The organism is Tabrizicola sp., assembly GCF_030694085.1.
Taxonomy (GTDB): Bacteria; Pseudomonadota; Alphaproteobacteria; order Rhodobacterales; family Rhodobacteraceae; genus Tabrizicola.
The window spans coordinates 1-55,247 of record NZ_JAUXZE010000071.1 but is presented as its reverse complement, the minus strand read 5'-3'; the positions used below and the strand labels follow the sequence as shown (position 1 = coordinate 55,247).

General features: G+C 65.5%; 56 protein-coding genes, 1 tRNA gene and 2 pseudogenes (1 of these 59 running past the window's edge). 22 read left to right on the top strand and 37 right to left on the bottom strand.

All coding sequences use genetic code 11. From position 1 onward, the window contains the following. The 11 genes from Q8M85_RS15850 to Q8M85_RS15800 all read right to left on the bottom strand — a co-directional run. Positions 1–666: the 5' portion of a phage portal protein gene (locus Q8M85_RS15850; protein WP_305546334.1), read on the bottom strand. Its footprint begins 513 nt before the window's first position; the window shows 666 of its 1,179 coding nt (coding positions 1–666); the start codon lies at positions 664–666; its stop codon lies off the left edge, out of view. Between the two features lie 89 nt (positions 667–755). Further along, positions 756–2,051, bottom strand: a complete 1,296-nt coding sequence (locus Q8M85_RS15845) for a DNA-packaging protein (protein ID WP_305546332.1) — start codon at positions 2,049–2,051, stop codon at positions 756–758. Beyond that, complete coding sequence (locus tag Q8M85_RS15840) at positions 2,044–2,373, bottom strand: hypothetical protein (RefSeq protein ID WP_305546330.1); 330 nt, start codon at positions 2,371–2,373, stop codon at positions 2,044–2,046. The genes Q8M85_RS15845 and Q8M85_RS15840 overlap by 8 nt, the downstream gene beginning before the upstream one ends. A gap of 192 nt (positions 2,374–2,565) precedes the next feature. Then, positions 2,566–3,744 (bottom strand): endolytic transglycosylase MltG, encoded by a 1,179-nt coding sequence (gene mltG / locus Q8M85_RS15835; protein WP_305546328.1) that lies wholly within the window; start codon positions 3,742–3,744, stop codon positions 2,566–2,568. A 2-nt stretch (positions 3,745–3,746) separates the two neighbouring features. Beyond that, complete coding sequence (gene fabF / locus Q8M85_RS15830; RefSeq protein ID WP_305546326.1) at positions 3,747–5,006, bottom strand: beta-ketoacyl-ACP synthase II; 1,260 nt, start codon at positions 5,004–5,006, stop codon at positions 3,747–3,749. A 167-nt stretch (positions 5,007–5,173) separates the two neighbouring features. Continuing rightward, positions 5,174–6,121: an arginase family protein gene (locus Q8M85_RS15825; protein ID WP_305546324.1), complete on the bottom strand. Its 948-nt coding sequence runs from the start codon at positions 6,119–6,121 to the stop codon at positions 5,174–5,176. A 224-nt stretch (positions 6,122–6,345) separates the two neighbouring features. Beyond that, positions 6,346–6,579: an acyl carrier protein gene (locus Q8M85_RS15820; RefSeq protein WP_128515501.1), complete on the bottom strand. Its 234-nt coding sequence runs from the start codon at positions 6,577–6,579 to the stop codon at positions 6,346–6,348. A gap of 139 nt (positions 6,580–6,718) precedes the next feature. Continuing rightward, positions 6,719–7,456: a 3-oxoacyl-ACP reductase FabG gene (fabG, locus tag Q8M85_RS15815; RefSeq protein WP_305546322.1), complete on the bottom strand. Its 738-nt coding sequence runs from the start codon at positions 7,454–7,456 to the stop codon at positions 6,719–6,721. Positions 7,457–7,467: 11 nt separating this feature from the next. Further along, positions 7,468–8,397 carry an ACP S-malonyltransferase gene (gene fabD, locus Q8M85_RS15810; RefSeq protein WP_305546320.1) on the bottom strand — a complete coding sequence of 310 codons (930 nt, stop codon included), beginning with the start codon at positions 8,395–8,397 and terminating at the stop codon, positions 7,468–7,470. A gap of 58 nt (positions 8,398–8,455) precedes the next feature. Then, a complete protein-coding gene (locus tag Q8M85_RS15805) occupies positions 8,456–9,154 on the bottom strand; it encodes an SDR family oxidoreductase (RefSeq protein ID WP_305546318.1) in 699 nt (232 codons plus the stop codon). A gap of 56 nt (positions 9,155–9,210) precedes the next feature. Continuing rightward, positions 9,211–9,690, bottom strand: a complete 480-nt coding sequence (locus Q8M85_RS15800) for a DUF411 domain-containing protein (protein ID WP_305546316.1) — start codon at positions 9,688–9,690, stop codon at positions 9,211–9,213. Positions 9,691–9,840: 150 nt separating this feature from the next. On the opposite strand from Q8M85_RS15800, the gene Q8M85_RS15795 reads away from it, so the two are divergent. Continuing rightward, a complete protein-coding gene (locus Q8M85_RS15795) occupies positions 9,841–10,692 on the top strand; it encodes a sugar phosphate isomerase/epimerase (RefSeq protein WP_305546314.1) in 852 nt (283 codons plus the stop codon). A gap of 4 nt (positions 10,693–10,696) precedes the next feature. On the opposite strand, the gene Q8M85_RS15790 is transcribed toward Q8M85_RS15795, so the two are convergent. From Q8M85_RS15790 to Q8M85_RS15735, 12 genes are all read right to left on the bottom strand, one after another. After that, the gene (locus Q8M85_RS15790; protein WP_305546312.1) at positions 10,697–11,806 is read right to left on the bottom strand and encodes a Gfo/Idh/MocA family protein; all 1,110 of its coding nucleotides are present in this window, start codon (positions 11,804–11,806) and stop codon (positions 10,697–10,699) included. Further along, complete coding sequence (locus Q8M85_RS15785) at positions 11,803–12,879, bottom strand: Gfo/Idh/MocA family protein (protein ID WP_305546310.1); 1,077 nt, start codon at positions 12,877–12,879, stop codon at positions 11,803–11,805. The genes Q8M85_RS15790 and Q8M85_RS15785 overlap by 4 nt, the downstream gene beginning before the upstream one ends. A gap of 11 nt (positions 12,880–12,890) precedes the next feature. Beyond that, entirely contained in the window at positions 12,891–13,865 is a 975-nt protein-coding gene (locus Q8M85_RS15780; RefSeq protein ID WP_305546308.1) for an ABC transporter permease, read from the bottom strand. Next, a complete protein-coding gene (locus Q8M85_RS15775; RefSeq protein ID WP_305546306.1) occupies positions 13,862–14,860 on the bottom strand; it encodes an ABC transporter permease in 999 nt (332 codons plus the stop codon). Before Q8M85_RS15775 ends, Q8M85_RS15780 begins: the two co-directional genes overlap by 4 nt. Before the next feature lie 379 nt (positions 14,861–15,239). Then, positions 15,240–16,730, bottom strand: a complete 1,491-nt coding sequence (locus Q8M85_RS15770; RefSeq protein WP_305546304.1) for a sugar ABC transporter ATP-binding protein — start codon at positions 16,728–16,730, stop codon at positions 15,240–15,242. 71 nt (positions 16,731–16,801) lie between these two features. After that, positions 16,802–17,818, bottom strand: coding sequence for an ABC transporter substrate-binding protein (locus Q8M85_RS15765; RefSeq protein ID WP_305546302.1), 1,017 nt, complete (start codon positions 17,816–17,818; stop codon positions 16,802–16,804). A 30-nt stretch (positions 17,819–17,848) separates the two neighbouring features. After that, positions 17,849–18,763, bottom strand: coding sequence for a sugar phosphate isomerase/epimerase (locus Q8M85_RS15760; RefSeq protein ID WP_305546301.1), 915 nt, complete (start codon positions 18,761–18,763; stop codon positions 17,849–17,851). 5 nt (positions 18,764–18,768) lie between these two features. Beyond that, positions 18,769–19,917 (bottom strand): Gfo/Idh/MocA family protein, encoded by a 1,149-nt coding sequence (locus tag Q8M85_RS15755; RefSeq protein ID WP_305546300.1) that lies wholly within the window; start codon positions 19,915–19,917, stop codon positions 18,769–18,771. Next, positions 19,910–20,635 carry an SDR family NAD(P)-dependent oxidoreductase gene (locus Q8M85_RS15750; RefSeq protein WP_305546299.1) on the bottom strand — a complete coding sequence of 242 codons (726 nt, stop codon included), beginning with the start codon at positions 20,633–20,635 and terminating at the stop codon, positions 19,910–19,912. Before Q8M85_RS15750 ends, Q8M85_RS15755 begins: the two co-directional genes overlap by 8 nt. Next, the gene (locus Q8M85_RS15745) at positions 20,632–21,549 is read right to left on the bottom strand and encodes a MurR/RpiR family transcriptional regulator (RefSeq protein ID WP_305546298.1); all 918 of its coding nucleotides are present in this window, start codon (positions 21,547–21,549) and stop codon (positions 20,632–20,634) included. The genes Q8M85_RS15750 and Q8M85_RS15745 overlap by 4 nt, the downstream gene beginning before the upstream one ends. Further along, positions 21,546–22,313 (bottom strand): oxidoreductase, encoded by a 768-nt coding sequence (locus Q8M85_RS15740; protein ID WP_305546297.1) that lies wholly within the window; start codon positions 22,311–22,313, stop codon positions 21,546–21,548. Before Q8M85_RS15740 ends, Q8M85_RS15745 begins: the two co-directional genes overlap by 4 nt. Before the next feature lie 95 nt (positions 22,314–22,408). Beyond that, positions 22,409–23,275 carry a PfkB family carbohydrate kinase gene (locus Q8M85_RS15735; protein ID WP_305546296.1) on the bottom strand — a complete coding sequence of 289 codons (867 nt, stop codon included), beginning with the start codon at positions 23,273–23,275 and terminating at the stop codon, positions 22,409–22,411. Between the two features lie 113 nt (positions 23,276–23,388). Here Q8M85_RS15735 and Q8M85_RS15730 point away from each other — a divergent pair, with 113 nt between their 5' ends. Continuing rightward, positions 23,389–24,231 (top strand): amidohydrolase, encoded by an 843-nt coding sequence (locus tag Q8M85_RS15730; RefSeq protein WP_305546295.1) that lies wholly within the window; start codon positions 23,389–23,391, stop codon positions 24,229–24,231. A 1-nt stretch (position 24,232) separates the two neighbouring features. On the opposite strand, the gene Q8M85_RS15725 is transcribed toward Q8M85_RS15730, so the two are convergent. Next, complete coding sequence (locus tag Q8M85_RS15725; protein ID WP_305546293.1) at positions 24,233–25,744, bottom strand: UxaA family hydrolase; 1,512 nt, start codon at positions 25,742–25,744, stop codon at positions 24,233–24,235. 65 nt (positions 25,745–25,809) lie between these two features. Between Q8M85_RS15725 and Q8M85_RS15720 the strand changes: the two genes are divergently transcribed. Next, positions 25,810–26,550 (top strand): GntR family transcriptional regulator, encoded by a 741-nt coding sequence (locus Q8M85_RS15720; protein ID WP_305546291.1) that lies wholly within the window; start codon positions 25,810–25,812, stop codon positions 26,548–26,550. Further along, positions 26,547–27,512: a sugar phosphate isomerase/epimerase family protein gene (locus Q8M85_RS15715; protein ID WP_305546289.1), complete on the top strand. Its 966-nt coding sequence runs from the start codon at positions 26,547–26,549 to the stop codon at positions 27,510–27,512. Before Q8M85_RS15720 ends, Q8M85_RS15715 begins: the two co-directional genes overlap by 4 nt. A gap of 81 nt (positions 27,513–27,593) precedes the next feature. Here the strand turns inward: Q8M85_RS15715 and Q8M85_RS15710 are convergent, their stop codons facing one another. Continuing rightward, positions 27,594–28,616: an aldo/keto reductase gene (locus tag Q8M85_RS15710; RefSeq protein ID WP_305546287.1), complete on the bottom strand. Its 1,023-nt coding sequence runs from the start codon at positions 28,614–28,616 to the stop codon at positions 27,594–27,596. A gap of 90 nt (positions 28,617–28,706) precedes the next feature. Here Q8M85_RS15710 and Q8M85_RS15705 point away from each other — a divergent pair, with 90 nt between their 5' ends. The 4 genes from Q8M85_RS15705 to Q8M85_RS15690 are packed head-to-tail and all read left to right on the top strand — an operon-like array spanning position 28,707 to position 32,810. Beyond that, positions 28,707–29,519, top strand: a complete 813-nt coding sequence (locus Q8M85_RS15705) for a BtpA/SgcQ family protein (protein ID WP_305546285.1) — start codon at positions 28,707–28,709, stop codon at positions 29,517–29,519. Next, the gene (locus Q8M85_RS15700; protein WP_305546283.1) at positions 29,516–30,604 is read left to right on the top strand and encodes a M42 family metallopeptidase; all 1,089 of its coding nucleotides are present in this window, start codon (positions 29,516–29,518) and stop codon (positions 30,602–30,604) included. The genes Q8M85_RS15705 and Q8M85_RS15700 overlap by 4 nt, the downstream gene beginning before the upstream one ends. Beyond that, positions 30,601–32,076 (top strand): FGGY-family carbohydrate kinase, encoded by a 1,476-nt coding sequence (locus Q8M85_RS15695; RefSeq protein ID WP_305546281.1) that lies wholly within the window; start codon positions 30,601–30,603, stop codon positions 32,074–32,076. Before Q8M85_RS15700 ends, Q8M85_RS15695 begins: the two co-directional genes overlap by 4 nt. Further along, positions 32,073–32,810 (top strand): creatininase family protein, encoded by a 738-nt coding sequence (locus Q8M85_RS15690; protein ID WP_305546279.1) that lies wholly within the window; start codon positions 32,073–32,075, stop codon positions 32,808–32,810. Before Q8M85_RS15695 ends, Q8M85_RS15690 begins: the two co-directional genes overlap by 4 nt. Positions 32,811–32,903: 93 nt before the next feature. Here the strand turns inward: Q8M85_RS15690 and Q8M85_RS15685 are convergent, their stop codons facing one another. The 3 genes from Q8M85_RS15685 to Q8M85_RS15675 all read right to left on the bottom strand — a co-directional run bounded on the left by Q8M85_RS15685 (position 32,904) and on the right by Q8M85_RS15675 (position 35,525). After that, positions 32,904–33,359, bottom strand: a complete 456-nt coding sequence (locus Q8M85_RS15685) for an RbsD/FucU family protein (protein WP_305546277.1) — start codon at positions 33,357–33,359, stop codon at positions 32,904–32,906. A gap of 86 nt (positions 33,360–33,445) precedes the next feature. Beyond that, entirely contained in the window at positions 33,446–34,411 is a 966-nt protein-coding gene (locus Q8M85_RS15680) for a carbohydrate ABC transporter permease (protein WP_305546275.1), read from the bottom strand. Between the two features lie 10 nt (positions 34,412–34,421). Further along, a complete protein-coding gene (locus Q8M85_RS15675; protein ID WP_305546273.1) occupies positions 34,422–35,525 on the bottom strand; it encodes a carbohydrate ABC transporter permease in 1,104 nt (367 codons plus the stop codon). A gap of 191 nt (positions 35,526–35,716) precedes the next feature. On the opposite strand from Q8M85_RS15675, the gene Q8M85_RS15670 reads away from it, so the two are divergent. After that, positions 35,717–36,187, top strand: a complete 471-nt coding sequence (locus Q8M85_RS15670; protein ID WP_305546271.1) for a hypothetical protein — start codon at positions 35,717–35,719, stop codon at positions 36,185–36,187. Between the two features lie 72 nt (positions 36,188–36,259). On the opposite strand, the gene Q8M85_RS15665 is transcribed toward Q8M85_RS15670, so the two are convergent. Next, positions 36,260–36,976 (bottom strand): DUF6065 family protein, encoded by a 717-nt coding sequence (locus tag Q8M85_RS15665; protein ID WP_305546269.1) that lies wholly within the window; start codon positions 36,974–36,976, stop codon positions 36,260–36,262. A gap of 227 nt (positions 36,977–37,203) precedes the next feature. Next, entirely contained in the window at positions 37,204–38,832 is a 1,629-nt protein-coding gene (locus Q8M85_RS15660) for an extracellular solute-binding protein (protein ID WP_305546267.1), read from the bottom strand. Between the two features lie 282 nt (positions 38,833–39,114). Here Q8M85_RS15660 and Q8M85_RS15655 point away from each other — a divergent pair, with 282 nt between their 5' ends. The 10 genes from Q8M85_RS15655 to Q8M85_RS15610 all read left to right on the top strand — a co-directional run bounded on the left by Q8M85_RS15655 (position 39,115) and on the right by Q8M85_RS15610 (position 48,261). Beyond that, positions 39,115–40,176, top strand: a complete 1,062-nt coding sequence (locus tag Q8M85_RS15655; protein WP_305546582.1) for an ABC transporter ATP-binding protein — start codon at positions 39,115–39,117, stop codon at positions 40,174–40,176. Positions 40,177–40,187: 11 nt separating this feature from the next. Beyond that, positions 40,188–40,640, top strand: a complete 453-nt coding sequence (locus Q8M85_RS15650; RefSeq protein ID WP_305546265.1) for an RbsD/FucU family protein — start codon at positions 40,188–40,190, stop codon at positions 40,638–40,640. Between the two features lie 29 nt (positions 40,641–40,669). Next, a complete protein-coding gene (gene rbsK, locus Q8M85_RS15645) occupies positions 40,670–41,587 on the top strand; it encodes a ribokinase (protein WP_305546264.1) in 918 nt (305 codons plus the stop codon). A 92-nt stretch (positions 41,588–41,679) separates the two neighbouring features. Further along, entirely contained in the window at positions 41,680–41,988 is a 309-nt protein-coding gene (locus tag Q8M85_RS15640; protein ID WP_305546262.1) for a hypothetical protein, read from the top strand. Between the two features lie 138 nt (positions 41,989–42,126). Then, on the top strand, positions 42,127–42,945 hold the full coding sequence (locus Q8M85_RS15635) for a sugar phosphate isomerase/epimerase (protein ID WP_305546260.1): 819 nt from the start codon (positions 42,127–42,129) through the stop codon (positions 42,943–42,945). Beyond that, on the top strand, positions 42,942–43,745 hold the full coding sequence (locus Q8M85_RS15630; RefSeq protein ID WP_305546258.1) for a phosphodiesterase: 804 nt from the start codon (positions 42,942–42,944) through the stop codon (positions 43,743–43,745). The genes Q8M85_RS15635 and Q8M85_RS15630 overlap by 4 nt, the downstream gene beginning before the upstream one ends. A gap of 187 nt (positions 43,746–43,932) precedes the next feature. Further along, positions 43,933–45,258, top strand: a complete 1,326-nt coding sequence (locus tag Q8M85_RS15625; protein ID WP_305546256.1) for an extracellular solute-binding protein — start codon at positions 43,933–43,935, stop codon at positions 45,256–45,258. Between the two features lie 58 nt (positions 45,259–45,316). Continuing rightward, positions 45,317–46,198, top strand: a complete 882-nt coding sequence (locus Q8M85_RS15620; protein ID WP_305546254.1) for an ABC transporter permease subunit — start codon at positions 45,317–45,319, stop codon at positions 46,196–46,198. An 11-nt stretch (positions 46,199–46,209) separates the two neighbouring features. Beyond that, positions 46,210–47,139 (top strand): ABC transporter permease subunit, encoded by a 930-nt coding sequence (locus Q8M85_RS15615; RefSeq protein ID WP_305546252.1) that lies wholly within the window; start codon positions 46,210–46,212, stop codon positions 47,137–47,139. A 9-nt stretch (positions 47,140–47,148) separates the two neighbouring features. Continuing rightward, positions 47,149–48,261 (top strand): ABC transporter ATP-binding protein, encoded by a 1,113-nt coding sequence (locus Q8M85_RS15610; RefSeq protein WP_305546250.1) that lies wholly within the window; start codon positions 47,149–47,151, stop codon positions 48,259–48,261. A 44-nt stretch (positions 48,262–48,305) separates the two neighbouring features. Here the strand turns inward: Q8M85_RS15610 and Q8M85_RS15605 are convergent, their stop codons facing one another. From Q8M85_RS15605 to Q8M85_RS15585, 6 genes and pseudogenes are all read right to left on the bottom strand, one after another. Further along, positions 48,306–50,909, bottom strand: a complete 2,604-nt coding sequence (locus Q8M85_RS15605) for an HAD-IC family P-type ATPase (protein WP_305546248.1) — start codon at positions 50,907–50,909, stop codon at positions 48,306–48,308. A gap of 4 nt (positions 50,910–50,913) precedes the next feature. Continuing rightward, entirely contained in the window at positions 50,914–51,033 is a 120-nt protein-coding gene (locus Q8M85_RS15600) for an SDR family oxidoreductase (protein WP_305546580.1), read from the bottom strand. A gap of 119 nt (positions 51,034–51,152) precedes the next feature. Continuing rightward, positions 51,153–51,608: pseudogene (locus tag Q8M85_RS15595) on the bottom strand (SDR family NAD(P)-dependent oxidoreductase); the annotation flags it as partial. A 140-nt stretch (positions 51,609–51,748) separates the two neighbouring features. Next, positions 51,749–51,988, bottom strand: a complete 240-nt coding sequence (locus Q8M85_RS15590; protein ID WP_305546246.1) for a helix-turn-helix domain-containing protein — start codon at positions 51,986–51,988, stop codon at positions 51,749–51,751. 190 nt (positions 51,989–52,178) lie between these two features. Beyond that, positions 52,179–52,286, bottom strand: a pseudogene (locus Q8M85_RS23425) (hypothetical protein); the annotation flags it as partial. Between the two features lie 88 nt (positions 52,287–52,374). Further along, a protein-coding gene (locus Q8M85_RS15585) for an IS5 family transposase (RefSeq protein WP_371135277.1) occupies positions 52,375–53,144 on the bottom strand; the annotation gives its coding sequence in 2 pieces (ribosomal slippage) (positions 52,375–52,817 and positions 52,817–53,144; 771 coding nt in all). Positions 53,145–53,538: 394 nt separating this feature from the next. On the opposite strand from Q8M85_RS15585, the gene Q8M85_RS15580 reads away from it, so the two are divergent. From Q8M85_RS15580 to Q8M85_RS15570, 3 genes are all read left to right on the top strand, one after another. Further along, the gene (locus tag Q8M85_RS15580; RefSeq protein ID WP_305546244.1) at positions 53,539–53,793 is read left to right on the top strand and encodes an addiction module antitoxin; all 255 of its coding nucleotides are present in this window, start codon (positions 53,539–53,541) and stop codon (positions 53,791–53,793) included. Positions 53,794–53,797: 4 nt separating this feature from the next. Beyond that, positions 53,798–54,109 carry a type II toxin-antitoxin system RelE/ParE family toxin gene (locus Q8M85_RS15575; protein WP_305546242.1) on the top strand — a complete coding sequence of 104 codons (312 nt, stop codon included), beginning with the start codon at positions 53,798–53,800 and terminating at the stop codon, positions 54,107–54,109. Between the two features lie 353 nt (positions 54,110–54,462). After that, entirely contained in the window at positions 54,463–54,837 is a 375-nt protein-coding gene (locus Q8M85_RS15570; protein ID WP_305546241.1) for a hypothetical protein, read from the top strand. A 272-nt stretch (positions 54,838–55,109) separates the two neighbouring features. Here Q8M85_RS15570 and Q8M85_RS15565 read toward each other — a convergent pair. After that, positions 55,110–55,186 (bottom strand) — tRNA-Met (locus Q8M85_RS15565). Positions 55,187–55,247: the final 61 nt, after the last annotated feature.

Below are 55,247 nucleotides of genomic sequence, written 5' to 3'. Positions count from 1 at the left end.
GTAGACAATTGCCCCGGAAGGCCGCGCCGCATTGTCCAGCAGCGCCTTCGACCAGCTGGAGGCACTGTTGTGCACGTCCACCGCCAGCGCCGCCGCCTGCATCGGCGAGAAACCGTAGTGGTCGTCCTGCGGGTGGAAGGTCTTGAGATGGCAGATCGGGCTCATCTCGCCTGTCACGTCATACCGATGCGTCCGCCCGCTGACCGTATAGTCATAGGCCACCGGCCAGCCATCCGCGCCGGGAACCAGGTTCATCCGGTCCGACCGCAGCACATGCAGCTCGCCCGGCACCGCCGACACGCCTGGCACCGCCTCGACATAGGCGTTCCCGGCCAGCAGCAGATAGCCATAGACCGCCTCCAGAAACTCCGCCCGGCCCTGGTTGCCGTTCGGGCGGCTGATCAGGTCCAGCACCGGGTGCGTGTCGAACCGCTGCTCATGCGTCTGGCACACCAGCGGCAACGCCGCCGCCGCCTCGGCGATCAGCCGCACCACGCGAAACCCGATCGGGTTCGCCTGAAACCCGGTCCGGGTCAGGCTTGCCGTGTCGCGCGGGCTCCAGGCCACGCGGCCCGCATTGCCCCAGGCGATCACCCGACCCACGGCCGAGGCCTTGCGTTCCGGAACCGCCTCTACCGGCGCCTTCCGCAGAAAATCGAAGACCATCCTCGCACTCCTTCATGCCTCGGGCAGCGCCCGACCATCCGGGCTGCCTGATGCGCCCGGCCATATGACCTGCCAAATCCCTAAATCCCTTAAAGCGACCGAACGCTGGGTCGACCGCCATGCAACGCCCCCAGCATCAGGTCGGTCAGCGCCCAGACCAGCGCATCCAGCCGGTCAGGAGACCCCGTCCCCTGCCAGCCCACCGCCGTCATCTTGCTCATCTGCTCTTCCAGCGCGCCAAGGCCCCGGACATGGCGAACCCGGCCCTGCTCATACAAAGCCGCCACCGGCTCGGCCCGCAGCATCTTCGACCGCGTCGCATGAACGCCTCGGTAAGGCACCAGCGGGTCGATCATCCGCACCAGCTGCTCCACCAGATCGCCGCCCTGGTTCACCTCGGCCACCAGCCGATCCGCCCCATGCCGCTCCATCGCCGCCAGCGCAGCCCGCGCCCAGCCTTCCGGGGTCGCCCCCTTCACGCTGGCATCCTCCAGCACGACCGCCTTCCAATCCTTCGGGTCGCCGCGCGTATCGGCTCCGACGACCACGATCCCGCACTCGTCGCTCGACTTCATCGACGTGACGGGCGGGTCGACCGCCACCACGATCCGATTGACCGTCGGTACCGTGTCCACCCGCGCCGCCTCCAGCATCGCGTGGGTCCACAAGGCACCGTCCGCCTCTTCGATCAGCAAGCCCTCCAGCTCCTGCCGCCCGAACTTTGTCCCGCCATAGCGCGCCTGCACCTCGGCCAGGAAGCTTTCCGCCAGATAGGCCCGGTTCGCCTCGGTCGGGGCATGCGTGATCACCGACGAGGGGTTCTTCAGGATCGCTTTCAGCACCCCGACGTTCCGAGGAGTCGTCGTGACCACCGCCTGCGGATTCCGCCCCAGCCGCAGCGCAAACTGCAACTGATCCCAGGCCTCGCCGCCCTTCTTCCACTTGCCCAGTTCATCCGCCCAGGCCGCATCGAACTGCGGCCCCCGCATCGCCTCGGGCTCATGCGCCGAAAAGACCTGCGCCACGGCGCCGTTCGGCCACAGCAACTGATGCTTCGACGCCAGCCACTCCGGCTTCCGGTCCGGTGGCGAGCAGGCGATAATCCCGCTCTCCCCCAGAACCATCACATCGCGCACCTGGTCGATGGTCTCGCCCACCAACGCCACCCGCTTGCACCGCCCTGGATCAACGGGCCCCGCGCCCTCGACCTGGCTGCGCACCCACTCCGACCCCGCCCGCGTCTTGCCCGCGCCGCGCCCGCCCATGATGACCCAGGTCTTCCAGGCCCCCCTTGGCGGCAACTGATGCGGCAGCGCCCAGAACTCGAACACCCAGGGCAGCGCCAGCAATGCGTTCTGGCTCAACCCGGACAGAAACTCATCCACTTCCTCCGGCGCCGCGGAGGCAAGCCAGGCGGCGCCCGATTTCAGCTCGGGCCTCGTCAAGGTCGAGCGCCCCTCCGGCTCCGACGTGGCCGGCGATCTGCTTGCGGAGTTGGTCAACTTTTCCCCTTTCCTGCAACACTGCCAGAGCCGTCGCGCGTAGCTCGCGGATCGCAGTCTGTGCCGCTTTCACTTCATTGAATTCCCCGGCCTTCAGCGCGTTCATCGTGCGCTCAAGCTCGATGACTGCCTCTTCGTAAAGCCGTTCCGTAACCCCCAGGACATCTGCCTGTGGGGGCACGTCGCCCGTGAACCTCACTGTCATCTAGTACCGTCACCCCTCATGCTGCCCCCGCACGAAGGAAATGAAAAAGCGGCCAACGGGGAGGCACCCCGGGCCGCTTCGACACTTCTTCTAGCATGCCAGAAGGTCTACATCAGACCGCGCGGCGAGTCAAGAAAAAACGCTTCTGTATCAAAGGCTTGACCGATCTCAAGCTTCACGTTTCGTTAATCCCTATTCCCCCTGGACGCCGCCCTCGTCCGCCGCGCCCTGCTCTGCTTCGATCCGGCGCCACCGGGCCACATTCTGATTGTGCTCGTCCAGCGTCTGAGCGAAGGCATGCCCGCCAGTTCCGTCCGCCACGAAAAACAGGTAGTCCGTCGTGTCGGGGTTCATCGCCGCGTTGATGGACGCTGTTCCGGGATTGGCGATCGGTGTCGGGGGCAAGCCGTCGATCACATAGGTGTTGTAAGGCGTCTCGCGCCGCAACTCGCTTTGCCGCAGGCCGCGTCCCAGCACACCCTCGCCCTTGGTTAATCCGTAGATCACCGTCGGGTCGGTCTGCAGCCGCATGCCCTGTTGCAGGCGGTTGACGAAAACGCTGGCCACCCGGCCGCGTTCTTCCGGCACCGCGGTTTCCTTCTCGATGATCGAGGCCATGATCAGTGCCTCTTCCGGCGTGTCATAGGGCAGCCCTTCCGCCCGGTTCGCCCAGGCCTCGGCCAGGGCCGCCGCCTGCCGCTCGGTCATCTTGGCAATGATGGCACCGCGCTCGGTCCCGCGCTCGACCTCATAGCCACCCGGCGCAAGCGACCCTTCCGGCGGCACCGTCTCCAGCGCGCCTTGCAGGAAGTCCGCTTTCTTCAGTGCATCCACCACCTGCCAGCTGGTCACTCCTTCGGCCATCGTAATGCGGAAGACCAGCGCCGGATCATCCGAGACCTCAAGGTATTCGGCCGGCAGCGGATCGACGCCGGCATCGAACCGCGCGACCTCTGTATAGGCGTTCGAGGTCAGGTCCAGCTCGCTCAGGACGACATCCGACCGTGTGACCCCGATCCGAAAATTGAGATCGCGCCCGCAGGTCGACCGCCCCGTCGCGGTGATCGCTTCCAGCACCTGGGACATGCTTGCGCCGGCCGGGACCGTGTAGCTGCCGAACTTGAGGTCATCCGCGCGGTCGGCATACTCGGCGCCGATCCTAAAGATGCGGGCGTCGCTGATCGCTCCCCGCTCCTCAAGGTTCCGGCTCACGGCCGACAGGCTGGCCCCCCGCTCTACCTCCAGGCAGATCGCCTCGGTCAGCGGTCCCGGTGCCACGAACTCGTTACGTCCCCAGGCGACCAGGGCAGCCATCGCGACCAGGATCACGATGAAAAGCGTCAGCGCGTTCGAGGCGATGGACCGCCACATCCCTAGCGCACCTTGCCCAGGACAAGGCTGGCATTGGTGCCGCCGAAGCCGAAGCTGTTCGACAGCGCCACGTCAATCTTGCGGTGCACCGCCTTGTTCGGGGCAAGGTCCAGCTTGGGCTGCACCGCCGGATTGTCCAGGTTGATCGTCGGCGGTGCCACCTGATCCCGGATCGCCAGCACGCAGAAGATCGCTTCCACCGCACCTGCCGCCCCCAGAAGGTGACCGATCGACGACTTCGTCGAAGACATGGTCGCCTTCGGGGCGTGGTCCCCCAGAAGTCGTTCCACCGCGCCAAGCTCGATGGTGTCGGCCATCGTACTGGTGCCGTGCGCATTGATATAGTCGATGTCCTTGGCCTCCAGCCCCGCCCGCTTCAGCGCGGCGGCCATGCTGCGGTAACCGCCGTCCCCGTCCTCGCTGGGCGCAGTGATGTGGTAGGCATCGCCGGACAGCCCATAGCCCAGCACCTCGCAATAGATCTTCGCGCCCCGGGCCTTGGCGTGCTCGTATTCCTCCAGGACCACGATGCCCGCGCCCTCGCCCATCACGAACCCGTCACGGTCTGCATCATAGGGGCGGCTGGCCTTCTGCGGCTCATCGGCCCGCTTCGTCGACAGCGCCTTGCAGGCGTTGAACCCGGCGATCCCGATCTCCGAAATCGGGCTCTCCGCCCCGCCCGCCACCATCACGTCGGCATCGCCCCACATGATCAGCCGCGCCGCATCCCCGATGGCATGCGCCCCGGTCGAACACGCCGTGACGACCGCATGGTTCGGCCCCTTGAAGCCGAACCGGATGCTCACCTGCCCCGAGACAAGGTTGATCAGCGCACCGGGGATAAAAAACGGCGAGACCCGCTTCGGCCCCTTCTCCTTGATCAGGACCGCCGTCTCGGCAATCGAGTTCAGCCCGCCGATCCCGGACCCGATCATAACCCCGGTCCGCAGTTTCTCTTCCTCCGGGATATCATCCCACCCGGCATCTCGCACGGCCTGCACGGCGGCGGCCATCCCGTAGATGATGAAATCGTCGACCTTGCGCTGTTCTTTCGGCTCCATCCAGTCGTCGGGATTGAAGGTGCCGTCCGTGCCGTCGCCCACCGGAATCTCGCAGGCGTACTGGGTGACGACGTTCGAGCTGTCGAACTTGGTGATCGTCCCCGCCCCGGACTGGCCCGCGATCAGGCGGGTCCAGGTCTCCTCGACCCCGCAGGCAAGGGGGGTGACCATTCCAAGACCGGTGACCACGACGCGACGCATGCTTTCCCTCCCACGAACAGGCTTTCAGGGTGATACACGGCCCCCCTTGCCCGTGCAACCTTGGGGGAGCGTCATCGGCGGGCCGAAGACGTGTCCACGGAGGACAAAACCTGGAAGACAAATGAAATCCGTCGCTTGACCGCGGACGTTCAGGAATCCTCAACTCCTTATCCCTGCCGCGAGACGATGCCCATCACGGCGGCCAGCATCTGCGCCGCGACAGCCGCCCCCTGCCCGTCGATGTCGCGGGCGGGCATGAACTCTACCATGTCGAACCCGACGATCTTCGCCTTCTCGGCCACGCCCGCGATCAGTTCCAGGACCTGCCAGTAGCCAAGCCCCCCCGCTGTCCGCCCGATCACGGCTGGCATCACGCTGGGGTCCAGCGCATCGAGGTCAAGGCAGACGATCACCTCCGCCCCGTCGGCGATCAGGTCCATCGCCCGGCCGATGCCATAGCGCGCCACCTCGCCCGCAGGCACGAAGCCCACGCCCCAGTTTTCCGCGTCCGCCACGTCCTGCAACCGGGCCGAACCAATACCGCGCTGGCCGACCTGGATGATCGCGTCGATATGCTCCATCTCCGAGGCCCGCCGCATGGTGGACGACAGGCCCAGCCGTTCTCCCTGCACCTCGTCGCGCCAATCGATATGCGCGTCGATCTGCAGGATGGTGAACCGCTGCCCTCGCGCGCCATACGCCTCAAGCATCGGAATCGGCAGACTGTCATCGCCCCCGATCAGCAGCGGCACCCCACCCCGGTCCAGGATCTGGCTGACCGCCCCGAAAATCCGCGCCCGGTTGCCGGCTGGGTCGTTCAGATCCTGCGGCAGATCGCCCGCATCGACCGCGGAAACCCCGCCCGGAAAGATCGGCCCGCCAAGGTCAAAGTTCATGTGGGCAAGGTTCGCCGCATAGGCCGCCCCCGCCGCCCGGATCGCCGCCGGACCACCCGCGCAGTAGAACCCGACCGAGGGATAGGGCGTGCACCCATCCGCCCCGATCAACGCCATCTTCGCCGACAGGCGCGACAGGTCCCGGCTGCGCGGCAAGCCCATGAATGTGTCGACGCCGGACGCGCCGAACATCGTGCCAAGGGCGGTATTGCCGGTCATGCGGGGCCTCCTGTTCCATTCCCCAGTCTGGGGATCGCTGCGAAGGCTGGCAAGCGTGATGGAAGGGACTGCGGCGAGCGTTTGCCGAGACGGGGGGCCTTGGACCAAAATCCTTCGAAGGATTTTGCAAATCTTTTCGAAAAGATTTGCCCGCCCGGACTCCCAACCGAAACGCAAAGGGCACCCCGAAGGGTGCCCTGCTGTCCGAAACCGGACGAAAGCGCTTAGGCGGCTTCCGAGATGAACTTCACCGCGTCGCCGAAGGTCTGGATGGTTTCGGCGGCGTCATCCGGGATCTCGATCCCGAACTCTTCCTCGAAGGCCATGACCAGCTCGACCGTGTCGAGCGAGTCTGCACCCAGGTCGTCGATGAACGAGGCCGATTCCGTCACCTTGTCGGCTTCGACGCCCAGATGCTCGACGACGATCTTCTTCACGCGATCAGCGATGTCGCTCATGTTCGTTCCTCTATCTTGGCGCGGGGTAGCTCCCGGCCTTTACCGTTCTACCCGCATACCCGGGCCTCAATCCTGCGCGCCTATAGCAAGGGTCGAAGCGCATGGCAAACGCTTTAACCTGACTTGCGCGGGGCGTGCGTCAGACCATGTCCATGCCGCCATTCACATGCAGTGTCGCGCCGGTCACATAGGCGGCTTCCGGCGAGGCCAGGAACAGGACAGCCGCCGCGATTTCCTGCGGCGACCCCATGCGGCCAGCCGGGACCGAGCCAAGGATCGCGGCGCGTTGCGCCTCGTTCAGCTTGTCGGTCATTGCGGTCTCGATAAAGCCCGGCGCGACGCAGTTCACCGTGATTCCACGGCTTGCGACTTCGGCGGCAAGGGATTTCGAAAGCCCGACCATCCCGGCCTTGGAGGCAGCATAGTTCACCTGGCCCGCGTTGCCCGTGGTGCCCACGACCGAGGAGATGTTGACGATGCGCCCCCAGCGCGCCTTCATCATGCCCCGGATCGCGGCGCGACACAGGCGGAACGTCGCGGTCAGGTTGACGTCGATGACCGACTGCCAATCCTCGTCCGACATGCGCATCGCCAGACCGTCGCGGGTGATTCCGGCGTTGTTGACCAGGATGTCCACCGCGCCCATCGCCTCCGCCCCGCGCTTGACCAGGCCTTCCACGTCTTCGGGGTTCGACAGGTTGCAGGGCAGCACATGCGCGCGGCCGCCCAATTCGGCGGCCAATGCCTCCAGCGGCTCGGTGCGGGTACCAGAGAGGCCGACAGTGGCCCCGGCAGCGTGAAGCGCGCGGGCGATGTCGGCACCGATGCCGCCGCTGGCGCCGGTGACAAGGGCGCTTTTGCCAGTCAAGTCAAACATGGGGTGTCCTTTCAGGCCTTGAGTGCGGCGATGTCGTCGGGTGTGCCGATGGCACGGGTGGTCGCACCCTGAGCGGTGCGCTTGATCATCCCCGACAGCGCCTTGCCGGCGCCGATTTCCCAGTACTCGGTCACCCCGGCCTTTTCCATCCACAGGACGGATTCGCGCCAGCGGACGGACCCGGTGACCTGCGCGATCAGCAGGTCCATGATCCGGTCGGGCTCCATCACCGCCTCGGCGCGGACGTTGACCACGACCGGCAGGCTGGGCTTGGCGATGGGGACTGCGGCCAGCGCCTCGGCCATCACATGCGCGGCGGGCTGCATCAGGGCGCAGTGGAACGGAGCGGACACCGGCAGCAGAAGCGCGCGCTTGGCGCCCTTGGCCTTGGCGATCTCGACCGCGCGCTCGACGGCGGCCTTGTGGCCCGAGACGACGACCTGGGCGGGATCGTTGTCGTTCGCGGCCTGGCAGACCTCGCCCTGGGCGGCTTCCTGCGCGACCTGGGTGGCGGTCTCGAAATCAAGGCCCAGAAGCGCGGCCATCGCGCCGATGCCGACGGGGACGGCCTCTTGCATGGCCTGGCCACGGATGCGCAGAAGCCGGGCGGTGTCGGACAGGGTCAACGAACCGGCGGCGCAAAGGGCAGAGTATTCGCCAAGGCTGTGCCCGGCGACAAAGCTGGCCTGGTCGATGCCGAAGCCCTCGGACTCCAGCGCACGCAGGGCGGCGATGGACGTGGCCATCAGCGCGGGTTGGGCGTTCTGGGTCAGGGTCAGCTCGGCGATGTCGCCATCCCAGATCAGCGCGCTGAGGTTCTCGCCCAGCGCCGCGTCCACCTCGTCGAAGACGGCCTTGGCGGCGGGATAGGCTTCGGCGAGTGCCTTGCCCATGCCGATGGTCTGGGCACCCTGGCCCGGAAAGACGAATGCGCGGCTCATGCTACCCCCCACGTGTTTCATTCGGGATAGCGCGGCGGGGCCGGTCATGCAATCGCGGTCAGACGCTCCGGGTGATCCCGCCATCGACGCGCAGGTTCTGGCCGGTGATGTAGCCTGCCCCGTCCGAGGCAAGGAACGCCACCGTTGCCGCGATCTCGTCGGCGCGGCCGTAGCGGCCCATCGGGACGGACTGGCGGCGCTCCTCGGTGGCGGGCAGGCTGTCGATCCAGCCGGGCAGGATGTTGTTGATGCGGATGCCATCGGGCGCATAGGTGTCGGCGTAGATCTTGGTGAAGGCCGCCAGACCCGCCCGCGCGACGGCCGAGGTCGGGAACATCGCCGATGGCTCGAACGCCCAGGCGGTCGAGATGTTGATGATGGACCCGGATTTCTGCGCCTGCATGATCGGGGTCACCAGCCGGATCGGGCGGATCGCGGACAGGAAGTAGACGTCCATGCCGCCCTGCCAGTCGGCGTCGGTCAGATCCAGAAGCGGCTTCCTGGGTCCGTGGCCGGCGCTGTTGACCAGGACGTCCACCCTGCCCCACTTCGCCATCACCGCATCTACAACCCGGGCCACATCGTCCGCGCTCTGGTTCGACCCTGTGACCCCGATCCCGCCCAGTTCCGCGGCCAGCGCCTCACCCTTGCCCGAGGAGGACAGGATGCCCACCCGGTAGCCATCCGCCGCCAGCCGTCTTGCCGCGGCGGCACCCATGCCAGAGCCGCCCGCCGTGATCAGAGCCACCTTGTCCATCGCGTCCTCCTTACTGCTTTCACCGGCTTAGCACCCGGGGGACGGGCCGGAAAGGTTCAGGCGGCGGGGTAGCTGGCGAAGACCGTGGTGCTGCCGTCGCGGGCGACAAGGAAGACGTCATAGGCCTCGCGCTCGGCCTCGGGTCCCATGCCGGGAGAGCCCCAGGGCATGCCGGGAACGGCAAGGCCCAGCGCGTCGGGCCTTTCCGCCAGCAGGCGGCGGATGTCGGCGGTCGGCACATGGCCCTCGATCAGGTAGCCCCCGGCCTCGGCCGTGTGGCACGAGATCATCGTCTCGGGGATGCCTTGGGCAAGCTTGAACTGAAAAAGCTGGTTCGGGGCGACCATTTCGACCGTCACGGCAAAGCCCTCGGCCTCAAGGATCTTGATCCATGCAGTGCAGCAGCCGCAATCGGGGTCCTTGCGGACATGGACCGTGGTCTGGTCGGTTGACGCAAGCGCGGGAAACGCTGCCAAGCCAGTCAGGCCGACCCCGGAAAGCAGGAGATGGCGGCGGTTCAGGATTTGTCGGGTCATGTCACATCCTTCGGGTCCTAGGGGCGCAGGATGCCACAGATGCCGATCCGACGACATGGTCGAAATCAGCACAGCCACGGCTTGCCAGATCGCCGACCCTGCCCCAGTCTGCCGTCCAGTATCAAGGGCCTGTGCGAAGGGGAACTCGGCATGAAGGGATTTGGCGTCCATACCTCGATGTGGACGATGGCCTGGGACCCGGCGGGGGCCGAACGGGCCGTCACCGCCTGCAAGGCGCTTGGCTTCGATTTCATCGAGATCGCACTTCTGTCGCCCGAAAAGGTCGACACCACCCACTCCCGCCGCCTTCTGGAGCGTGAGCGCATGGCTGCCGTCTGCTCGCTGGGCCTGCCCGAAGGCAAGCGCGCCTCGTCCGACCCAGAGGCGGCGACCGCTTTCCTGCGCCATGCGCTTGACCAGTGCGCGGCCATCGGCGCGCAGGCTTTGACCGGGGTTACCTACGGCGGCATCGGCGAACGCACCGGACTTCCGCCGACCGAACGGGAACGCGACAACGTGGCCCGCGTCCTGGGCGACGCCGCAGCCCATGCCCGCAAGCTGGGGATCGCCTTCGGGATCGAGCCGGTGAACCGTTATGAAAACCACATCGTCAACACCGGCTGGCAGGCGGTCGAGATGATCGAGAAGGTCGGGTCCGACAACATCTTCATCCATCTCGACACCTATCACATGAACATCGAAGAGCGCGGCATGGCGCTTGGCATCCTCGATGCCGGGCCACATCTGCGCTACATCCACCTGTCCGAAAGCGACCGCGGCACGCCGGGAGAAGGCAACGTCCGCTGGGACGAGGTCTTCGGCGCGCTGCAGGCGGTAGGGTTCACCGGCGGGATGGCGATGGAAAGCTTCATCGACATGCCGCCCGAGATGTCCTTCGGCCTGTCGGTCTGGCGGCCGGTGGCCGAAAGCCGCGATGTCGTGCTGGAGCGCGGCCTCCCCTTTCTGCGCAACAAGGCGCGGCAGTATCGGCTTTGGTCCTGACGAGCTACAGGATCAGCCGCGTCGCAGTCCCCACCTGAACCGCTTGTCCGGTGCGGCGAGACTGGATGGCCGCGAAGGCCAGCGCCAGGCTGTCAAGGTTCTCTTCGGCCCCGTTGGCAGGTTCGGTGCCGTCCTCGATGGCGACCAGAAGCGCGCCCATCGCGCCGCGGAAGCCGTCGTTGAACCAGGTTCCCTGCAACTGCGGCCGGGCGATGCCTGCGGCGGTGGTCAGGGTTACCGACTGCTGCCCAAGATCCGGCCCATCGCTTTGCAGGCTGCCCCTGGTCCCAGCGATGTAGGTCGTGTCGCGCGGCCCGTGCGCCGTGGCCCCGTCAAAGACCAGCGAGGCCTGTCCACCCTCCATCTGTACCAGAACCTGTGCAAGAAGCGGGGCCCCGGCGGTCTGGCCGGTGGCATGGGAGGCGCTGGCGAAAACGGTTCTCGCCCTTGACCCGATCACGCTGCGCAGAAAGTCGAACCAGTGGATGCCGAAGTCATAAAGGATCAGGTCCTCGATGGTCTCGAAGGGTGTCCCGGCGATCCAGCCGTGGTTCCAGTGGATCGAGATATGCGCGCTGACGACATCCCCCACCAGACCCGCCCGCACGGCCTCACGCATCCAGGCAAGGTGCGGCGCCCAGCGCCCATTCTGGTTGACGGCAAGCTTCACCCCATTCTCGCGCGCAAGGACGACAAGGCGGCGGCCGTCCTCCAGGTCCAGCACGAAAGGCTTTTGTGACAGGACATGCTTGCCGGCCTTCAAGGCCGCTTCGATGATCGACAGGCGGCCCGCCGGGTGAAGTGCAATGTCTACGACGTCGATCGCGGGATCGTCCAGGATGTCCTGCCAGCGGTCAGTCACCCGCGCCTGGGGCGCGTATTCGGAAGCTTTCGCCTGGGCCTTGGCGCGAGTCCGGTTGCAGATCGCCGCGACCTCCCATCCTGCCGTGCGATAGGCATCAAGATGGGCGGGGATGATGCCCCCTGCGCCGATGATCCCGATCCGGGGCCGGTAGTTGCGCGGCATCGGCGGCTGGAAGGAAAGATCCGGCGCGGGGACCTCGGTCAGCACGGCGGACTTCAGGGCATAGGTGTCGGCGTCGGGTTCGCTCATGGGACCAAGGGCAGGCTGCGCTTTTGCCGGGCGGACTGGGCCGCAGTGTCGACAATGCGCTGGCCTGTCAGGCTGACGGCGGGGTCAAGCGGGCCGGTCAGCGGTTCGCCCTTGGAAATGCAGCCCAGCACGTATTCGATGGCATTGCGACCGCCTGGCGGCAGGGGGTCCACCGGGATCGCGTGTGGGTCGGGGTTCGCGCGGGTCTGCGCGGTGACGTGGTCGGCATAGTCCCAGGAGGCGATGGTGCCCTCGGTCCCCACCAGGATGAAGCCGCATTTCGGTTGCGGCTGGATCACCCAGGGGTCTGTGAAGGTGCCCCAGCGGGTTTCCATCTTCGACAGGCCTTTGGCGTAGCGGCAGACCACGATGGCGTGCTGGTCCACTTCGATCCCCGGCGTCTCATCCGTGACGCAGGTCACCTCCAGCGGGGCCTCGCCATTCCGGTACCACGTTCCCAGCGTCGCGCCGTAGCCAAGGTAGTCCAGCAGGCTTCCGCCGCCCGAGGCGCGCTTGTACCACCAGGAGGTGGGTTTCTGGCGTTCAACCTCCTCGCGGCTGACCTCGATCTTGTCGGCCAGGTGATAAAGCGGCCCCCGGTTGCCGCCGTAGGAGTGGATCTCGATCACCTCGCCGATCATGCCTTCATCGACAAGTCGCTTGGCGGTGACGTGGGATTCGACCCAGCGCAGCGGCCAGTTGATCGCAAGGGTCTTGCCGGTGGGCTTCACAGCCTCGATCATCGCGCGGGCGTCGGCGACCGAGGCGGCGAAGGGCTTCTCGACGAAGACATGGACGCCGTAGGCCGCAAGGCGCCTCGTGTAATCGGCATGGTTCGCCGTTGCCGCGCAGAGGATGGCGAGGTCGGGTTTCGCCTGACGCATGCAGGCGTCAAAGTCGGTGAATACCCTGTCTTCGGGGATGCCGAAGGTGTCGATGGCGCGCTGCATGGTTGCGCGGTCGGGGTCAAAGATCCCGGCGATCTCGGCGTCGGGATGGTCGTGGACGCAGCGCAGCAGGTCGCCCATGTGCATGTGGTCGAAGCTGATGCCGACGATGCAGAACTTTGCCATGAAAACCCCTTTCAGTTGCGCTCGGTCAGACGGATGAACAGCGCGGTGACGGCCAGGATGATCAGGCCGAACAAAATGCGTCGCCCGCCTTCGGGGATCTGCATCAGGGTCAGCATCGAGGTCAGGACCGTCAGGATCAGCGCCCCCACGATGGTGCCGCCGTAGCCCCCTCGCCCGCCGAAGATCGAGGTGCCGCCGATTACGGCTGCGGCGACGGACGGCAGGTCCAGCGGCAGCGCCAGCGACAGCGAGGCGGTCTTGATCTGCCCAAGGTATAAGAGGCCGGTGATCCCGGCGATCAGGCTGGAGAGCGTGTAAAGCGTGAAATGGACCTGCCAGACCCGGACGCCCGACAGCCGCGCGGCGGCCTCGTTCGCGCCGATGGCATAAAGCAGGCGACCGAACCCGCTGCGGCGCTGCGCCCAGATGATCAGGGCGGCGAAGGGGATAAAGAGGGCGAGGCTGTTCGGCAGGCCCAGGGTGCGGCCGGTGCCGAGCCAGAGCAGGAAGTCCGGGATCAGGACGCCCGTGGCGATGACATAGCGCTGATAGACAAGGAGGCAGCCCGTGGCGATCAGGGCGGTGCCCAAGGTCATGATCAGCGGATGGACGCGGCAGATGGCGATGCCGAAGCCGTTCACAAGGCCGATCAGGATGGCCGAGGCAAGAGCGATGGCGATGGCCGGGGGCACTCCGATCAGCGGAGAGAGTGTGGCGGTCAGGTAGGCGGCGATTGTGGCGGCGGTGCCTACGGAAAGGTCGATGCCGCCGGTCAGCATCGTCATCGTCTGACAGGCCGCCAGCATTGCCAGCGGAATGGCGATCTTCAGCGTGTTCGAGGCCCAGAACATGCTGAGGACACCTGGGTTCAGGATCGCAAGGAGGCCGATGAGCAGGATGAAGAGGCCGATCAGGGGCAGAAGCGGCCGGTCGACCATCAAGCGACCAAGGCGGTTCAACACGGTCGGGGTGTCGGTCATGGTCATGCGCGTCTCCCCCGTGTGGCCAGGACGGCACCAAACATCACTACGGCGACCATGATCGTGCCCTCGATGATCGCGGCGACGTTGGGATCGACAGAGAGCAGCGTCAGGTCCATCCGCACGGTCCGCAGGATGAGAACAGCAAGGATCGGCCCCAGGATGCCGCCCCGCCCGCCGCCAAGGACTACGCCGCCAAGCACGACGGCCGCCACCGAGGCCATGAGGTAGGGACCGGGAATCGGTTCGCCGATGCCCGTGCTCATGGTGACGGACAGCCCGCCGAAAGCGGCAAAGAGGCCGCAAAGGGCATAGGCGATGATGCGGGTCTGGCCGACCGGCACGCCCGAGCGGAAGGCCGCCAGCGGGTCCGAGCCGATAGCGTACAGGCGCAGACCAAGCTTCGAACGGTGGATCGGGACCCAGATCACGGCGGCGACAAAGGCCAGAAGGACCAGAGCGCGCGGCAGCCAGTCGACCCCCGGTATCCCGCCGGCGGAAAGGGCGCGAAGCCAGGAGGCGGCACCACCCCCCGGCGCGTTCAGGATGAGAAGTGCGACGCCTTGCCAAACGAAAAGCATCGCCAGGGTGACAACGATGTCCGGCACCCTGGAGACGACGATGAGAAAGCCGTTGACCGCGCCCATCGCTAGTCCAAGTAGAAGGACAGCAAGGACGATGACGACAGATTGGCCGTCCGAAGCCCCGTCCATCAGCACGGCCCCGGTGACGCTGGCGACTGACATCATCGCGGCAATGGACAGGTCGATGCCACCGGCAATCACGACGATCGCCATCCCTATGGCGGCCAGCGCGAAGGGCAGCGCGGCCCGCGCCAGGCTGTCAAGGCCGGAGGCTCCGAAGTCGGGCTGGATCAGCTTGGTGGTCATCAGCAGCACCACAAGCAGCACGGCCAGACCAATAGTCCAGGTGTTTGCCTCTATCCAGCGTTTCATGCCTGCGCCCCGGTAGCGGCGGCGAAGCCCGTACCAGCGCGGCATATCCGTCGCCTGCGGTCGCGCTGACGCCTGCCGGCCGCGACAGGCTTTCGATCGTCTATCGGGGATCGGGCGGGCTCCAGATCAAGCGCCTTGCGGCGCGTGCCCTTTGTCTTGCCGCTTTGCGTGAAGAACGCAAAACGGCTCGGCCGCGACATGGTTCGCTCGAACCAGTGGCGCAAACCCAGTCGCACCTCTGGCGGGGATATTTGGGCAAGAGTGAAAGGCCGGACAGGCCGACAGCCCCCGGATTGGCAGGGCCCGGCGGCACCCAGTCGAGTGGCGTGCGCGACCGAGGGGGCGGCGGCTGGCGGGATCACATCACTGCGGCCAACCAGAAGGCAGAGCGAGCCTTTTAGGGTGACCTGGTGGGTGTTCATCATCATGCCAGGGCCTTCTCGGTCAGCCCGTAGGCCGCGCGCATCAGGGTGGCCTCGTCGGCGTCCCTCGCGTCGATGATGTCCACCACCCGGCCATTGAAGATCACCACAACGCGGTCGCAGGCGAGGCGGATCTCGGCAAGTTCCGAGGTGTAGAACAGCACCGCCGCGCCCTGGTCGGCCAGATCCCGGACCAGGCCGTAGATCTGCCGCTTGGTGCGGATGTCGATGCCCCGCGTCGGGTCGAAAAGGAGGAGCGTCCGCACCCCCTTGGCTATCCAGCGGGCGATGGTCACCTTCTGCTGGTTGCCGCCGGACAGCCTGCGGACCTCTCCTTGAGCGCGAGTGTCGATCTGCAGCGTCTGGATGGCGGCGTCGACCTTGGCGGCCTCGTCGTCCATGCGGATCGCACCCCAGTCGCGGATGCGGGCCAGCAGGGGGACGGCGATATTCTCGCGGACGGACCGCGACATCAGCAGCGCATGTGCCCGGTCGCCGGGCACCAGGGTCAGCCCGGCGGCGATTGCGTCGGCGGGGTGGGAGAAGGTCTTGGGCGTGCCGTCGACCGCGACCGTTCCGGCACTGGGTCTGCGGTTTCCCGCCAGCACATCGAACAGCTCGTCCTGTCCCTGGCCTTCCAGTGCCACGACACCAAGGACCTCGCCCTTGTGAAGATCAAACGAGACGTCGGTCAGACGGGTGCCGGTCCTCAGACTGCGCACGCGAAGGCGGGGTGTCTCGGTGGAGATCGGCTTCTTCGGTCGTTCCTCCGAGACGGCGGCGGCGACGGCGCCACCCAGCATCATCTCGACGATGCGGTCCTCGATGCCTGGCTCGATCTTGACGTCGCCCACGGTCATCCCGTCGCGCAGCACGGTGGCGCGGTCGCAGATCGCGGCGATTTCAGTAAAGCGGTGCGAAATGTAGATGACCGACCGGCCCGCGTCGGCCTGGGCGCGGACGACCGTCAGGACGCGATCGACCAGATCGGTCGGCAGGGCGGCGGTCAGTTCGTCCAGCAGAAGGACGTCAGGTTCGATGGCAAGCGCGCGGGCAAGGTCGACGATCCGCAGCGCGGCGAGCGGCAGCGAGCGGATCAGTGCGTCGGGGTCGAGATCGGGCAGACCCAGTTCGCCGACCCAGTGCCGGAACGGCTCAAGCCCGGTATCGCCAAGCCGCAGGTTGTCGGCCACCGATAGGTCGGGGATAAGCGAGGGTTCCTGGTAGACCGGCACCAGCCCCCATTTCCGCGCGCCGGCTGGGTTGGCGACAGTGCTGTCACGGCCCTTGATCCTGACGTGGCCCGCGTCGGGTTTCAGGACTCCGGTCAGGATCTTTACGAAGGTGGATTTCCCGGCCCCGTTCGCGCCCATCAGGGCCACGACCTGCCCGGCTTTCACTTGCAACGAGGCGTTCTTCAGGGCCTGCACCGCGCCAAAGCGCTTGGCCACGCCCGTGGCGTCGAGAACGGTGTCGGAGGCGGCATCCGGCATGGCAGGCTTTCGGGTGGGGAAGATCGGCCCCCGAGTCTCGCCGGGGGCCGCAAAGGATCAGGGTGCGGGACTTATTCGCCCGGGCCCTTGCAGGCGATGATCTGGTCCATCGTGTAGTTGGTCCAGCCGTCGATCGACACCGAGACCGGCCATTCCGGCGACAGGTTCGGGTTCGCGGCGGCGGCAAGCTTGGCCTTGCCCTCGTCGGTCACGTTTTCCCACAGGGCGGGGTCGACCAGCACGGTCTTTTCCGCCGGCATCTTGCCGTCAAGGATCTGGATCGCCAGTGCCACGCCCGCACCACCGACCGAGCCGGGGTTGGTGACGGCGGCACCCTGCAGCCCCTCGACCGACGACAGCTGGCCGACGAAGCCCGCGTTGTCCGCGCCGACGACCGGCACCATCGGCGCCCCGCTTTCGACCAGCGCATCGACAATCACGTTGTCGATGCCAGAGGTCCAGATGCCCTGGAACGGCACGCCCGCCGCGATGATGTCGTTGATCTGCTGCTTGCCCTGGTCCTGCTGCCAGCCGGTGAAGACTTCCTGCGCGACGGTGATGTCCGGGAACTCGGCCATCGCGCGCTTGAAGCCCTTGTCGCGGTCGTTGTCAGCCCCCGCGCCCGCAGCGCCACGCATGTAGACCACGGCACCCTTGCCGCCCATCTGCTCGAACAGCCACTTGGCGCCAAGGTAGGCGTATTCCTCCTGGTTGTTCGACAGGATATAGGCCGAAGGCTCGGTCACCGCCTGGTCAACGGCGACGACGACGATGCCCGCGTCCGTGGCTTCCTTGATCGCCGCGTTGATGCCTTCAGAGTTCGAGGGGTTCACCACGATGGCGTTGACGCCCGCCTGAATCAGGTTGCGGATGTCCTCAAGCTGGCCGGCCGCATCGGTGTTGCGGTGCGCGATGTTCAGGCTTTCGACCTTGCCAGAGGCCAGCGCCTCGGCCTTCATCGCGCAGACCATCTGCTCGCGCCAGCCATTCCCCTGCACAGTGTTCGAGATGCCGATCTTGTAGCCCTCGGCTTGCGCCATACCGGCCAGGCCCAGCGCCATCGCGGTTCCAAGAAGCAGTCGTTTCATGGTGATCCTCCCAGATCGTTGGTTATGGTCTTACGTGACGTAGGGCCGCAGGATGTCCCGGGCCAACGCGAAGCCGCGCTTGATCTTTTCGTCCGACCCTTCGAAGTCGCGGTCCTCGTGTTCGATGATGATGGGGCCATCGTAGCCCGCGCGATAGAGGGTGGCGAAGAAATCTTGCCACTCGACCTCTCCCAGCCCCGGCATCCGGGGAATCTGCCAGCCCATTCCCGCCGACAGGATGCCGTGGTCGTAAAGCCCGTCGCGGTCGATCATCAGGTCCTTGGCGTGGACATGGACCATCCGTGCGCCGAATTCGCGGACAAAGCGGTTCGCGTCGATCATCTGCCAGACCAGGTGGCTGGGGTCGTAGTTCATCCCCACGGCATCGCCCCAGGTCTCGAAGATGCGCCGCCAGATGCGGGGCGCGTAGGCGATGTTGTGCCCGCCCGGCCATTCGTCATGGCTGAAGATCATCGGGCAGTTCTCGAAGGCAAGCGTCACGCCGCTGGTTTGCGCATGGGCGACGATGGGCGCGAATACTTCCGTGGCGCGGGTCCAGTTCTGGTCCACCGTAAGGGTCCGGTCGCCGCCGACGAAGGTGTTGACGACCTTGAGGCCCATCAGGCTGGCGGCGGTGATGACCTTCTTGAGGTGAGAGGTCACCGCCTCGCGGTGGGCGGCGTCGGCGTGCAAAGGGTTCGGGTAGTAGCCAAGGCTCGAAACTGTCAGGCCCTTGGCCTTCAGCATCCCCATGATCTCGGACCCGCGCGCGGCGGTCATGTCCTCGATGGGCAGGTGCGCGGTCCCGGCGTAGCGGCGTTTCTCGCCACCTGCTTGCGGCCAGCAGGCGATTTCCAGCGCCTCGAAACCGGCACTGGCAGCGTAGTCGGCGACCTGCTCCAGAGGCGTTTCAGAGAAGGGGGCGGTAAGGATACCAAGCTGCATCTGTCTTATCCCACGTTGACCCAGGTTCCGCTGGCAGCACTGGCAAGAACCGCATCGCAGAACAGCATCTCGTAATGGCCATCGTCGAAGGTGGCCCAGGTGGACTCCGCCCCCCGGCCCCCGCGGGCGACGTCGCGGTAGACCTGGGTGAAGAAGGCGGCCCAGGTGTCGGCAAAGCCTTCGGGGTGGCCGCCGGGCATGAAGGCCGCCGCCGCTCCGGTCGGGTTCATCAGCGACGGATCACGGAGGAGGACCTGGTTCGGCCCCTCGCGGTGGCCGATCCACAGGTCCTCGGGGTGTTCGGCAGACCAGGCTGCCGAGGCTTTCGAGCCGGAGATGTCCCAGCACAGCAACCCGCGGCGACCGTGGCTGACCTGGCTGGTGGACATCATCCCCCGCCCGCCGTTGCCATAGCGCAGCAGGATCGTCGCGGCGTCGTCCGTCTCGATCTTGCGGGTTTCCGTGGGACCTTTCGTGGCCGTGAAGGTCTCCACCGGCCCCAGCGGTTTCTGGCGTTCGGGAATGAAGGTCGCAAGCTCGGCCATGACCGAAACGGGCTTCTGCCCGGTGACGAAGTTCGTCAGGTCCACCCAATGCGTGCCGATGTCGCTGACCGACCGCAGGGGGCCACCCTCCGCCGCCTCAAGCCGCCAGTTCCAGTCGGTGTCCTTGGCCAGCCAGTCCTGATGGAAATGCCCGGTGATCAGCCGCAGATCGCCCAGTTCCCCCGCACGCATCATCCCGTGGGCGTGCTGGTTCAGCGGATAGAAGCGGGTGTTGTAGCAGACCGCCGCGACCTTGCCCGACGCCCGCGCCATTGCCACCATTTCCGCCGACTGGGCCGAGGTCATCGCCAGCGGCTTTTCGCAGATCACATGCTTGCCCGCCGCCAGGATCGCCTTGACCTGCCCGTAATGCGCGACGTTGGGCGAGGTGACATGGACCACCTGCACCGCGGGGTCCGCCAGCAGCTCATCCAGCGAGGCATAAGCCTTCGCCACCCCCAAGGCTCGCGCCCGTTCTGCGCCCCGCGCGGCGCTGGACCCAAGGACGCCGACGATCGGAATCCCCAATCGCCGCAGGGTGCCAAGATGCACCGCGCCGATGAAGCCGGTGCCGACGACGGCCGCGCCGATGCTGGAAAGGTCAGGCAACGGAATATCCCCCGTCTATGGCAAGGCAGGTGCCGGTCATGAACGCGGCGGCGCTGGACGCAAGGAAAAGGACCGGCCCGGCGATGTCTTCCGGCTGACCCCAGCGCCCCATCGGCGTGCGCAGGTTCACCGCCGCGACATGCGCCGGATCGGTCCGGCTGCGCGCCGATTGCTGGGTGACGATGAACCCGGGTGCCACCGCGTTCACCCGGATGCCGTCCCCCGCCCAGGCGATTGCCAGCGACTTCGTAAGCTGCACCACGGCGGCCTTTGACGCACCGTAGGCCGGATTCCTGGGGCTGCCGAACATCGCATACATCGAGGCCACATTGACCAGAGCGCCCTTTGCGGCCTTGAGCTGGCTGTGAAACGCCTCGGCCATGCGGAAGGTGCCGTGCAGGTTCACGTTGACGACATGGGCGAAGAAGTCCGGGGCCATCTCTTCGCCCCTTGCGGTGATCGCGGCGCAGTTGACCAGCACATCCACCCGACCATGCCGCGCGGCGAAGGCCTGCACCGCCGCGCCGTCGGTCACGTCAAGCTGGGTGTAGGCGAAGCGGGCCGAATCCTCGGGCGCGGGTTCCGGCTCGGCCCCGGTGATTTCGACGGATGCACCCGCGTCCTGGAAGGCCCGCGCTATCGCCGCCCCGATCCCGGCCCGGCTGGCACCGACCACCACGACTTCCGCCCCGGCAAAGTCGAACCGGCTGTGCATCATGACGCCCTCCCCCCGGACTTCCGACCCCCATCCTTGGCCAGTCGCCGAGTCGATGCAACGGAATTCTCATTTTGTCGGTTATGAACGGTTTCAACCATCCCGAGCCTGCGCCCCAGACCGACGATCATCGCCTGCGCCACCACCATCGCCGGCACCTGGCTGCGGAAATGGCCCAGCCGCGCTTCGTTGACGTAAAGGACATGCGTGGCCAGCCCCGCCACCGGGCTTAGCGCATTGTCGGTGATCACCAGCACCCGGTTGCCCCGCGCGGCGGCAAGCTTCACGACCTCAACAGTCTCGGGCGTGTAGTCGTCGAAGGTCATCGCAAGCAGCGTGTCGCCCGGCCCCATCGCCGCCACCTGCATTGCCCGCATCGATCCGATATTGTCGATCAGCTGCGCCCGTCGCCCGATGCTGCCAAGCCCATAGACCGTATAGGCCCCCAGGCCGAAGGCGCCACGCGCAGCGGCGACATGGACCACTTCGGTCGCGGCCAGCACCTCGACGCAGGCCGCCAGCTGCTCGCGGTCCAGAGCCTCTTCGATCCGCAAAAGCGACTGAACGGCAGCCTGCACAAAGCTGCCGAACACCACGCCCGGCTGGCCCAGATCGCCATCCCCCACACCCGAAACCCGCTCGGCATAGGGCAGGCGCGGGCCCAGAAGCCGCTCGCGGAAGACCTGCTGAAGATCGGCGAAGCCCTGGAACCCCAGTTCCTTGGCAAAGCGGGTGATCGTCGCGGGCGGCACGTCGGCCAGGTTTGCCAGATGCACCAGGGTAGAAACCGCAACTTCCTCGGGGTGGTTCAGGAAGAACTGCGCCACCTGCGCCAGCCGCTTCGAAAGGCGCCCGGACCGCGCCACCAGCGCCGCCCGCAGCGCCTCGAAGTCGCGCGGTGGCGACAGTCCGGTCATATCGCCCCCGCCACTTTCTGCTCAAGATCCAGGATCGCCCCGCTCATCGGGGCCGAGGCGTCGGACAGCAGGAAGACCGCCAGCCGCGCGCAGTCCTCGGCAGTGACAAGGCGGCCCAGAGGTTGCGTGGCGGCGACCCTGGCCTCCCAGTCGGGGCCCAGCACGGCGGTCTGGATGCGGTCCTCGGTCTCGGTCGCGACCCATCCCAGGTTGATGCCGTTGACCCGGATGGCGTCTGCCATGTGCGCGTGCGCGGCGTTCTTTGTCAGCGTCAGCATCGCGCCCTTGCTGCCCGCGTAGATCGCCAGCTCCGGGATGCCGCAATGGGCATTCATCGACAGGATGTTGACGATGGCCCCCCCTGCCCCGTGCCGCCGCATCTCGGCAATGGCTTCCTGCATCAAGAGAAACCCGGCGCGACCGTTCACCGCGAAAAGCGCATCCCAGATTTCAGCGGTCCCGGTCAGAAACGAGCCGCGCGTTGTCAGCCCGGCCGCATTGACCAAGCCGTCGATCCGCCCGAAGCGCGCCACCGCGGCCCCTGCGATGTGCGCGGGGGCGGCAGGATCGGCCAGGTCGGCGACCACCGTCTCGACAGGCACTGTCGCCAGTTCGCCCGCAATCCGGTCCAGACCCGCGGCATCCCGGTCGATCAGGACCAGTCCGCCCACCCCCTCGGCCGCAAGCAGCCGCGCGATGGCCGCGCCGATGCCGCTGGCTGCCCCGGTGACGATGATCGACTTCCGTCCTAGCCCAAGTTCCATGCCCAGCCCCCGGCACCCTTGCGCGCAACGTTACCGGATGTCAGCCGCCTGGGAAGGCCCCGCGAGCAGCCCCGCAGCGAAAAACCGCGCCGGCCTCAGCTTCCCCCGCTCACATGCCGGGCGGCCGCGCGCGAGGCCGCCTCGACGGCGGCGCGGAACGGGATGCCGCGCGCAAGGCCCGCGCCCAGCGTGCCGACAAAGGCGTCCCCCGCGCCGTGGCTGGACACGGCCTGCACCTTTTCCGCAGCCAGGGTGAAGACCCCGTCATCGGGTGTCATCGCTGCCAGACCCAGGCTTCCCGCGGTGACGATGACGCTGCCGAAGCGGTCGGACAGCAGGCGGGTCGCAGCGGCGGCGCTTGCAAGGTCAACCACGGCGCCCGCGCCCATCATCTCGGCCTCGACGGCATTGACGACCAGGATGTCGACCAGCGCCACGAAGGCATCGGGCAGCGCCCGCGCCGGGGCGGCGTTCAAGAGCGTGCGCACCCCCCGCCGTTTACCCTCGGTGGCGGCGGCAAGGTTCATGGCCTCGGCAACCTCGTTCTGCAAGATCAGAAGCCCGACATCCTGCCACACGGCCGGATTCTGCACCGCAGCCGCGTCGATCCTCAGGTTCGCGCCCGAGACGATGGTGGCGGCATAGTCGCCCGCCGCGTCCAGGATCGCCACGCTCATACCCGAGCCCACATCCGGCAGCGTCGCCACGAACCGATCGTCCACCCCCCCGGCCTGCAAGCCCGCGCGCAGGTAGGTGCCGAACGCGTCATCCCCGACCGCACCCAGCATCCGGCAGTCCGCCCCCGCCCGTGCCACCGCGACGGCCTGGTTGCCGCCTTTGCCACCGAACTTCGGATACCAGCGCCGCCCGATGGCGGTCTCGTCCCGGCGCGGCAGATGGTCGGCCTCGACCATGATGTCATGGTGCAGGGAGCCTGCGACAAGGACAGTGGGGCGGGTCACTTTGGGCTCCGTTCGCTGGGGCGGTCAGGTTACGGACGCAAGCCCAAAGCGCAAGCTGTTCCAAACTGGGGTCCGCAGTGTAGCATCGCCGAAAACCAGCGCACGAGACCCAGATGCCCAGTTTCCCGATCGTCGACAGCCACCTGCACCTCTGGGACCCGCGGCGCCTGGACTATCCCTGGCATTTCCCCCCGCTGGACCGCGCCTTCCTGCCCGCCGATTTCCGGGCCGCCAGCGCCGGAATAGCCATCGAGGCCTTGGTATTTCTGGAATGTGATGCCGCGCCGGACCAGGCCTTCGACGAGGCGCAACTGGTCCTGGACTGGGCGAAGGAAGAGCCGCGCATCGCCGCGATGGTCTGCAACGCCCCGCTGCAGAACGGCGACGCAGCCCGCGCCGATCTGGAGCGTCTGGCCGCGACGGAAAAGGTCCGCGGTGTCCGCCGCATCTACCAGGACGAGCCCGACCCGGCCTTCTGCCTGCGGCCCGATTTCGTGACCGGCGTGCGGGCGCTGGCCGACTATGGGCTGTCGTTCGACCTGTGCCTCAAGCATCCGCAGTTGCAGGCCACCATCGCTCTTGCCGATGCCTGCCCGAACGTGCCGATGGTCCTGGACCACATTGCCAAGCCCGGCATCAAGGCGGGCCTGATCCAACCCTGGGCCGACCAGATGCGCGATCTGGCACGACGCAAGAACGTGGTCTGCAAGCTGTCCGGTGTTGCCACCGAAGCCGGTGCCGACTGGACGCCGGAAACGCTCCGCCCCTACATGGATGTCGCGCTGGAGGCCTTCGGACCCGCCCGCATCATGTTCGGCGGCGACTGGCCGGTCTCGACCCTGGCCATTACCTATCCCGCCTGGGTGGCGCTGGTCGATGATTTGATCCGCGATCTGTCCCAGACCGAGCAGCGGCAGATTTTCCGCGACACGGCCCGGACCTTCTACCGCCTGTGACCTACATCACCGCGCCGATCTGCCAGGGCACGAATTCCGCCCCGCCAAAGCCCAGTTCCTCGGACAACGTCTGCTCGCCCGATGCGACGGCGATGATCTTCTCCAGGATTTCCGCGCCCTTGGCCTCGATCGAAACCCCGTCGATGATGTCGCCGCAGTTGATGTCCATGTCCTCGGCCATCCGCTGATACATCTCGTTGTTGGTGGCCAACTTGATGCAGGGGCTGGGCTTGTAGCCCGAGACGGACCCGCGCCCGGTGGTGAAGACGATCATCGTGGCCCCGCTGGCGATCTGGCCGGTGACGCTGCAGGGGTCATAGCCGGGGCTGTCCATGTAGACGAACCCCGGCGCGGTGATCGGCTCGGCGAACTTGTAGACCCCGGACAGGGGCGCGGTGCCGCCCTTGGCCACGGCACCCAGCGACTTTTCCAGGATCGTCGTAAGGCCGCCGCGCTTGTTGCCGGGGCTGGGGTTGTTGTCCATCTCGCCGCCATTGATCGCGGTGTAGTTTTCCCACCACCTGATCCGGTCGATCAGCTTTTCGCCGACCTCGGGCGCGACGGCGCGGCGCGTCAGAAGATGCTCGGCCCCGTAGATTTCCGGCGTCTCGGACAGAATCGTCGTGCCGCCCATCCGCACCAGCAGATCGCTGGCATGGCCGAGGGCCGGATTGGCCGTGATCCCGGAATAGCCGTCGGAACCCCCGCATTGCAGGCCAATGATCAGCTTGGACACCGGGGCGGGCTTCCGCGCGACCTTCGAGGCGACCTCGGCCATCTCGCGCAGGACGTCCAGGCCCTTGGCGATCGTGGCGCGGGTGCCTCCGGTGCCCTGAATCGTCATGTAGCGGAAGTTGCCGTCGGGGCGCAGGCGGCCCTGCCCCACCAGGTCCGGGACCTGCATCACCTCGCAGCCTAGACCGACCAGCAGGATGCCGCCGAAGTTCGCGTTCCGCGCATAGCCCTTCAGCGTCCGCATCAGCGTGTCATAGCCCTCGTTCACGCCGGACATCCCGCAGCCGGTGTTGTGGACGATGGGCACGAAGCCGTCGATGTTCGGCATCGCTGACAGGACAGGGTCCTTTTCGGCCGCCTCGGCGATGAAGCGGGCGACCGAACCGGAGCAGTTCACCGAAGTCAGGATACCGATGTAGTTCCGCGTCCCTACCTGCCCGTCGGCGCGGTGATAGCCCAGGAACTCCCGCGCGGGCAGAGGTGGCAGCGGGGTCGCGCCCTGCCCGATGGCATAATCCGTGCTGTGCGGCCCCATCCCAAGGTTGTGACTGTGGATATGCCCGCCCTCGGGGATGTCCTCGGTCGCCTGGCCGATGGACTGACCGTAGCGCAGCACGATCTCGCCCTTGGCAATCGCCCGCGTCGCCAGCTTGTGCCCCCGCGGCACCGGCCCCGGCAGAGGCACCGAAACACCCGGCACCGTCGCGCCCTTCGCAAGGTCGGTCAAGGCGATCACCAGGTTGTCCGTCGCGTGCAATCGGATCGTCGCATCCGCCATCATATCCCCCCTTCGGTCCGCGCTTGGTTTCTTGACAGGCGGGCCGCCAAGTCTAACATGTTAGCATGCTACAAGCGCCTCCGACCGGATCACAAGACCAGAATGGCGCAGCGCGGCTTTTGCCGCTGGAGCGGTTCCAGGGCTCGCTCGGCCAGCGGGTCTACCAAAGCCTGAAACATGCGATCCTGACGCTGGCCTACCGGCCCGGAGACATCATCCGCAAGCCCGAGATCTGCGAGCGTCTGGGCGTGTCGCGCAGCCCGGTCGCGGATGCGGTGGCTCGGCTTGCCGCCGATGGGCTTGTCGATGTCATCCCGCAGGCCGGCACCTTTGTCACCCGGCTGTCGATGACCGACATCCGCGAAGGCGCCTTCATCCGCGAAGCGATCGAGGTCGCCGCCGCCGAATTGGTGGCCGAGCAGATCACCGAGGACCAGCTGCGCGACCTGCGCCGCAACCTCAAGCTGCAAGAGGCGCTGGTGGCCGACGGCGACTCCCAAGGTTTCATGACGCTCGACGGCCAGATGCACGAGATGATGCTCTCCTTCACAGGCTTTCCCCGCCTGCCGCAGGTATCGCAGACCGCCTGGCTCAGCGTGCACCGGGCGCGCCAGCTGATCCTGCCCGTGGAAGGCCGCATGCAGGCGACGCTGGAGGAACACCGCGCGATCCTTGCGGCGTTTGAGGCACATGACCCGGAGGCGGCGCGCCTGGCCGTGCAGCACCACCTGCGCCAGCTTCTGACCTATCTTCAGCCGCTGGAACGCGCCCACCCCGAGCTCTTCTCACATCAAGGACTGTCATGACCCTGCCGAACCGCCCGCGCTATGCCACCCGGCTGAATGCGTTCAAGACGAAGGGCGACACCGTGGCCCAGATGATCGCCGCAGCGGGTCGCGTCGGGGGCCTTGATGCCGCCGACCTCAACTTCCCCGACCATTTCGACCACCACACCCCCGCGCAGCTGTCACAACTCCTCTCCGACAACGGCATGGCGCTGAACGGCCTGGCGATGCGCTACTATACCGACCCCGGCTTCCGTCTTGGCGCCTTCTCCCACCCCGACCCCAGCACCCGCCGCGCCGCCATCGACCTGACAAAACGCGGGATCGACGCGCTGGCCGCGATGGGCGGTCGGCTGATGACACTATGGCTGGGGCAGGACGGGTTCGACTATTCGTTCCAGGCCGATTACGCGCGCCAGTGGGATGACAGCATTTCGGCCATCGCCGAGGTCGCCGACCACAACCCGGCCGTCGACATCGCCATCGAATACAAGCCGAACGAGCCCCGCGCCCATGTCGTCATGCCCGACATGGCCACCACCCTGCTGGCCCTGGCCGAGGTTGCGCGTCCGAACACCGGCGTCACCCTTGACTTCTGCCACATGCTTTTCGCGGGCGAAATGCCGGCGCGCGCCGCGATGCTGGCCGGGCGGAGCAGCCGCATCCTGGGGGTTCACCTCAACGACGGCTACGGCAAGCGCGACGACGGGCTGATTGCCGGGTCGGTGCACCCGGTGCAGACGGTGGAGTTGTTCATGGCGCTCGACCGGCTGGGGTATGACGGGGTGATCTATTTCGACACGTTCCCCGACCACGGCGGTACCGATCCGGTGGGCGAGGCACGGGCGAACATCGCCGTCAGCGACCGGCTGCGCAGTGTTGCGCGGTCGCTGGCCGGGAATTCCGCTCTGGCCGACGCGCAGGCCCGGCAGGATGCCGCTGCTGCCACCCGGATCGTCCTGGGCGCGCTCTACGGCGCCTGAGGACGCTCGTCGGCGGACTGCGTCCCTCCTCGCTCGGGCGGCGCACCGACGAGAAGCCGAAGGCGCACGAGGAGGCCCCCCTCAGATCGGCGCATCGGCGCGGATCAGGCCTTCGGACCGCAACTCCTCCCACAGCGCCTGCGAAATCGTCGCCGCTGCGGCCTGCAGGTTCGACGTCATCTCTGCCAGCCCCTGCCCGCCAGGAATCACCGAAACCACCGCCGGATGCCGCAACGGGAACTGGAACGCCGCATCGACCAGCCGCACCCCATGCGCCTGACAGACGGCCTGCAACCCTGCGGCCTTGTCCAGCACCCAGTCCGGTGCTGGAGAGTAATTATAGTGCACCCCCGGCCTCGGCCCCGTCGCCAGAATGCCCGAGTTGTAGGGGCCGCCGACCACGATCCCCACGCCCCGCGCCTGACACAGGGGTAGAAAGCTTTCCTGCGCCTCCTGCTCCAGCAGCGTGTAGCGGCCCGCCAACAGGAAGATGTCGAAATCCCCCCGCTCCAAGAGCCACTGGCACGGCTGCCATTCATTGATACCGCCACCAAAAGCCCGGATCACCCCCTGGTCGCGCAACGCGACCAGCGCCCGGTAGCCGCCCGCCATGAAGGCGTCCAGCCGGTCCCGCAACGCCGCTTGCGTGCCGTGGTTGAAGAGGTCGAGGTCATGGGCATAAAGGATGTCGATCCGGTCCACTCCCAGCCGTTCCAGCGAAAACTCCAGGCTCCGCATCGTGCCGTCATAGCTGTAGTCGTAAATCTCCTTGCGCGACGGGACGTCGACCCACTTGCCTGCACCATCGCCCTGGCCCGGCGGGACCGCCTGCAAAAGCCGCCCGACCTTCGACGACAGGACGTAACTGTCTCTCGGCTTGCCCCGCAAAAGCCGGTTCAGCCGGGTCTCGGACAGCCCCAATCCGTATAGTGGCGCGGTGTCATAGTAGCGCACCCCACCCGCCCAGGCCGCCTCCAGCACCGCATGGGCGTCGTCGTCGGAGATTGCCTTGAACAGGTTGCCCAAAGGGGCCGCGCCGAACCCGAGTTCGGTAAAGGTCAGCCCCCCGTTCCCCAGCCGATCCCAGTGTCTTGTGGCCAGCATCCGCCCCTCCCAACGCTGCTGACATGCTAGTGTGTTCGCACTTTTCGTCCATCCCCTTTCACGCTAGCGTGGGCGCCAGTGGAGGATCACATGTCACGTTTCAAGGCCGTTTTCGGCGACCGTAAGCCCATTATCGCCATGGTCCACCTCGGGGCCTCCCCCGGCGCGCCGCTCCATGATGCCGAGGCTGGGGTGGAGGGCATCCTTGCCGCCGCCCGCGCCGACCTGCACGCCCTCCAGGCCGCCGGGTTCGACGCGGTGATGTTCGGCAACGAAAACGACCGCCCCTATGAGCTGAAGGTCGACACCGCGACGTCCGCCACGATGTCCTATGTCATCGGGCGTCTGCGGGATGAGATCACCGTCCCCTTCGGCGTCAACGTCCTTTGGGACCCGATGTCCAGCTTCGCCGTCGCCGCCGCCACCGGGGCCGCCTTCGTGCGTGAGATCTTCACCGGCACCTATGCGTCCGACATGGGCGTCTGGGCCCCCGACGCCGGGGCCGCCGTCCGCTACGCCCAACGCCTTGGGGCAGGCGGCGTCGCGCGGCTTTACAACGTCTCGGCCGAGTTCGCCGACAGCCTCGACCGCCGTCCGCTGCCTGACCGCGCGCGTTCCGCCGTCTTCTCCTCGATCCCCGACGCGGTGCTGGTGTCCGGCGCGATCACTGGCGAGGCCGCGCGGATGGAGGACCTGGAGGGCGTCAAGCGCGTGCTGCCCACCACCCCGGTCCTCGCCAACACCGGCGTCAAGCACACCACCGTGGCCGATGTCCTTGCCGTGGCCGACGGTTGCATCGTCGGGTCGGCCCTGAAAGTGGGCGGAGACACCTGGGCCGCCGTCGACCCCGACCGCGCCGCCGACTTCATGGCCCGCGCCCGCGCCGCACGGGGCGGGAAATGACGCTCCCCTCCGTCGCCGACCTGACCACCGAACTGATGCTGATCTCCGGCCTTGCGGGGTATGAGACCCGCGTCGCCGCAGCCATCGCAGCACACCTCGATACACTCGGCTTGGCCCACACCTCCGACCGCCTCGGCAATCTGACCTGCACCCTCCCCGGCGACCCCGCCCTGCCGCCGGTGATGGTCTTCACCCACATGGACCAGCTCGGCTTCATCGTCCGCAAGGTGGAGCCCACCGGCCTCATCCGCCTCGAACGCCTCGGCGGCGTCCCCGAACGCGCGCTTCCCGCCCAGGCGGTCCTTATCTGCACCGATCAAGGCGACCTCCCCGCCCTGATCGCCAACAAAAGCCACCACGCCACCACGCCGGACGAGAAATACAAGGTCCTCCCCTACGCCGATCTCTACGTCGACGCGGGCTTCACCTCGAAAGCCGAAGCGGAAGCCGCTGGCGTGAAGATCGGCACCCCCGTCACCTACCTGCCCCGCGCGCTGACCCTCGCCAACGGCCGCATCGCCGGCACCTCGGTCGACGACCGCGCGGGCTGCGCCGCCCTCCTGAAACTCGCCGAAGTCCGCCAGGGCAGACCCGGCCCCACCCTCCACCTCGTCTGGTCGGTGCAAGAGGAATACAACCTCCGGGGAGTCCTTCCCGCCGCGACCGCCCTTGCCCCCGCCATCGCGCTGCAGATCGACCTCCTCCTCGCCTGCGACACCCCCGACATGACCGCCCGAGGCGACATCACCCTTGGCGGCGGTCCCGGCATCAGCCTTTATTCCTTCCACGGTCGCGGCACCCTCAACGGCGTGATCCCGCACCCTGCCCTTGTCCGTCTGTTCGAACAAGCCGCAGACACTGCCCACCTCCCCCTCCAACGCTCCGCCCACACAGGCGCCCTCACCGACCTCAGCTACATCCAGTTCATGGGCCCCGAAGGCGTCGCCTGCCTCGATGTCGGCTTTCCCATGCGCTACTCCCACTCCGCGCTGGAAGTGGTCGACCCCAAGGACCTCGAAGGCCTCGTCACCCTCCTCGACACCGCGCTTTCCGCGATCACCCCAGACCTGAAGCTCACCCGATGACCCAAACTTTAGGAATCGACATCGGCACCTTCGAATCCAAAGGCGTCCTCGTCGACGCCCAGGGCCGCATCACCGCGCAGGCCAGCCGCCCGCACAAGATGATCGTCCCCCGCGCCGGGTGGGCCGAACACCGGGCCGAGGAGGACTGGTGGGGCGACTTCGTCCACATCACCAGGGCGCTCCTGTCCCAGTCCGGCCTGAACCCCAAGGACATCAAGGCCGTCGCCGCCTCGGCCATCGGCCCCTGCATGCTGCCCGTCGACAGCGCGGGCAAACCGCTGATGAACGGCGTCCTCTACGGCGTCGACACCCGCGCCACGGACCAGATCGCCGCGCTCAACGCCCGGATCGGCGAGGCGACCATTCACCAACGCTGCGGCAACGCGCTCACCTCGCAATCCGTCGGGCCCAAGATCCTGTGGCTCAAGGACACCCACCCCGACCTCCATGCCCAGACCGCGATGGTCCTCACCTCGACCAGCTACCTGACCTGGAAGCTGACCGGCGCATACGTCATCGACCACTACACCGCCGCGAACTTCTCGCCGCTCTACGATGTCACCACGCAGGACTGGACCACCGACCTCGCGCCCGAGATCATCCCGCTCGACAAGCTGCCGAAACTGATGTGGTCCACCGAAATTGCCGGCCACGTCACCGCCGCCGCCGCGCGGGAAACCGGCCTGACGGAAGGCACCCCCGTCACCTGCGGCACCATCGACGCCGCAAGCGAGGCGGTCAGCGTCGGCGTCCAAGCTCCCGGCGAGATGATGCTGATGTATGGCTCGACCATCTTCATCATCCAGGTCACTGGCCAGCCGGTCCGCGACCCGCGCCTGTGGTATGCGCCTTGGCTTTTTCCCGGCACCCACGCCTCGATGGCGGGGCTGGCGACCAGCGGCACGCTGACCCACTGGTTCCGCGACCAGCTGGCGCGCGACACCGACTTTGCCGCTCTCGTCACCGAAGCGACAACAAGCCCCAAAGGCGCCAAGGGCCTCCTCTGCCTGCCCTATTTCTCCGGTGAGCGCACGCCCATCCACGACCCCCACGCCCGCGGAGCCTTCTTTGGCCTGAACCTCACCCACACCCGCGCCGACATGTTCCGCGCCGTCTGCGAAGGCATCGCCGCAGGCACCGCGCATGTGCTGGAAACCTATGCCGAAGTTGGCGCGTCCCCCGCCCGCGTCCTCGCCGTCGGCGGGGGCACGAAGAACCAGCTTTGGCTGCAGGCGACCTCGGATTTCGGCGGCGTGGCGCAGCACGTTTGCGAAAAGACCATCGGGGCCAGCTATGGCGACGCCTTCCTTGCGGCGCTCGCCATCGGGGCCGTGCAACCGCAGGACATCCAGACCTGGAACCCTAACGCTACGACCGTCCAGCCGGAAGCCGTCCCGGCCTACACCGCCCAATACCACCTATGGAAGCGCCTTTACTCGCAGACCCGCGACCTGATGCAGGCTCTGCCGTGACCGAGTTCGCCCGCCTGCGTCCGCACCAGCTGCAAGCGGCCATCGCGGCGAACACCCCCGTTGTCCTGCCCATCGGCGTCATGGAGTATCATGGCCAGCACCTGCCCGCCGGAGTGGACCTACTCGCCGTGACCGAAGTCCTCGCCCGGCTGGGCGACGCAATCATCACCCTGCCGCCCTTCGCATATGGCGCGGCTTCTCACGCCGTCGCGGGGCCAGAGGGGACCGGGACTCTCCACATCGACGCCGGGGCAATAGTCCCCTTGGCCGAGGCGCTGTTCACCGCGCTTCTGAACGCGGGCTTCCGCAACATCCGCGGCGTGATCCACCACCAGACCGAAGGTTTCGACCAGGGGATGCCCACCGACCTCGCCTTCCGCCTCGCGGGCCGCAACGCGATCATGCGGTTTCTGGAGGCGACGCGCGGCCCCGGCTGGTGGGGCGACCGGGGGATGCAGGATTACTACGCACAGCAGGCGGAAGGGGCGGACCCGTTCAACTGGATACAGATCCACCCCCTATTCCCCAAGGGCGCGGACTTTCCGTTTGACCACGCCGGACAGGGTGAGACGGCGCTGATGCAGGCGCTGGCACCCGATACGGTGGACATCGCCCGCGCCGGGGATGGCGGCCATTGGTACACCGAGGATGCGGGGCAAGCCTCTACCGAGCTGGGGGAACGCGGCGTCCAGATCGCGCTGGCCCATATGCGGCAGGTGCTGGGTCTGGGCTGACGCGTCACCCGAACCCGCTCGTCGATGACTTCGTCACTCCTCGCTGACCCTCCGACGAGAAGCCGAAGGCGCACGAGGAGGCGTCCGCCCATCCTACAGTTCTGCCAGGTCCACCACGCCCTTCTTCAGGATGAAGCAGCCGTAGGGGCCTGAATCCGCCGTGCGGATGATCGCGAAAGCCCTTTTGGCGGCGGCGTAGAAGTCGAACCGCTCCAAGGCCTCGATGGTCACCGGGCGGCCCTCGGCCTGATCGACCACCGTTTGCATGCGGGCAAAGATCGGCACCTGGCCCTCCGGGTTGCCCACCATCTGCATCCGGCTGACCGGGGCCGGAACGAAGCTGTCAAGCGGCATCAGCGTCAGGATCGCCTTTGCGGCGGTCGGGATATCACAGCCCGCCATGTCGATCAGGCGACCATAGGTCGTCTCGGCCGCAATGGTCGCCGCCGGATGGTTCACGTCGCAGATCACCAGATCGTCACCATGCCCCATCAGCATCAGGACATGCACGATTTCGGCCGAAAGCCGCTGGTCGATCCCTTTCAGCACGCTGTCTCCAAATCTGAAGAAATCCCTAACAAGAAATCCCAAGCCATTGTTTCAGAAGGATTTCCAAAGTTTGTCCACCGTGGACACTACTTGACCGCCCCCGCCGCCATCCCCTTGATGATGAACCGCTCCAACACGATCCCGATCACGATCAAGGGCAGGATCGCGGCAAAGGACAGGGCCGCCATCGACCACCAGTTGATCCCCTGGCTGCCGGTCTGGCTTGCCACCATCACCGGCAGGGTGTTCGCGTGGGTCGAGGTCAGAAGGGCCGCGAAGAAATACTCGTTCCAGGTCAGGACGAGGCTCAGGATGAAGGCCGCCACCATCCCCGGCAGCGCGATGGGAACGATGATCGTCAGGAACGCCCCCCAGATCGACAGCCCGTCGACCAGAGCCGCTTCCTCCAGCTCGGTCGGGATCGTCTCGAACTGGTCCTTCATGATCCAGATGACGATGGGCAGGACCGACAGCGTGTAGAGAAGGATCAGCCCGATCCGCGTATCCAGCAGCGCCAGTTCCTTGTAGAGAACCAGGAACGGCAGGGCGAGCACGACAGGCGGCAGGATCAACTGCGACAGGAAGAAGAACAGGATGTCGTCGTTCTTCATCCAGCCGAACTTGTAGCGGAACCGCGACAGCCCATAGGCCGCCATCGCCCCCAGCACGACCGCCAACGTCGAGGAGACCAGCGCCACGATGGCCGAATTCGCGAACCGCTTCAAGAACTCGGCCCGGACCGTGCTTTCCTGTTGCAGGGTCTGCGGGGACAGGCCGATGGACTCCCAGCCTTTCCACTTTGGCGCATAGAACAGCGACTTTGCCCAGTCCCCCTCGGGTGTCCAGGCTGGCGGAAAGGGGATCATCTGGCCCTGCATCACGTTCGGGGCCATCTTGAAGCTGGTCGTCGCGGTCCAGTAGATCGGGAACAGGCAGATCACCGCCCAGAAGACCAGAACACCATAGATCGCGACGCGGCTGGCCCACCACTTCATGCGGAAGCCGCGGTCGGCCTCGCTGTCGCGGAAGATCTGGACGGGTGTTTCAGTCATGGGATTCCCATCAGGTCCTGGGCCGCGTGAGGCGGTTGGCGAACTTCATCAGGAAGGTCATCGCGATGACGATCAGCACCAGGTAGACCATTGCCAGCATCGTCCCGTAGCCGACGTTCGACCGTTCTCGATATTCGCGAAAGATGAAGCTGGTGACGGTATCCGTCGCCCCCCCGGGGCCGCCCGAGGTGACGTTGATGACGATGTCCGCCAGCTTCAGCTTGAAGATGATACGGATCAGGATCGCGGTGACCGAAACCGGCAACATCAGGGGAAAGGTGATCTCCCAAAAGCTTTTCCAGCCGGTGGCACCGTCGACCTTGCTGGCCTCCTGCAGCTCTTTCGGGATCGCCTGCAAGCCCGCCAGCAGCATGATCATCATGAAGGGGATGAAGGTCCACGCGTCCAGAACCATGATGGTCAGCTTCGCCATCCAGGGGCTTTCGAAGAAGCTGGGGTTATCCACACCCAAGGCGCGCGCCAGTCGGGCAAGCGGGCCGAAGCGGGCCTCCAGCATCGACTTGCCGACCATCCAGCTTACGGCCACGGGCGACAGCATCAGCGGCATCAGGAAGGCCACACGCCAGAATTTCCGGGCGCGGATCTGCCCGGCAAGGATCAGCGCAAGGCCGAAGGCAATTGCATATTCCACAAGGATCGCAGCGACATAGATGACCATGTTGCCAAGTGCATTCCAGTAGAACGCGTCGCCCCACATCTGGACCAGGTTGTCCACACCATTGAACTGCCGACCATCAAGGCTGGAGAGGTTCCAGCTTGAAAACGCGATGATCAGGCCAAAAAGCAGCGGGAAGACGGTCAGCGAGATGACAAACAGCGCGGCGGGCAGTACGAAAAGCGTGCGCTTGCCGTGTTCGCCCCGGGTGATAACCTGCGCCCAGCAAAGTGCCGTCGCCCAGAGGCAGTAGGCATACAGCGTCGGCCGCCAGTTGGTGAAGCCGAAGTCGCGCCACCCGAGTATCTGCGCCGCCTGCGCCAGCGCGACCAGCGCCATGAGGCCGGCCGCTCCCCAGACCAGAAGGCCGCCAAAGCGCCTCCGGCTGTCACTGATCTCGTCCGAAGTGACGACGTGAAGTTGGTCATTGCCGCTCATACTAGCATGTTAGCTGTGAGTGCCCTTGGTGCAAGCGGGAAATGGGTCCACGTCGGGAAAGGATGGCCATAAACCTGGGTTTATGGCGGCCTATTCGGCCTCAGGTTCATGGCGGCCTCGCCTGAGTTTATGGACAGCCCTACCCCACGCCCTACCCTGATCTCATCTGAAACCCAGACGAGGAGACCACGATGAAGAAGATCGTCACCATGATCGCCGCGCTTGGCATGAGCCTTACAGGCGCTGCCGGGACCGCTTTGGCCGGCGCACCTGCCGTGAAGCTGCAGCCTGCAGCAAAGGCGGCCACAGACCGCGCGATCGATTTCCGCGCGAAAAGCTATTCGCCGGGCACGGCGGACCCGCAGGCCCAGGTCGTGACCGTCCAAGATGACGGAAAATGGAAGCGGGTGAAGCGCGACGGGAAGTGGGTCTGGGTGAAGGAGTCGAGCAGCAATTCGAACTCGAACTCCAGTTCGAACTCCAACAGCAATTCCAACTCCAACACCAACTCCAACTCCAACTCCAACACCAACAGCAATTCCAACTCGAACTCGAACTCGAACTCGAACAGCAACAGCAACAGCAACAGCAACTCCAGCTCGAATTCCAGCTCGAACAGCAACTCGAATTCGAACTCGGACAGCGACTCGGACGACGACTGAGCGGCAGGCGCATCCGTGATTCAGTGGGAAGGCCGCCCTTTGCCGGGGTGGCCTTTTCGTTTGCTGGCGCGGCTACTTGCGCGGGGCGCGGGCGTCGGTCCGATACCATCCGGTCCCTGCCCGCGTGTTGCGATTGACCCGGTCGCGCGCGGTGCTGTCCCCGGCCGTCTCTGGGCCGATCTCGGCGGAAAGCTCGGTGCTGTCGCGGCGGAAGGGGATGACCTGGATCAGCGGAGATCCCTTTTCGATGACATGCAGCCCGTCCGGCCCCGTGGCGAAGAACGGAAAGTGCACCGGCGCGGTGTAGGTATCGGTATCGACCACGCCGGCCGCCACCTCGAACAACCCGTTCGGGCGGTTCAACGGGCTGACGAACAGGCAGGACCAACCCGGGGGCGTCACGATGGTCCAGAAGTTGTGGAACTTGCAGGGCGGGCGGTCCCCCCAGGGGCTGCCCTTGACCTGATGCGCCCCGTGGCCTGAAGCCATCGCACGGTCGAAGTCCCAGCCGGTTTCAACGTGCCTGCCGGTGTCGCTGATCGTCATCCGAACTTCGGCCGCGAAGGGGATGATCCAGCCGGTGGTCATGGCATCCAGAAAGGGCATGCAGCGCTTGATCGTGAGGCCGGTGTCCGTGGCCGAGACCTTTTCGGGGTCCACGGCAGGCAGGCGGCGAAACCAGGCAGGCAGATAGTCCTTGGCCGGGATCGGAGGCGCGATCACGCCATCGTCGCGCGGGTCGCACAGGAAGCGGATGGTGGGCTGGATCTTGGGCTTGCGGCCGAACATACTAGGCTCCTTCAAGGCTGGTGTGGATACCCTAGCGCGGCACTTGGGGCAGGCAATAAACCGAAGGTGGAGAGACCCATTTCCTGCTGCGGATATGAAGGATGCAGCAGCGCCCGCGGGTTTGGGACCGGATCTATCAACGCCGACGGCCAGCGGTGGTGCGAACGTGCGAAAAAGACGCGCCAGTTGCCCGGCGCGCCCCCGTTTCAGTCCGGTCAGGTGCCGAATTACATGCCCAGCGACGCCTTGTAGAGCGCTATCTGGTTGTCGCGGCCAATCTGGTCGGTGATCTTCTCCCAGGCCGCCGCAATCGCATCGGCGGTTTCCTGGGCACCGGCGTATTGCCCGGCAAAGCCCTTCGCGAGTTCGTCCTCGGCGACCGAGTAGTACTGGAAGATGCCCGGAATCCGCGGCTCGATCGCGGCGTTCGGATGGTTGTAGCTGTCGGCGTTCGATCCGAGATAGTCCTCGATGAAGTCACGGTCATAGCCGGCGGCTTCCCATTCCTCGTACTGGAAGTGCGAGTTGCGGTAGGGCTGGAAGCCCGACGGATAGGCAGCCGTCCACAAGGACAGGTCCTTGCCGCCCAGATGCGCGGCAGCCGACCAGGCAGCCTTGCGCTTCTTCTCGTCGCCCGAAACGCGGGAGGTGACGTAGATGCCCCAGCCGATGTAGGCCATCAACGGCGCTTCGTTCGCGGTCTCTTCCCAGGCACCGGCCGCCGAGTTGTAGCGGCGGGTCGAGCCGGGGTTGATCCCGAAACCCACGACGTCGCCCACGACCGAGGTGTCCGACGTCCGCGCGGACGACCCCACGTCGCCCCACCACATCAGCATCGAACCCGTTCCGGCAAGGAACTGGCTGAAGGCCGTGGTGCCGGGGTCGGCGTTGATCTGGTCGGCCGGATAGGCGCCAGGCGTGGCGATCAGGTCCATGACGTCCTGGATCGCCTGGACCCAGCCCGGGTTGTTGACGCGCGGCTTCATCGTGTCGGGGTCGAACAGCCAGGCCCGGTCGTCCGGGTGCTTGACGTAAGCGGTGGCCCGGTTGGCGATGAAGTAGAAGCCGAAGCCGCCCCAGCCCTTCAGCGGGTCAAGGTAGCCATGCGCCGGCAGGCCGGTCAGCGGGTCGGTCTGGCCGACAAGCGCCTTCGAGACCGCGTTGACCTCCTGCCAGGTCTTCGGCACCTCGGCCCCGCCGATGCCGCCCTCGCCGAAATAGTCCTTGCGGTACGAAAAGGTGTGGCAATCGCCGTCGATGGTGATCCGGTAGGACTTGCCGTCCCAGGTGCCGACCGGGGGTTGCAGGTAACCCACAAGGTCGTCCGCCTCGATCTGGGCCGCGACCCAATCGGGCATCTCGTCCAGCAGACCCTTGCCGGCGGTGTCGCCTTCGAACGGAGCGCCCATCTCGATGATGTCGAAGTCGACGGTGCCGGTGGCGATGGACTGCTGGAGGCGCGAGTTGTAGTCGGCCTGCGCCAGGTCGATCCAGTTGATCTTGGCGCCGGTATAGGCTTCCCACGGCTTGAGGAAGCCGCGGAACAGGAAGTTGTGCAGGTTCTGGTTGTTAAGACCCAGGAAGGTCAGCTCGACCCCGGCGAATTCGCCCTCGGCCACACTGGCCCTGGTGGCACCCAGGCACAGTTCGCCGACCTTCTGCCAGTCGGCATCGGTCGGGCTGCCCATGCCAACGCCGGGGATCTTCAGGATCTCGGCGCGCACATTGTCCTGCGCGCTGGCCATGCGGGCGGTCATCGGCATTGCCGCAATCGCGCCCAGCGCGGCCGTGCCCTGCAGCATCCGGCGGCGGCTGAGCCGCGACCGGGACAACATCTCGTAAAGTTCGACCTTCAAGGTAGCTCCTCCCTTTGGAACATTTCCGCACCAGTTGGTCCGGCGCGGCCTGGTATGTGCATCAGTGTCGCTGGACCTGGCCCTTGCCGGGTTTTGCTGCGGTCCGCTGGCGGAACGGCATCTGTTCGGTCTCCATCCCCCCGTCTGACAGATTGCCCTCGGGTCAGCTTCGCAAGGCGGCAGGGGCCTGTCAAGTTTCTAACATGTTAGTATGGTCAGCGGATGGACAGAGCTGTCCCTGCTGCGGTAGGACTTGAGGCAGGCAAACCGGGGGGAAAGCGTTTGGCCGAGGTGACGATCCGCGCTCTGCGCAAGACATATGGGGGCTTGCAGGTCATCCACGGCCTTGATCTGGACATCCCGGACGGGGCCTTCGTGGTGCTGGTCGGCCCCTCGGGTTGCGGCAAGTCCACACTGCTGCGGATGATCGCGGGACTGGAGGAGGTCACCGAAGGCGACTTGATGATCGGGCCGAAGCGGGTCAACAACCTGCCCCCGTCCGAACGCGACATCGCGATGGTGTTCCAGAACTACGCGCTTTACCCGCACAAGACGGTGGCCGCCAATATGGGCTTCGCCCTGAAGATGCGCGGGATGGACAAGGATGCCATCCGCCAGAAGGTCGAACACGCCGCCGCGATCCTGGGCCTGACGCCTTATCTCGACCGTTATCCCCGCGCGCTGTCCGGCGGCCAGCGCCAGCGCGTCGCGATGGGCCGCGCCATCGTGCGCGACCCGCAGGTCTTTCTCTTTGACGAGCCTCTGTCCAACCTGGACGCCAAGCTGCGCGTCCAGATGCGGACGGAAATCAAGGAACTGCACCAGCGGCTGAAGACCACGACGGTTTACGTCACCCACGACCAGATCGAGGCGATGACGATGGCCGACCGGATCGTCGTCATGCAGGGCGGCCGGATCGAACAGGTCGGTGCTCCGCTGGAACTTTATGACCGTCCCGCCAATACCTTCGTCGCCGCCTTCATTGGCAGCCCGTCGATGAACCTTCTGGACGGGCGGATCGCCGACGGTCGGGTCGAGGTGGCCGGGACCACCCTGCCCCTGCCGCCAGGCGTGCCCGCCGACGAGGGACGCGAAGTGGTCTACGGCATCCGTCCCGAACACCTGGCCGAGGCCGGCCAGGGCCTTGTGGCCAAGGTGGCCGTGGTGGAGCCTACCGGATCGGAAACCCATGTCGTCCTCCGCCTTGCCGGGCGCGAGATCACCGCGGTCTTCCGCAACCGGGTCGCCTTCGGCCCCGGTGCCACGATCACCCTTGCGCCCGATCCGTCTGCATCGCACCTTTTCGACAAGGCGACGGGCAAGCGCATCCAGGCCGCGCAATAAGGAGAGGCGTCATGCTCAAGGGAATCGACAACCGCCTGAACGCCGAGGTTCTGGCCTGCCTGCGCGCGATGGGACATGGCGACGTACTGATCGTGGCGGACACCAACTTCCCGTCCGATTCCGTCGCACGGGCCACGGTCACCGGCCAGCTTCTGCGGATGGAGAACCTGACGGCGGCCGAGGCTGTGCAGGCGATCCTGTCGGTCCTGCCGCTGGACACCTTTGTCGACGACTTCGCCGGCCGGATGGAAATCGTGGGCGACCCCACCTCCATCCCGCCTGTCCAGGCCGAGGTCCAGGCCGAGATCGACCGCGCCGAGGGTCGGCCCCGCCCGATGACCTCCATCGAGCGCTTCGCCTTCTACGACATGGCACGCCAGTCCTACGCCGTCATCCAGACCGGAGAGCGTCGGTTCTACGGCTGCTTCATGTTCCGCAAGGGCGTGATCCCGCCTGAAGCCTGAAACGGAAGGTCCTGCCCGTGAACACGCCCATGAAACCGATCGTCATCCTTGGCATCTTCGTCGCCGATACCGCCTATCGCGCGGAACGCCAGCCGAAAATGGGTGAGACTATCCTTGGCACTTCATTCGTTCTGGGGCCGGGTGGCAAGGGCTCGAACCAGTCCGTTGCCGCCGCGATGGCGGGGGGTCGTGTCCATTTCATCACCCGGCTCGGGGCCGACGCCTTCGCCGACATCGCCCAGGCGACCTGGGCCAGGGCGGGCGTGGTGCCCGAGGTGAAGGTGGATGCCGAAAGCTACACGGGTGCCGCCTATATCTTCATCGAAAACGCCACCGGAAACAACGCGATCATCGTGGCGCCCGGGGCGGCGGGCAGGGTCTCGGCGCAGGATGTGGACGCAAGGGCCGACCTGATCCGCAGCGCCTCGATCTTCGTCACCCAGCTTGAACAGCCGATCCCTGCCGCCCTGCGTGCGCTGCAGATTGCGCGGGCGGCGGGCGTGACCACCATCCTCAACCCGGCACCGGCGGCCAGCCTGTCGGACGAGATGCTGGCGCTGTGCGACTATGTCACCCCGAACGAATCCGAGGCCGAGGCGCTGACCGGCCTGCCCGTTACCTCGGTCGACGAGGCGAAGGCCGCAGCTGCCGCACTTCTGAACAAGGGCGTGGGTGCCGTGGTGATCACGCTGGGCGACAAGGGCGCGCTTTATCATGACGCCAGCCGGACGATCCACGTGCCGGTGATCTCGGCCGGTCCGGTGGTCGAGACGACGGGAGCGGGCGATGCCTTCAACGGCGGCTTTGCCGTCGCGCTGGCCGAGGGCCGCGATGTGATCGATGCCGTCCGCTTCGGCTGTGCCACGGCCGGCATCTCCGTCACCCGCCCCGGCACCGCGCCCGCCATGCCCACCCGGGCCGAGATCGAGGCACTTCTGACACGCTGACGCCACCGCACGGCGACAACCCCGACAGCCTTGTCATTTGGGCAGGCTGGCTATACATTGCATATGCACTGCATATACATTGTGAGGCCGTGATGGGTAAACAGAAGTCGGACGAAAAGAAAAAGAAGAAGAAATCCAGCCAGTTGGTAATCCGCATCGATACGGGCGAGCGGGATGCCTTCGTGAAGCTTTGCGATGCGCTTGACACCAGCGCGGCGCGCGAAATCCGCCGCTTCATGCGGGACTGGGTCGCCGCGCATGCTCCGAAGCCCGACGTCGAGGAGCAAGCCGTCGCCGCCCCGGCACCGGAATCAGCTGCGGCGTCGCCGCCGGAAGCTGTGGCAGAGGAAAAGCCCGCCGCTAAAGTCAATCGCAAGCGCGTAGTCGCACCTGCGGCCTGATCATTCGGCCCCCCTGCCCGACGCGGAACCGGTGACAAAGCGCGTCACCGATCCGTCGTCAATCTTTCACTGAAGTCGAACGGTTTTGTCGCGAGGCCGGGGCAGCATCCGCGCGTCAACAACGCAGGATACACCCCGATGACTTCCCGTCCGATCCTTGGCGCGGCCCTGTGCCGCTCCAGCCTTGCCGCCCATGTCGACTGGCTCCGCGAAGCGCCGCGCGATCTTGAACTTCAGCACTTCGTCGACGCCGAGATTCTGGACGGCGACTGGTCGGGCCTGGCTGCCGAGGTCAACCGGCATCTCGACGGCCACCAGGGTCGGCGGGGCATCCACGGGCCGTTCTGGGGCTTCACCATCGCGTCCTACGACCCCGAGGTGCGCCGCATCGTCGCCCGCCGGATGGATCAGGCGCTGGATGTCTGCGCTGCTGTCAACGGGACGCATGTGGTGATCCATTCGCCCTTCAGCACCTGGGGCTACAATCATCGCGGCCTGTACCCCACGGACACCGACCGGATGCTGACTGCCGCCCGCGAAACACTGGGCGCCGCGCTGAAGCGGGCCGAGGATATGGGCGTGACCTTTGTTCTGGAGAACATCGAGGACGTCGAGCCTTCCGACCGCGCCATGCTGTGCGAAGCGTTGGGCTGGCAGGCGCTGGAGCTCTCGGTCGACACCGGTCACGCGCATTATGCCCATGTCTCGACGGGCGCGCCGCCGGTCGACTTCTACATCCGCGCCGCGGGGCCGCGGCTTGGCCACATCCATCTGCAAGACGCCGACGGCTTTGCCGACCGCCACTGGCAGATCGGACATGGCACGATCCTGTGGCAATCAGTCTTTGCCGCCATCGCCCAGACCGGTGCCAACCCGCGCCTGATTCTTGAACTGCGCGACAAAGCCGGTGTCCTGCCTTCGGCCGCCTACCTCAAGGCGCTGGGGATTGCCGAATGAGCCTTCTGAAGTTCGTCGTCCTGTCGGACCTGCACCTTGGCCCACCGGGCGTCCCGGTCAACGGACTGGACACAGGCGCACGGCTGGCCCAGGCGGTCGAGGTCATCACCCGCGACCACGCTGATGCGGCCTTTGTCCTGCTGGCCGGGGATCTGGCCGACCGGGGCGAGGTGGCGGCATACCACCACCTGCGCGACCGCATCGCCCCCCTGCCGTTGCCGGTGTACATCACGCTGGGCAACCACGACGACCGCGCGGCCTTCTTGTCGGTCTTCGGGCCGGACCGCGACGATCCGCAGGGCCGGGTCTCGCAAGTGATCGACGCGGGCGGTCACCGGATCGTCCTTCTGGACACGACCGAGCCAGGCCTTGTCGGCGGGCGACTTTGCCAGGGTCGGCTGGACTGGTTGGACAGACGGCTGACCGAGGCGCGAGACCGCCCGGTGATCGTTGTCCAGCACCACCACGCCAACCCGCTGTCGCTTCCGGTGGACGAGATCATCCTGGAAAACGCCGAGGACTATGTCGCGGTCCTGCAGCGCCACCCGGAGGTTCGTCAGGTGATTGCCGGGCATGTCCACTTGCCCTCGACCTCCGTCTGGCGCGGTATTCCGATGACGACCCTGGCCGGATCGCACTATTCGGTGACGCCGCATGTTCCGGGCGTGCCGGGCCAGCAGCGCCAGTTGGAGGGACCGGCCCAGATGGCCGTCGTACTGGCCACGGATGAAGGGGTGACCGTGCATTTTCAGGACCACTCAGAGCGGCATCTGACGATGGCACCCGGCCTTTTCCACTAGGTTCGGGCGCAAAAGAAACGACAAGTCTGACCCGCCGGGCATCGTCCGGCGGGCTTTGGCATTTATCTTGCAAACATATGAAAAGTAACAGTTTTATAAGACTAACTGTCGCGATTCCGTCACCGAATCCTTGCATAAGGTCGCTGCGCTGCACCCGTAGCAGCTGCCTCATACGGAGACAGGGACGATGACCCACAAACTTGCCACAGCCGCGCTGGTGCTCGCCGCCACCGCCGGCTCGGCCTCGGCCGAAAAGATCAAGTTCGAATACTGGTATGGTCTGACAGGGGACCTTGGCGCCGTCGTGGCCGAGACCTGCAATCGCTTCAACGCCTCGCAGGACCAGTTCGAGGCCGTCTGCGTTGGCCAGGACGGCTACGAGAAGGCCGTGCAGAACACCATTGCCGCCTTCCGCGCCAGCAAGCACCCGACGCTGCTACAGTCGTTCGACGCCGGCACCGCCGACCTCATGCTCTCGGGCGAGTTCTACCCGGTCACGCAGCTGATGGCCGACACTGGCGTCACCGTTGACTGGGCCGACTATTTCCCCGGCATCGCCAACTACTATTCGTCGAAGTCGGGCGAGTTCTTCTCGATGCCCTGGAACTCTTCGACCCCGGTCTACTATTTCAACAAGGACCACTTCGCCAAGGCCGGGATCACCGAGGCCCCGGTCACCTGGGAAGGCATGGAAGAGGCGTTCAAGGCGCTGAAGGCCAGCGGTCAGGCCTGCGGACTGGCCTATGCGCCGTCGTCCTGGATCGACCTGGAACAGTTCTCGATGGCGCACAACATCCCCGTCGCGTCGAACAACAACGGCTATGACGGGCTGGATACCGAGCTTCTGTTCAACACCACGCTGCACGTCAAGCACATGGAAAACATCCAGCGCTGGATCAACGATGGCTACGCGATGCTGCGCACGCAAGCTGCAGGCAAGACGTCGCGCGACAGCTTTGTCGAAGGTGAATGTTCGGTCTTCTTCTCGTCCATCGCCGACCACAACACGATCCACAAGCTGACCCCCGCCTTCGGCTGGGACGTGCAGATCATCCCGACCTATGAAGGGGTGGAGCGGACGAACACCGTTGTCGGCGGGGCTTCGCTGTGGGTGCTGTCGGGCAAGACCGACGACGAATACAAGGCCGCGGCCTCGTATCTTGCCTTCCTTGCCACCAAGCCGGAACAGCAGTTCCTGCTGGAAAACAGCGGCTATATCCCGGTGACCAAGTCGACCTACGAGGCGCTCAAGGCCGAAGGCTTCTACGCCAAAGAGCCCTACATCAACCGCGACATCGCGATGAAGTCGCTGACCTGGACCGACCCGACCGAGCTGACCCGTGGCATCCGTCTGGGCGGCATGATCCAGATCCGGTCCGAATGGACCGCTGAAGTCGAGGCTGCGCTGGCCGGGCAGAAGTCGATGAAAGAGGCGCTGGACACGGCCGTCTCGCGCGGCAACGAGCAGCTGGCGCGCTTTGCCCAGACCTATGCGGGCAAGTCCTTCCCCTAAGCCACAAACGGGGCGCGGCCTGTGAAGGCCGCGCCTAACCTATTTCCGGGGGACGACCATGCGCCGCGCCTACTTCAAGTTCAGCTGGATTGCCGCCGCCCTGCTGGCGCCACAGCTTCTGATCATCTTCGTCTTCTTCTACTGGCCCTCGGCGCAGGCGCTTTACTGGGCCTTCACGCTGGAACAGCCCTGGGGCGGCGGCAACACCTGGGTCGGATTTGACAACTTCCGCAAGGTGCTGAGCGACCCGTACTACTGGGGCTCGGTCCGGGTGTCGGTGATCTATGCGCTGGCGACGACCGTGCTGGCGATGGGGATGGCGCTGACGCTGGCGATCTTCGTCGACCGGCAGCTTGCGGGCTACAAGGCCTACCGCGTAGCGATCATCTGGCCCTACGCCGTGGCGGCACCCGCCGTCGGTCTGGCGTTCCAGTTCGTCTTCAACCCCGGCGCCGGCATCTTCAGCTATATCAACACCATCGCGCCGGGCTGGTGGGACCTGTCGAAATATCCCTGGCAGGCGGTCACCGCCATTGTCGTGGCGGGCGCATGGAAGCAGGTCGCCTACAGTTTCGTCTTCTTCCTGGCAGCACTTCAATCCATCCCCCGCAGCCTGACCGAGGCCGCCGCGATGGATGGCGCGCGCCCCCTGCGCCGGATGCTGGACCTGCAGCTACCCCTGCTGACGCCGACCTTCTTCTTCCTGTTGGTCATCAACATCACCGACAGCTTCACCGACAGCTTCGGCATCGTCGATACCCTGACCGGGGGCGGGCCGTTCCGGGCGACGGACCTCATGGTCTACAAGATCTACTCCGACGGGTTCCGTGGCTTTGACTACTCGGGTGCCGCAGCCCAATCCATCATCCTGATGCTTCTCGTCATGGCGCTGACCTTCGTGCAGTTCCGCTATGTCGAAAAGCGCGTGCATTACACCTGAGGGGACCACCCATGATCGAACGCACGCCCATACTGAACCTTGCGACCCATGCGATCCTGGTCTTCGGGCTGATCCTGATACTGGTGCCGATCTGGCTGGCCTTTGTCGGCGCCACGCTGACATTGCAAGAAGTGAACAGCGCGCCTATCGAGCTTTGGCCCGGCGACCAGCTCTGGGCGAACCTGAAGGAAGCCTGGGCGCTGTCGGACTTCGGCCAGAAGTTCCTCAACACCCTGATCGTCGCGACCGGCGTCGTCGTGGGCAAGATCACCCTGGCATGCATCACCGCCTTTGCCCTGGTCTTCTTCAACTTTCGCGGCCGGATGCTGATCTTCTGGATGATCTTCATCACCCTGATGCTGCCCCTGGAGGTGCGGATCGTTCCCACCTACGCGGTGGCGGCCAATGCGCTGACCCCGTTCCAGACAATCATGGACTGGACCGGGATCAGCTGGCTGATCAACGCCGTCTCGGGGATTGAAGTCAGCCTGGAGTGGAACCTGCTGAACTCCTACACCGGCCTCATCCTGCCGCTCGTCGCCACGGCAACTGGCACCTTCCTGTATCGCCAGTTCTTCCTGACCATTCCCGATGAACTGGTCGAGGCGGCGCGGATGGACGGTGCCGGTCCCTTGCGGTTCCTGTGGGACGTCCTGATCCCGCTGTCCAAGACCAACATCGCGGCGCTGGCCACGATCATGTTCGTCTATGCCTGGAACCAGTATCTCTGGCCGCTGCTGGTCGTCACCGACCGGGCGAATTACGGAATGGTTGTGGTCCAGCTTTCCGACCTGGTGCCCGACCAGCTGACCACCGGCGGCGGGACCCCAACCTGGCATCTGGCGATGGCCGCCACGCTGGTCGTCATGCTGCCCCCCATCGCGATCGTCATCCTCATGCAGCGCTGGTTCGTGCGCGGCCTGATCAACACCGACAAGTAGAGGCGTCCCATGGCCGAGATCAACATCCGCAACGTCAGCAAGACCTACGGCAAGACCACGATCATGGAGGGTGTCTCTTTGGACATCCACAATGGCGAGTTCGTCGTGATCCTCGGGCCGTCCGGCTGCGGGAAGTCCACACTTCTGCGGCTGATCGCCGGTCTGGAAGAAATCACGGCCGGAGAGATCGCCATCGCCGGCACCGTGGTCAACCAGCTGGAACCCCGCGAGCGGGGCTGCGCGATGGTATTCCAGAACTATGCGCTTTATCCGCACATGACCGTGGCCGAGAACATCGGCTATGCGCTGAAGGTCGCAGGCGTGCCCAAGGCCGAACGCATGGCGCGGATTGCCGACACCGCGAAATCCGTGGGCCTTGGGGATTTCCTGGACCGCAAGCCCGGGCAACTCTCGGGCGGCCAGCGCCAGCGTGTCGCCATGGCCCGCGCGATCATCCGGTCGCCCAAGGTGTTCCTGTTCGACGAGCCGCTGTCGAACCTTGATGCCAAGTTGCGCGTCCAGATGCGCCACGAAATCCGCCGCATCCACAACCAGATCAAGGCGACCAGCGTCTTTGTCACCCATGACCAGCACGAAGGCATGACGCTGGCCGACCGGCTGGTGGTGATGAACAAGGGCACGATCGAGCAGGTCGGCACCCCGGCCGAGATCTACGACCGGCCTGCCTCGCTTTACGTCGCGGGCTTCATCGGCAGCCCTGCAATGAACTTCCTGCCAGGCCAGTACAGCGCCGCGCGTCGCGCCGTGGTGTTGGAGGGCGGGGCCGTCATCGGCCTGCCCGCCGACCACGAAGCTGCCGACGGCCAGCTTGTCCAGCTTGGCATCCGCCCCGAACATGTGTCCCTTCGCGCGCCCGGCCACGGCATGATCGATGCCAGGCTCGAGATCGTGGAAGACTTGGGCGCCGCCCGGCTGTGGAGCTTGAAGATCGAGGATATCCCGTTCAGCCTGATCACCGAGGCCCGCCCGCACATCGCCGAGGGCGCGGTAACGGGACTGACGCTGGACTTGCGACATGCCCACCTGTTCGATGGGACCAGTGGCAGGCGGATCGAGTCCAGGGCGTTCACCGGCGCGGCTCAGGCCGTGTCGGCGCATTGAACGCCGTAGAGGCGCGAAAGACAGCCAAGCCAATGACGTGAAGATCAGAGATCGCGCAACCCCAATCTGATTTGCTTCTCGATCTCGATAAGGGCGAAGAAGGCCGCACCGATGCCGACGATCAGAAGGCCGTCGAACAGCGGGACCGGCGCAGTTCCCAGCACGACCTGCAAGGGCGCAAGATAGGTGACCGCGAACTGGGCGGCGGTGACGACCACGACAACGATCCACACCACCTTCGTCCCGCGCGCCGCAGCCCAGGTCAGCGAGGTGCTGTGGATGTTGCGAATGAAGAAGAGGTGGAAAATCTCCAGCACGACCAGCGTGTTCATGGCCATGGTTTGCGCCAGTGGCAGCGAATAGCCCTTGTCGATGGCATAGGTGAAGACACCGAAGATTGCTGCCAGGAACAGGGTCGCGACCAGAACGACATGCCAGACGAGGGCACCCGACAGGATCGGCGCATGGCGGGCGCGGGGTGGGCGGGTCATGGTGCCGATCTCGGTCGGCTCGAACGCCAGCGCAAGGCCCAGGGTGACCGCCGTGATCAGATTGATCCAGAGGATCTGGACCGCAGTCACCGGCAGGGCAAGGCCCAGCAGCAGGGCCAGAACAATGACCATCGACTCGCCTGCGTTGGTCGGCAGGGTCCAGCTGATCACCTTCTGCAGGTTGTCATAGACAGTCCGCCCTTCACGCACGGCGGCGGCGATGCTGGCGAAGTTGTCGTCGGCCAGCACAAGATCAGCGGCTTCTTTCGCGGCCTCCGATCCCTTCAGTCCCATGGCGATGCCTGCATCGGCACGCTTCAGGGCGGGCGCATCATTCACCCCGTCTCCGGTCATTGCGACAGACAGGCCGCTCGATTGCAAAGCTGCCACCAGGCGCAGCTTATGTTCGGGGCTTGTGCGGGCGAAGATGTCGACATCCGCCACCTCCAGCGCCAGTTGCGCGTCATCCAGTTTGTCAAGATCATGGCCGGTCAGGACGCGGTGCGGATTTGCCAGCCCGATCTGAGCGCCGATGGCCGCAGCGGTCCCTCCATGATCGCCGGTGATCATCTTGACGCGGATACCGGCCGCCCGACATTCGGCGACGGCGGCAATCGCCTCGGGGCGCGGTGGGTCGATCAGGCCGACAAGGCCAAGAAAGGTCAGCCCGCCCTCCAGTTCGACGGGGTTGATCCGTTCTCCGGTCCCGATCTGCTCGGCCAGGGCCAGTACGCGGAGGCCCTGCCGGGCCATGACTTCGGCCCGACCGTGCCAGTCCGCGTGGTCGATCCCAGCGCACATCTGCAGGACCCGCTCTGACGCACCCTTCACATGGGTAAGCCGACCCTGCGGTCCATCCGTCAGCACCGCCATGAAACGGTGACGACTGTCGAATGGGATGGCATCCAGCCGGTGCGCGGAGAAATCGCCCGCAACCTTGCCGGCGAAGGCCAGAAGTGCACCCTCCATCGGGTCGCCCTCGACCGTCCAGACACCATCCTTGCGATGCAGACGCGCGTCGTTGCACAGGACGGCGGCTAGGGCCAGCCTTTCCAAGTTCCCCTCGGGCGTGATGGCGCCCTTCGGGGCATAGCCTTCACCCGAAATCGAGAAAGCCCCAGCGGCGGTCTCGGCAGCGGCTACCACCATTTCGTTTCGGGTCAGCGTGCCGGTCTTGTCGGTGCAGATGACCGAGACCGAGCCGATCGCCTCGATAGCGGGAAGGCGGCGGACGATGGCGTGGCGCCGTGCCATTGCCTGCACGCCGATGGCAAGCGTGATCGTCATGACTGCGGGCAGACCTTCGGGGATGGCCGCTACGGCGACGCCGACGACCGCCATGAAGAGGTCGGCAAAGGGCATGTGACCGACGAAATACCCATAGGCGAGCAGCAGTGCCGCGCAGAGCAGGATCAGGAACGACAGCCAGCGCGCGAAATGGTCCATCTGACCGACAAGGGGGGTGGTCAATTGTTCGACCCCCGCCAGAAGCCCGCCAATCCGCCCGATTTCGGTGGAAGGACCCGTTGCCACCACCAGCCCCCGCGCCGTGCCCTGTGTGATCAGGGTGCCGGACCATAGCATCGAATGTCGGTCGCCGAGGGCCGCTTCGGCGGCGACCGGGGTGTGGCGCTTTTCCACCGGCACGGACTCCCCCGTCAGGATCGCCTCCTGCGCCGCAAGGCCCCGCGCTTGCAGCACCCGCAGATCAGCGGGAACCTTGTCGCCCGCGTCCAAGAGGACAACGTCTCCGGGCACGATGTTGGCCCCGTCCAGCGTCACCCGATGCCCGTCGCGCAGAACAGCGGCCTTTGGCGCCAGCATGTTGCGGATTTCGGCCATTGCTGCCTCGGCCTTGCCCTCCTGGACGAAGCCGATCGCCGCATTGGCCAGTACAACGGCCAAAATCACCCCGGTATCTACCCAATGGTGCAAGACGCCGGTCACCACCGCCGCGCCCAAAAGCACATAGATCAGCACGTTGTGAAACTGCATCAAAAACCGCAGTACAGGCCCGCGTGCCCGGATTTCGGGCAAGCGGTTCGACCCGTACTCTGCCAGCCTGCGCGCGGCTTCGGGCGAAGTCAGCCCGTCGCTGGAAGCCGCCAGCGCAGCCAGGCAATCCTCGGTGGAGCGAGCGTGGGCGTCGGTCAGCATGCCATCACCGCGCCGTATAGCCGCCGTCGATCACGATCTCGGTTCCGGTGACGAACTTCGCCTCGTCCGAGGCAAGCCAGACCACCGCCCAGGCGATATCGTCCGGCTCGCCCATGTTGCCGATGGGATGAGCGGCGCCGGCAGCGGCTTTTGCCGCCTCCAGGTCGGGGCAGTGGCGCGCAGGTGGTTTTCGACCATCGGCGTCCAGATATAGGCCGGGTGAATCGAGTTCACCCGGATCTTCTCGGGCGCATATGTGATGGCGTCGTTCTTGGACATCAGTCGCACCGCGCCTTTCGACGCATGATAGGGCGCGATGCCGCCCACGCCGATCAGCCCGGCGATGGACGACAGGTTGATGACCGCACCGGCGCCTTCGTTGCGCAGATGCGGGATGGCGTGCTTGGTTCCGAAGAACACACCCTTGACGTTCACCGCCTGCACCCGGTCCCATTCCGCCTCGGTCACCTGATCGGTGGGGTTGGGGGTGCCGGAGATGCCCGCATTGTTCACCATCACATGCAGCCCGCCAAACCGGGCCACTGCGGCGTCGATCGCGGCCCTGACTGCGGCCTCGTCCGTGACATCTACACGCCAGAAGGCTACGTCATAGCGCTTGGAGGTCAACTCTGAGGCGAGAGCCCTCCCCTCGGCCTCCATCACATCGAAAATGGCAACTTTCGCGCCTTCCTCGGCCATGCGGATCACGCAAGCCCGACCGATGCCCACCGCGCCCCCGGTCACGATGGCCGTTTTGCCTGCAAGTCGCTTCATGGCTGCAATCCTTTCGTTTCCCTTGGTCGGTGGCTGTTATCCAATCCGGCTGACATCCAACTTGATCAAAGTCGGCATCCTGCCTCGCCCTCTGGCGCGGGGTTATTCAGGTCAGACGACTGCGTCTTCGGGGCAGTCTGGTGGGCCAGCAGAAAGGCGGCCAGATCGCCGTCCGCGATGCGCCATCCCTTGCCGATATCTATAGCCCGCAACTCGCCGACCTTGATCCAGTGGCGCACGGTAGCCTCGGCAACCTTCAGGCGGTCGGCCAGTTCCTTGACAGTCTGATACTGGTCCTTCGGCATGTCATCGCCTTTTGTGCGGCATACTGAAGGATAGCGAAGATTGCTTGCGCGGGATTGATTTGCATCAATCTGCGCCGCGTTTGGACTCGTTTTCATGCTCTTGAGGGCACTTCACGCCGAGGCACACGGTAACATCCGATATGGACACACCCCGTCCTGCAATCCGCAGTATCACCCCGACACCTGTGTATTAGAGATGAAAGCACTCCGCGAAGGAGCATTCGAATGCAGCTGGTGTCAATTCGATCTGGGACTTGACGGCGTCCAATTCATCCAATGCTTCTGCCCAGAAACGATCGAAGTCCGCCGGTCAGGGACTGCGACCCGGACAGGTTTCTGGCGCCTCAAAGGGTAGATCGACCCTATGGTCAGGACTCGTTGTGGCGTCATAGCCAGAACATGACGGTGGCCGCGAGGGCGACGGCGGAGAGGAAGACCTTCGGGCATCGGTCGTAGCGAGTGGCAACCCGCCGCCTGTCCTTTAGTCGCCCGAACATGATCTCGATCCGGTTGCGGCGTTTGTAGCGTCGCTTGTCGTGCTTGATTGGCTTGCCGCGCGACTTCCTGCCGGGAACGCAGGGCTTTATCCCCTTGTCTTTCAACGCTTCCCGGAACCAGTGGGCATCATATCCCCGGTCGGCCAGCAGCCACTCCGCCGCAGGCAGGCTGCCCATTAGGGCCGCCGCACCGGTGTAGTCGCTGACCTGGCCTGCGGTCATGAAGAACCGGATCGGGCGGCCATCGGCATCGGTGACGGCATGCAGCTGGGTGTTCATGCCGCCCTTCGTGCGGCCGATCAGGCGGCCCCTCTGGTCGCCTGGCCCCCCATTTTCGACCGCAGGCTGGTCGCCGTGCGGTGCGCCTTCAGGTGGGTCGCATCGATCATCACCGTCTTCGGGACGGCGGCCTCGGCGGCCAGCCCAACCATCATCCGGGCGAAGACTCCCTTGCCGCTCCAGCGCTTCCACCGGTTGTAGAGGGTCTTCGGCGGGCCATATTCCTTCGGCGCATCGCGCCAGCGCAAGCCATTGCGGTTGATGAAGATTATCCCGCTCAACACCCGCCGGTCATCAACGCGCGGCTTGCCGTGGCTCTTGGGGAAGAAGGGCTGGAGCCGAGCCATCTGCGCGTCGGTCAGCCAGAAAGGGTTGCTCATCCTTCAGTCTCCTGGCGGAGCCTGAATCATGCCGAACCCGCAAGATCAATGGGTCCTGACCCTAAGTGCGCCCTTCCGAAGGGCAGGTGCCTCGCCAATATCGGCCATTGAGATCGACGTGTGCATGCTTCGTCCGGTGACCAAGAGATGATCGCCCTGCAACTGAATGGCGCGCGCAGTCGTGCCAAAGGGGTTCACGAGAAATCCGCACAATGGTCTTTGTTGCAACCAAATCAGTGGCATGTGCCCTGTAACTCATCCAAGGCAGATTGCGCTTTGGTCCCTGGCGTCTGCAACCATGTTTGCCTTGCACAACAGTGCGCTCATCGAAAGCTCGGAAGCTTGCACGCGTCTTTATTTTTGCTCAACTTGAAGACGCAAGCTGGAGGCCGCCATGTCCCAGACCACAACGATGACTGTCCGCATCAGCGGCGCGCTGAGCGAGTTCGTGGCCTCGAACGTCAGTGAGAACGGGTCCTACGAGAACATCAGCGAATACGTCCGCGACCTGATCCGGCGCGACACGGAGACGGCCGAGCGCGAGGCGTTTGATCGTCTGAAGGCTGAGCTGACGCGTGCCTTTGCAGCGCCAGAGGAAAGCTATCGCCCGTTGACCGCAGCCGAGGTTATCGCCCGGAACCGGGGCTGACATCGTGGCCATCCGCGTCCAGGAAGCCGCATCGCTGCGCCTCGACGAGATCTACCGTTACACCCGCGACCGCTGGGCCCCTGAGCAGGCGGATCGGTACATCACCGAGCTCTTCGCAGCCTTTGACCATATCGAAAGCCAGGGCGTCGCGTCACGCCCCATCCCGACCGAGTTCGGGGTCGAAGGTTTCTACTTTCGCCACGCTCATCCCTTCGTGTACTGGCGGCGTCTCTCGAACGGGGACGTCGGCATCGTGACGATCCTGCACGAGCGGATGCAGCAGATGGACCGGTTTCGGGAGGATCGTCCGAAGTGACAGAGACCAAGTACGGTGATTATCCGCACTGTGTAAGCGACCGGTCCGACCGCCCTGCCGCGGGTTGAGAGTGCGGGGGAGTCTGCGCCATCGATAGTGGACTCTGTGGTGATGGCGTCTCGCGTCGGGCGAAGCAGCTTTCGGCGGACCAGGTGAAGCGGTCGTTCTGTTTCCAGACGACTGCGCCTGGGGTTTCGGTCGCTCAGGTGCCCATCGCACTGACTCAGGCGAGCATGCATTCAAGCGGCAGACAAGTTGAGGAGTATCGCTGAGCATTGTATCCTTTGGCATCGCGAGGCGTGGGGTTTGCGATGCAGAACAGGTTCGAATTTCGCGTTGACAGGTGGCACGCATTGAACGTCGGGATCGGCTATATCGTCGTCGGCGCGGCGTTTTTCTTCTGGTATTGGTGGGAGCCAGTGAGGGAGCGATGGGACGGGACCCGAGAAGGGCAAATAGGGTTGGTCGTCGTCGGGCTGATGGCATCGGGATTCGGTCTTTGGGAGCTTGCAAAGCTGGGCTGTCATGCTTTGCAGGTCACAGTGGACCGTGATGGCATCACCGACATCCGGGTGTCGGACAAGCTGATCCTTGGTCAGCGGTGGAGCGGATCGACCACATCCCCTTTCGACACGCGTGGCGTTCGGGCTCGGTCCGCGGATTGCGACTGGTCCTTCGTGCCGATCCGCAGGCACTCGATCGGCATCCAAGGCAACGCGAGGTCTTGATCTGGGACCGCGGCTTGACGGGTGGACCGCAGGCACTTCGACAAGCCATCACCCTGTTGGCCCCACAGGTGCCACGGGATTGGAACGTCTGAGGTGGAGCGCGGCTTGAAGGTATCCGGCTCTCTCAGCCCACGGCAGAGCGGTAAGGCTAAACGCTACCGCACCGTCTATGGGGGCCTCGTAACGCGTTGATCAGGTGTTGACAAGAATTTAGAATGACGAAATCCGAGCGTTATGCTAAGCCTTGAAGTCTTTGATAACACGTGATATTTTGGTTGCGGGGACAGGATTTGAACCTGTGACCTTCAGGTTATGAGCCTGACGAGCTACCGGGCTGCTCCACCCCGCGCCAGGGTTTGTCCGGGACTGATCGGACCGGTATTGGTATCGTTTTGAGTGAGGTGTCTCTT

Bases quoted from the DNA above. Each gene is read 5' to 3' on its own strand.
- Q8M85_RS15840 (WP_305546330.1), bottom strand. From the start codon at position 2,373: ATGACAGTGAGGTTCACGGGCGACGTGCCCCCACAGGCAGATGTCCTG.
- mltG (WP_305546328.1), bottom strand. From the start codon at position 3,744: ATGTGGCGGTCCATCGCCTCGAACGCGCTGACGCTTTTCATCGTGATC.
- fabF (WP_305546326.1), bottom strand. From the start codon at position 5,006: ATGCGTCGCGTCGTGGTCACCGGTCTTGGAATGGTCACCCCCCTTGCC.
- Q8M85_RS15825 (WP_305546324.1), bottom strand. From the start codon at position 6,121: ATGACCGGCAATACCGCCCTTGGCACGATGTTCGGCGCGTCCGGCGTC.
- Q8M85_RS15820 (WP_128515501.1), bottom strand. From the start codon at position 6,579: ATGAGCGACATCGCTGATCGCGTGAAGAAGATCGTCGTCGAGCATCTG.
- fabG (WP_305546322.1), bottom strand. From the start codon at position 7,456: ATGTTTGACTTGACTGGCAAAAGCGCCCTTGTCACCGGCGCCAGCGGC.
- fabD (WP_305546320.1), bottom strand. From the start codon at position 8,397: ATGAGCCGCGCATTCGTCTTTCCGGGCCAGGGTGCCCAGACCATCGGC.
- Q8M85_RS15805 (WP_305546318.1), bottom strand. From the start codon at position 9,154: ATGGACAAGGTGGCTCTGATCACGGCGGGCGGCTCTGGCATGGGTGCC.
- Q8M85_RS15800 (WP_305546316.1), bottom strand. From the start codon at position 9,690: ATGACCCGACAAATCCTGAACCGCCGCCATCTCCTGCTTTCCGGGGTC.
- Q8M85_RS15795 (WP_305546314.1), top strand. From the start codon at position 9,841: ATGAAGGGATTTGGCGTCCATACCTCGATGTGGACGATGGCCTGGGAC.
- Q8M85_RS15790 (WP_305546312.1), bottom strand. From the start codon at position 11,806: ATGAGCGAACCCGACGCCGACACCTATGCCCTGAAGTCCGCCGTGCTG.
- Q8M85_RS15785 (WP_305546310.1), bottom strand. From the start codon at position 12,879: ATGGCAAAGTTCTGCATCGTCGGCATCAGCTTCGACCACATGCACATG.
- Q8M85_RS15780 (WP_305546308.1), bottom strand. From the start codon at position 13,865: ATGACCATGACCGACACCCCGACCGTGTTGAACCGCCTTGGTCGCTTG.
- Q8M85_RS15775 (WP_305546306.1), bottom strand. From the start codon at position 14,860: ATGCCGCGCTGGTACGGGCTTCGCCGCCGCTACCGGGGCGCAGGCATG.
- Q8M85_RS15770 (WP_305546304.1), bottom strand. From the start codon at position 16,730: ATGCCGGATGCCGCCTCCGACACCGTTCTCGACGCCACGGGCGTGGCC.
- Q8M85_RS15765 (WP_305546302.1), bottom strand. From the start codon at position 17,818: ATGAAACGACTGCTTCTTGGAACCGCGATGGCGCTGGGCCTGGCCGGT.
- Q8M85_RS15760 (WP_305546301.1), bottom strand. From the start codon at position 18,763: ATGCAGCTTGGTATCCTTACCGCCCCCTTCTCTGAAACGCCTCTGGAG.
- Q8M85_RS15750 (WP_305546299.1), bottom strand. From the start codon at position 20,635: ATGATGCACAGCCGGTTCGACTTTGCCGGGGCGGAAGTCGTGGTGGTC.
- Q8M85_RS15745 (WP_305546298.1), bottom strand. From the start codon at position 21,549: ATGACCGGACTGTCGCCACCGCGCGACTTCGAGGCGCTGCGGGCGGCG.
- Q8M85_RS15740 (WP_305546297.1), bottom strand. From the start codon at position 22,313: ATGGAACTTGGGCTAGGACGGAAGTCGATCATCGTCACCGGGGCAGCC.
- Q8M85_RS15730 (WP_305546295.1), top strand. From the start codon at position 23,389: ATGCCCAGTTTCCCGATCGTCGACAGCCACCTGCACCTCTGGGACCCG.
- Q8M85_RS15725 (WP_305546293.1), bottom strand. From the start codon at position 25,744: ATGGCGGATGCGACGATCCGATTGCACGCGACGGACAACCTGGTGATC.
- Q8M85_RS15720 (WP_305546291.1), top strand. From the start codon at position 25,810: ATGCTACAAGCGCCTCCGACCGGATCACAAGACCAGAATGGCGCAGCG.
- Q8M85_RS15715 (WP_305546289.1), top strand. From the start codon at position 26,547: ATGACCCTGCCGAACCGCCCGCGCTATGCCACCCGGCTGAATGCGTTC.
- Q8M85_RS15710 (WP_305546287.1), bottom strand. From the start codon at position 28,616: ATGCTGGCCACAAGACACTGGGATCGGCTGGGGAACGGGGGGCTGACC.
- Q8M85_RS15705 (WP_305546285.1), top strand. From the start codon at position 28,707: ATGTCACGTTTCAAGGCCGTTTTCGGCGACCGTAAGCCCATTATCGCC.
- Q8M85_RS15700 (WP_305546283.1), top strand. From the start codon at position 29,516: ATGACGCTCCCCTCCGTCGCCGACCTGACCACCGAACTGATGCTGATC.
- Q8M85_RS15695 (WP_305546281.1), top strand. From the start codon at position 30,601: ATGACCCAAACTTTAGGAATCGACATCGGCACCTTCGAATCCAAAGGC.
- Q8M85_RS15680 (WP_305546275.1), bottom strand. From the start codon at position 34,411: ATGACTGAAACACCCGTCCAGATCTTCCGCGACAGCGAGGCCGACCGC.
- Q8M85_RS15675 (WP_305546273.1), bottom strand. From the start codon at position 35,525: ATGAGCGGCAATGACCAACTTCACGTCGTCACTTCGGACGAGATCAGT.
- Q8M85_RS15670 (WP_305546271.1), top strand. From the start codon at position 35,717: ATGAAGAAGATCGTCACCATGATCGCCGCGCTTGGCATGAGCCTTACA.
- Q8M85_RS15665 (WP_305546269.1), bottom strand. From the start codon at position 36,976: ATGTTCGGCCGCAAGCCCAAGATCCAGCCCACCATCCGCTTCCTGTGC.
- Q8M85_RS15650 (WP_305546265.1), top strand. From the start codon at position 40,188: ATGCTCAAGGGAATCGACAACCGCCTGAACGCCGAGGTTCTGGCCTGC.
- rbsK (WP_305546264.1), top strand. From the start codon at position 40,670: ATGAAACCGATCGTCATCCTTGGCATCTTCGTCGCCGATACCGCCTAT.
- Q8M85_RS15640 (WP_305546262.1), top strand. From the start codon at position 41,680: ATGGGTAAACAGAAGTCGGACGAAAAGAAAAAGAAGAAGAAATCCAGC.
- Q8M85_RS15635 (WP_305546260.1), top strand. From the start codon at position 42,127: ATGACTTCCCGTCCGATCCTTGGCGCGGCCCTGTGCCGCTCCAGCCTT.
- Q8M85_RS15630 (WP_305546258.1), top strand. From the start codon at position 42,942: ATGAGCCTTCTGAAGTTCGTCGTCCTGTCGGACCTGCACCTTGGCCCA.
- Q8M85_RS15625 (WP_305546256.1), top strand. From the start codon at position 43,933: ATGACCCACAAACTTGCCACAGCCGCGCTGGTGCTCGCCGCCACCGCC.
- Q8M85_RS15620 (WP_305546254.1), top strand. From the start codon at position 45,317: ATGCGCCGCGCCTACTTCAAGTTCAGCTGGATTGCCGCCGCCCTGCTG.
- Q8M85_RS15615 (WP_305546252.1), top strand. From the start codon at position 46,210: ATGATCGAACGCACGCCCATACTGAACCTTGCGACCCATGCGATCCTG.
- Q8M85_RS15610 (WP_305546250.1), top strand. From the start codon at position 47,149: ATGGCCGAGATCAACATCCGCAACGTCAGCAAGACCTACGGCAAGACC.
- Q8M85_RS15605 (WP_305546248.1), bottom strand. From the start codon at position 50,909: ATGCTGACCGACGCCCACGCTCGCTCCACCGAGGATTGCCTGGCTGCG.
- Q8M85_RS15590 (WP_305546246.1), bottom strand. From the start codon at position 51,988: ATGCCGAAGGACCAGTATCAGACTGTCAAGGAACTGGCCGACCGCCTG.
- Q8M85_RS15580 (WP_305546244.1), top strand. From the start codon at position 53,539: ATGTCCCAGACCACAACGATGACTGTCCGCATCAGCGGCGCGCTGAGC.